General features: G+C 66.4%; 55 protein-coding genes (2 of these 55 cut by a window edge). 34 read left to right on the plus strand and 21 right to left on the minus strand.

Translation table 11 applies throughout. From position 1 onward, the window contains the following. Window positions 1-423 carry the 3' end of a beta-keto acid cleavage family enzyme gene (locus tag C8D03_RS14010; protein ID WP_108046953.1) on the plus strand. Its footprint begins 459 nt before the window's first position, so 423 of the gene's 882 nt are visible here — the last part of the coding sequence; the start codon falls outside the window, past its left edge; the stop codon is at window positions 421-423. Window positions 424-439: 16 nt separating this feature from the next. Here the strand turns inward: C8D03_RS14010 and C8D03_RS14015 are convergent, their stop codons facing one another. Then, entirely contained in the window at window positions 440-1,696 is a 1,257-nt protein-coding gene (locus C8D03_RS14015) for an NAD(P)/FAD-dependent oxidoreductase (protein ID WP_108046955.1), read from the minus strand. Window positions 1,697-1,835: 139 nt separating this feature from the next. Here C8D03_RS14015 and C8D03_RS14020 point away from each other — a divergent pair, with 139 nt between their 5' ends. The 5 genes from C8D03_RS14020 to C8D03_RS14040 are packed head-to-tail and all read left to right on the plus strand — an operon-like array spanning window position 1,836 to window position 7,674. Continuing rightward, a complete protein-coding gene (locus C8D03_RS14020) occupies window positions 1,836-2,714 on the plus strand; it encodes a MurR/RpiR family transcriptional regulator (RefSeq protein WP_108046957.1) in 879 nt (292 codons plus the stop codon). A gap of 56 nt (window positions 2,715-2,770) precedes the next feature. After that, window positions 2,771-4,327, plus strand: coding sequence for an ABC transporter substrate-binding protein (locus tag C8D03_RS14025; RefSeq protein WP_108046958.1), 1,557 nt, complete (start codon window positions 2,771-2,773; stop codon window positions 4,325-4,327). Between the two features lie 33 nt (window positions 4,328-4,360). Continuing rightward, window positions 4,361-5,293 carry an ABC transporter permease gene (locus C8D03_RS14030; RefSeq protein ID WP_108046960.1) on the plus strand — a complete coding sequence of 311 codons (933 nt, stop codon included), beginning with the start codon at window positions 4,361-4,363 and terminating at the stop codon, window positions 5,291-5,293. Beyond that, a complete protein-coding gene (locus C8D03_RS14035; RefSeq protein ID WP_108046962.1) occupies window positions 5,290-6,135 on the plus strand; it encodes an ABC transporter permease in 846 nt (281 codons plus the stop codon). Before C8D03_RS14030 ends, C8D03_RS14035 begins: the two co-directional genes overlap by 4 nt. A gap of 39 nt (window positions 6,136-6,174) precedes the next feature. Beyond that, window positions 6,175-7,674: a M81 family metallopeptidase gene (locus C8D03_RS14040; protein WP_108046964.1), complete on the plus strand. Its 1,500-nt coding sequence runs from the start codon at window positions 6,175-6,177 to the stop codon at window positions 7,672-7,674. Window positions 7,675-7,711: 37 nt separating this feature from the next. Here the strand turns inward: C8D03_RS14040 and C8D03_RS14045 are convergent, their stop codons facing one another. Next, window positions 7,712-8,911 carry a pyridoxal-phosphate-dependent aminotransferase family protein gene (locus tag C8D03_RS14045; protein WP_108046965.1) on the minus strand — a complete coding sequence of 400 codons (1,200 nt, stop codon included), beginning with the start codon at window positions 8,909-8,911 and terminating at the stop codon, window positions 7,712-7,714. Window positions 8,912-9,064: 153 nt separating this feature from the next. On the opposite strand from C8D03_RS14045, the gene C8D03_RS14050 reads away from it, so the two are divergent. From C8D03_RS14050 to C8D03_RS14120, 15 genes are all read left to right on the plus strand, one after another. Next, on the plus strand, window positions 9,065-9,787 hold the full coding sequence (locus tag C8D03_RS14050) for a GntR family transcriptional regulator (RefSeq protein ID WP_108046967.1): 723 nt from the start codon (window positions 9,065-9,067) through the stop codon (window positions 9,785-9,787). 170 nt (window positions 9,788-9,957) lie between these two features. Then, window positions 9,958-10,941: a Bug family tripartite tricarboxylate transporter substrate binding protein gene (locus C8D03_RS14055; protein WP_108046969.1), complete on the plus strand. Its 984-nt coding sequence runs from the start codon at window positions 9,958-9,960 to the stop codon at window positions 10,939-10,941. A 191-nt stretch (window positions 10,942-11,132) separates the two neighbouring features. Then, entirely contained in the window at window positions 11,133-11,633 is a 501-nt protein-coding gene (locus C8D03_RS14060; RefSeq protein ID WP_108046971.1) for a tripartite tricarboxylate transporter TctB family protein, read from the plus strand. Between the two features lie 10 nt (window positions 11,634-11,643). Further along, window positions 11,644-13,170: a tripartite tricarboxylate transporter permease gene (locus C8D03_RS14065; RefSeq protein WP_108046973.1), complete on the plus strand. Its 1,527-nt coding sequence runs from the start codon at window positions 11,644-11,646 to the stop codon at window positions 13,168-13,170. Window positions 13,171-13,269: 99 nt separating this feature from the next. Beyond that, the gene (locus C8D03_RS14070; RefSeq protein WP_108046975.1) at window positions 13,270-16,251 is read left to right on the plus strand and encodes an FAD-binding and (Fe-S)-binding domain-containing protein; all 2,982 of its coding nucleotides are present in this window, start codon (window positions 13,270-13,272) and stop codon (window positions 16,249-16,251) included. Window positions 16,252-16,331: 80 nt separating this feature from the next. Continuing rightward, window positions 16,332-17,516 (plus strand): CaiB/BaiF CoA transferase family protein, encoded by a 1,185-nt coding sequence (locus C8D03_RS14075; RefSeq protein WP_108046977.1) that lies wholly within the window; start codon window positions 16,332-16,334, stop codon window positions 17,514-17,516. Continuing rightward, complete coding sequence (locus C8D03_RS14080; protein WP_108046979.1) at window positions 17,513-18,295, plus strand: enoyl-CoA hydratase; 783 nt, start codon at window positions 17,513-17,515, stop codon at window positions 18,293-18,295. Before C8D03_RS14075 ends, C8D03_RS14080 begins: the two co-directional genes overlap by 4 nt. 266 nt (window positions 18,296-18,561) lie before the next feature. Next, the gene (locus tag C8D03_RS14085; protein ID WP_108046981.1) at window positions 18,562-19,479 is read left to right on the plus strand and encodes an NAD(P)-dependent oxidoreductase; all 918 of its coding nucleotides are present in this window, start codon (window positions 18,562-18,564) and stop codon (window positions 19,477-19,479) included. Continuing rightward, window positions 19,476-20,384, plus strand: a complete 909-nt coding sequence (locus C8D03_RS14090) for an amidohydrolase family protein (RefSeq protein WP_108046983.1) — start codon at window positions 19,476-19,478, stop codon at window positions 20,382-20,384. Before C8D03_RS14085 ends, C8D03_RS14090 begins: the two co-directional genes overlap by 4 nt. A 62-nt stretch (window positions 20,385-20,446) precedes the next feature. After that, window positions 20,447-21,445, plus strand: a complete 999-nt coding sequence (locus C8D03_RS14095; protein WP_108051643.1) for a TRAP transporter substrate-binding protein — start codon at window positions 20,447-20,449, stop codon at window positions 21,443-21,445. 137 nt (window positions 21,446-21,582) lie between these two features. Next, the gene (locus C8D03_RS14100) at window positions 21,583-22,188 is read left to right on the plus strand and encodes a TRAP transporter small permease (RefSeq protein ID WP_108046985.1); all 606 of its coding nucleotides are present in this window, start codon (window positions 21,583-21,585) and stop codon (window positions 22,186-22,188) included. Between the two features lie 11 nt (window positions 22,189-22,199). Then, window positions 22,200-23,474 (plus strand): TRAP transporter large permease, encoded by a 1,275-nt coding sequence (locus C8D03_RS14105; RefSeq protein WP_108046987.1) that lies wholly within the window; start codon window positions 22,200-22,202, stop codon window positions 23,472-23,474. A gap of 113 nt (window positions 23,475-23,587) precedes the next feature. Next, the gene (locus C8D03_RS14110) at window positions 23,588-24,955 is read left to right on the plus strand and encodes an ABC1 kinase family protein (RefSeq protein ID WP_108046996.1); all 1,368 of its coding nucleotides are present in this window, start codon (window positions 23,588-23,590) and stop codon (window positions 24,953-24,955) included. Between the two features lie 111 nt (window positions 24,956-25,066). Then, a complete protein-coding gene (gene purE / locus C8D03_RS14115) occupies window positions 25,067-25,567 on the plus strand; it encodes a 5-(carboxyamino)imidazole ribonucleotide mutase (RefSeq protein WP_108046998.1) in 501 nt (166 codons plus the stop codon). Beyond that, complete coding sequence (locus C8D03_RS14120) at window positions 25,564-26,679, plus strand: 5-(carboxyamino)imidazole ribonucleotide synthase (protein WP_108047000.1); 1,116 nt, start codon at window positions 25,564-25,566, stop codon at window positions 26,677-26,679. The genes purE and C8D03_RS14120 overlap by 4 nt, the downstream gene beginning before the upstream one ends. Before the next feature lie 6 nt (window positions 26,680-26,685). On the opposite strand, the gene C8D03_RS14125 is transcribed toward C8D03_RS14120, so the two are convergent. After that, the gene (locus C8D03_RS14125; protein ID WP_108047002.1) at window positions 26,686-27,117 is read right to left on the minus strand and encodes a hypothetical protein; all 432 of its coding nucleotides are present in this window, start codon (window positions 27,115-27,117) and stop codon (window positions 26,686-26,688) included. 128 nt (window positions 27,118-27,245) lie between these two features. Here C8D03_RS14125 and rpsU point away from each other — a divergent pair, with 128 nt between their 5' ends. Together rpsU and C8D03_RS14135 are read left to right on the plus strand one after the other, a co-directional pair. After that, entirely contained in the window at window positions 27,246-27,479 is a 234-nt protein-coding gene (gene rpsU, locus C8D03_RS14130; RefSeq protein WP_054208533.1) for a 30S ribosomal protein S21, read from the plus strand. Between the two features lie 334 nt (window positions 27,480-27,813). Further along, window positions 27,814-28,623, plus strand: a complete 810-nt coding sequence (locus tag C8D03_RS14135) for a tetratricopeptide repeat protein (protein WP_108047004.1) — start codon at window positions 27,814-27,816, stop codon at window positions 28,621-28,623. 137 nt (window positions 28,624-28,760) lie between these two features. On the opposite strand, the gene C8D03_RS14140 is transcribed toward C8D03_RS14135, so the two are convergent. The 6 genes from C8D03_RS14140 to C8D03_RS14165 form a co-directional block, all read right to left on the minus strand. Then, window positions 28,761-29,612, minus strand: a complete 852-nt coding sequence (locus C8D03_RS14140) for an alpha/beta hydrolase (protein WP_108047006.1) — start codon at window positions 29,610-29,612, stop codon at window positions 28,761-28,763. A gap of 81 nt (window positions 29,613-29,693) precedes the next feature. After that, window positions 29,694-31,100: an NAD(P)(+) transhydrogenase (Re/Si-specific) subunit beta gene (locus C8D03_RS14145; RefSeq protein ID WP_108047008.1), complete on the minus strand. Its 1,407-nt coding sequence runs from the start codon at window positions 31,098-31,100 to the stop codon at window positions 29,694-29,696. A gap of 6 nt (window positions 31,101-31,106) precedes the next feature. Continuing rightward, window positions 31,107-31,538 (minus strand): NAD(P) transhydrogenase subunit alpha part 2, encoded by a 432-nt coding sequence (locus C8D03_RS14150; protein WP_108047010.1) that lies wholly within the window; start codon window positions 31,536-31,538, stop codon window positions 31,107-31,109. Next, on the minus strand, window positions 31,531-32,727 hold the full coding sequence (locus tag C8D03_RS14155; protein ID WP_108047012.1) for a Re/Si-specific NAD(P)(+) transhydrogenase subunit alpha: 1,197 nt from the start codon (window positions 32,725-32,727) through the stop codon (window positions 31,531-31,533). Before C8D03_RS14155 ends, C8D03_RS14150 begins: the two co-directional genes overlap by 8 nt. 53 nt (window positions 32,728-32,780) lie before the next feature. Then, the gene (locus C8D03_RS14160; RefSeq protein ID WP_108047014.1) at window positions 32,781-33,068 is read right to left on the minus strand and encodes an aa3-type cytochrome c oxidase subunit IV; all 288 of its coding nucleotides are present in this window, start codon (window positions 33,066-33,068) and stop codon (window positions 32,781-32,783) included. Between the two features lie 195 nt (window positions 33,069-33,263). Beyond that, entirely contained in the window at window positions 33,264-33,482 is a 219-nt protein-coding gene (locus tag C8D03_RS14165; protein WP_108047016.1) for a YdcH family protein, read from the minus strand. A gap of 227 nt (window positions 33,483-33,709) precedes the next feature. Here C8D03_RS14165 and C8D03_RS14170 point away from each other — a divergent pair, with 227 nt between their 5' ends. From C8D03_RS14170 to C8D03_RS14200, 7 genes are all read left to right on the plus strand, one after another. Next, window positions 33,710-33,898, plus strand: coding sequence for a YdcH family protein (locus tag C8D03_RS14170; RefSeq protein ID WP_108047018.1), 189 nt, complete (start codon window positions 33,710-33,712; stop codon window positions 33,896-33,898). A 173-nt stretch (window positions 33,899-34,071) separates the two neighbouring features. After that, a complete protein-coding gene (locus C8D03_RS14175) occupies window positions 34,072-35,733 on the plus strand; it encodes an OpgD/OpgG family glucan biosynthesis protein (protein WP_108047020.1) in 1,662 nt (553 codons plus the stop codon). A 129-nt stretch (window positions 35,734-35,862) separates the two neighbouring features. Continuing rightward, entirely contained in the window at window positions 35,863-36,123 is a 261-nt protein-coding gene (locus tag C8D03_RS14180) for a GlsB/YeaQ/YmgE family stress response membrane protein (protein ID WP_108047023.1), read from the plus strand. Between the two features lie 34 nt (window positions 36,124-36,157). Then, on the plus strand, window positions 36,158-36,625 hold the full coding sequence (locus C8D03_RS14185; RefSeq protein WP_108051645.1) for a YidB family protein: 468 nt from the start codon (window positions 36,158-36,160) through the stop codon (window positions 36,623-36,625). A 701-nt stretch (window positions 36,626-37,326) separates the two neighbouring features. Continuing rightward, window positions 37,327-38,628 carry a TackOD1 domain-containing metal-binding protein gene (locus C8D03_RS14190; protein WP_146170175.1) on the plus strand — a complete coding sequence of 434 codons (1,302 nt, stop codon included), beginning with the start codon at window positions 37,327-37,329 and terminating at the stop codon, window positions 38,626-38,628. An 11-nt stretch (window positions 38,629-38,639) separates the two neighbouring features. Then, on the plus strand, window positions 38,640-39,923 hold the full coding sequence (locus C8D03_RS14195) for a glycosyltransferase family 2 protein (RefSeq protein WP_181300970.1): 1,284 nt from the start codon (window positions 38,640-38,642) through the stop codon (window positions 39,921-39,923). Between the two features lie 4 nt (window positions 39,924-39,927). Further along, the gene (locus tag C8D03_RS14200) at window positions 39,928-40,974 is read left to right on the plus strand and encodes an HlyD family secretion protein (protein WP_108047029.1); all 1,047 of its coding nucleotides are present in this window, start codon (window positions 39,928-39,930) and stop codon (window positions 40,972-40,974) included. A gap of 18 nt (window positions 40,975-40,992) precedes the next feature. Here the strand turns inward: C8D03_RS14200 and C8D03_RS14205 are convergent, their stop codons facing one another. Both C8D03_RS14205 and C8D03_RS14210 read right to left on the minus strand, forming a co-directional pair. Next, window positions 40,993-42,621 carry an acyl-CoA synthetase gene (locus C8D03_RS14205; protein WP_181300972.1) on the minus strand — a complete coding sequence of 543 codons (1,629 nt, stop codon included), beginning with the start codon at window positions 42,619-42,621 and terminating at the stop codon, window positions 40,993-40,995. 92 nt (window positions 42,622-42,713) lie between these two features. Further along, window positions 42,714-43,478 carry a sulfite exporter TauE/SafE family protein gene (locus tag C8D03_RS14210; protein ID WP_108047031.1) on the minus strand — a complete coding sequence of 255 codons (765 nt, stop codon included), beginning with the start codon at window positions 43,476-43,478 and terminating at the stop codon, window positions 42,714-42,716. A gap of 195 nt (window positions 43,479-43,673) precedes the next feature. Here C8D03_RS14210 and C8D03_RS14215 point away from each other — a divergent pair, with 195 nt between their 5' ends. Then, a complete protein-coding gene (locus tag C8D03_RS14215) occupies window positions 43,674-45,590 on the plus strand; it encodes a propionyl-CoA synthetase (protein ID WP_108047033.1) in 1,917 nt (638 codons plus the stop codon). Window positions 45,591-45,699: 109 nt separating this feature from the next. Here the strand turns inward: C8D03_RS14215 and C8D03_RS14220 are convergent, their stop codons facing one another. Next, complete coding sequence (locus C8D03_RS14220) at window positions 45,700-46,422, minus strand: DUF1013 domain-containing protein (RefSeq protein WP_108047035.1); 723 nt, start codon at window positions 46,420-46,422, stop codon at window positions 45,700-45,702. Window positions 46,423-46,662: 240 nt separating this feature from the next. On the opposite strand from C8D03_RS14220, the gene C8D03_RS14225 reads away from it, so the two are divergent. Then, window positions 46,663-46,863 (plus strand): DUF1192 domain-containing protein, encoded by a 201-nt coding sequence (locus tag C8D03_RS14225; RefSeq protein ID WP_108051649.1) that lies wholly within the window; start codon window positions 46,663-46,665, stop codon window positions 46,861-46,863. 291 nt (window positions 46,864-47,154) lie between these two features. Next, window positions 47,155-47,685, plus strand: coding sequence for a protease adaptor protein RcdA (gene rcdA, locus C8D03_RS14230; protein ID WP_248308469.1), 531 nt, complete (start codon window positions 47,155-47,157; stop codon window positions 47,683-47,685). A gap of 140 nt (window positions 47,686-47,825) precedes the next feature. On the opposite strand, the gene rpmE is transcribed toward rcdA, so the two are convergent. Next, window positions 47,826-48,062, minus strand: a complete 237-nt coding sequence (rpmE, locus tag C8D03_RS14235; RefSeq protein WP_108047037.1) for a 50S ribosomal protein L31 — start codon at window positions 48,060-48,062, stop codon at window positions 47,826-47,828. 179 nt (window positions 48,063-48,241) lie between these two features. Between rpmE and C8D03_RS14240 the strand changes: the two genes are divergently transcribed. Next, complete coding sequence (locus C8D03_RS14240; protein WP_248308693.1) at window positions 48,242-49,990, plus strand: ABC transporter transmembrane domain-containing protein; 1,749 nt, start codon at window positions 48,242-48,244, stop codon at window positions 49,988-49,990. Window positions 49,991-50,102: 112 nt separating this feature from the next. Here the strand turns inward: C8D03_RS14240 and C8D03_RS14245 are convergent, their stop codons facing one another. The 8 genes from C8D03_RS14245 to C8D03_RS14280 form a co-directional block, all read right to left on the minus strand. After that, window positions 50,103-50,957, minus strand: a complete 855-nt coding sequence (locus C8D03_RS14245; RefSeq protein ID WP_108047041.1) for an urea carboxylase-associated family protein — start codon at window positions 50,955-50,957, stop codon at window positions 50,103-50,105. Window positions 50,958-51,004: 47 nt separating this feature from the next. After that, window positions 51,005-51,271 carry a c-type cytochrome gene (locus C8D03_RS14250; protein WP_181300974.1) on the minus strand — a complete coding sequence of 89 codons (267 nt, stop codon included), beginning with the start codon at window positions 51,269-51,271 and terminating at the stop codon, window positions 51,005-51,007. 110 nt (window positions 51,272-51,381) lie between these two features. Next, window positions 51,382-52,398 (minus strand): peptidoglycan -binding protein, encoded by a 1,017-nt coding sequence (locus C8D03_RS14255; RefSeq protein WP_108047045.1) that lies wholly within the window; start codon window positions 52,396-52,398, stop codon window positions 51,382-51,384. Between the two features lie 52 nt (window positions 52,399-52,450). Beyond that, on the minus strand, window positions 52,451-53,470 hold the full coding sequence (locus C8D03_RS14260) for a flagellar motor protein MotA (protein WP_248308470.1): 1,020 nt from the start codon (window positions 53,468-53,470) through the stop codon (window positions 52,451-52,453). A 123-nt stretch (window positions 53,471-53,593) separates the two neighbouring features. Continuing rightward, entirely contained in the window at window positions 53,594-54,379 is a 786-nt protein-coding gene (locus C8D03_RS14265) for an inositol monophosphatase family protein (protein WP_108051656.1), read from the minus strand. Window positions 54,380-54,474: 95 nt separating this feature from the next. Beyond that, window positions 54,475-55,419, minus strand: a complete 945-nt coding sequence (locus C8D03_RS14270; RefSeq protein WP_248308471.1) for a tetratricopeptide repeat protein — start codon at window positions 55,417-55,419, stop codon at window positions 54,475-54,477. Then, window positions 55,416-56,063 carry a thiamine phosphate synthase gene (locus C8D03_RS14275; RefSeq protein WP_181300976.1) on the minus strand — a complete coding sequence of 216 codons (648 nt, stop codon included), beginning with the start codon at window positions 56,061-56,063 and terminating at the stop codon, window positions 55,416-55,418. Before C8D03_RS14275 ends, C8D03_RS14270 begins: the two co-directional genes overlap by 4 nt. Window positions 56,064-56,065: 2 nt before the next feature. Continuing rightward, on the minus strand, window positions 56,066-56,541 hold the 3' end of the coding sequence (locus tag C8D03_RS14280) for a benzoate/H(+) symporter BenE family transporter (RefSeq protein WP_108047050.1). 679 nt of this gene lie beyond the right edge of the window; only the last 476 of its 1,155 coding nucleotides appear in the window; the start codon falls outside the window, past its right edge; it ends in the stop codon at window positions 56,066-56,068.

Genomic DNA, 56,541 nt, shown 5'->3' on the forward strand with positions numbered 1-56,541 from the left:
CAGCGCCACAAGGTGCATCCGAGCTATGCGATCTACGAGCCCGGTTTCACGCGGCTCGGTGCCGCGCTGGCCAAGGCCTATCCCGGCATGCCGACGCCGATCTACCGGCTGATGTTCTCGGACGCCTTCGCCTGGGGCTTTCCGCCGCGCGACTGGGCGCTGGATGCGCATCTCGCGCTGCTGGCCGAGGACGCGCCGGATGCGCCGGTGATGATCGCGGGGCTGGGCGTCGACCTGACAGGGCTGATCCCGGCTGCCGTCGCGCGCGGCGTCCATGTTCGTGCCGGGCTCGAGGACGCGCGCTTCGGCTGTACGCAGACGAATGCGACGCTGGTGAGTGAGACGGCGCGGCTCGTCGAGGCCGCGGGTGGACGGGTCGCGAGCGTAGACGAGGTCAGGGCCAGGCTGAAGGCTGTCGGCTGAGAGCGGTCCGCCGGCGTCAGAAACGGCCGGGACGGAAGGGCTCGCCGGTGATGAAACTCGTCCCGGTCGTAAGCAGATCGGCGACGAGCCGCCCGGTGACAGGCCCGAGGGTAAAGCCATGATGGGCATGGCCAAAGGCAAACCAGAGCCCCTCATGGTGCTGGGCCCTGCCGATGACGGGCAGCATGTCCGGCAGGCAAGGCCGCGCACCACGCCAGGGCTCCGGTTCGAGCCGGCGCCCCAGCGGCATCAGTTGCCGGGCGACCCGCTCTGCGGCATCGAGCTGTCGCGTATCGGAGGGCGCATCCCGCTCGGCCAGCTCGATGCCCGTGGTCAGGCGGATGCCGCCCGTCATCGCCGTCAGCATGAAACCCGCATGGGCCTCGCAAAGCGGATGCCGGGGCAGCGCGCCCGACGCCGGCTCGTAATGCATGTGGTAGCCGCGCTTGTAGGCGAGCGGAAAGCGATAGCCGAGCCGCGTGTAGAGATCCCCCGACCAGGGCCCGAGCGCCATCACCACCTCGGGCGCCTGATGCGTCTGCCCCCCGGCCGGTAGCCGCCAGCTGACCCCGTCCTGTTGCAGCGCCAGCGCGTCACCCTTCGCCAGCCGGCCACCGCGCGCGACGAACAGCGCGGCATAGGCGCGCGTGACGGCTCCGGGGTCGCTGACCGTCACCGGATCACGCCAATGCACGCCGCCCGCGGCGGCGTCGCCGTGGAGATCCGGTTCGCGTTCCCTCAGGGCGTCGCGGTCGAGCACCTCATAGGCCAGGCCATGGCTCTCCAGCGCTGCGGCTGCGGCGGTTGCATCCCGCAGCGCCGCGGATGATCTGTAGAGGTCGATCCAGCCGTCCCCGCGCATGAACGGAGCGGTTCCGGCTGCCTCGGTGAAACGGGCATGCTCGGTCACGCAGGCTTCGATCAAGGGGAGCATGGCCTGCGCGGCGGCATCGAGCCGTCCGGCGCCCGAATGCCACCAGTAACGCGCGAGCCATGGCGCCATCCGCAGCAAGGTCGCCGGGCGGTAGCGCACGGCTGTCGCGCGGTTGCTGGCGTAGGCGAGCAGCGTCTTGAGATCGCGCGGAAAGGCATAGGGTATGACGGAGGATCGCTCGATCAGCCCGGCATTGCCATGGCTCGTCTCGGCTCCGGGCTCGCCCCGGTCGACCAGCAGCACGCTCTTGCCGCGCTCCTGGAGATGCAGCGCGATGCTCACGCCGATGATGCCTGCGCCGAGGACGATCACGTCGGCGGTCTGTGGTCTCGTCGTCATCACGTCCCGGCGGTCTGCACGCGCGGAAGCGGCGCGTTCCAAGCAGGAGCCTCAAATTTCGGCATTCTGCAAGAAAATAAAAATCATTTGACTCGGTGAAAGAAAACTTTCTTGATCAGAGCGTTCTCCGGGAGCGACGATGCCGCAGACCCTTCGCCAGAGATTGCAGGCCTGCCTCGCTATCGGCTCGAAAGCCGACAAGGCGCTGGCGAGCTACATGCTGGCGCAGATAGCGAGCCTGCCCTTCGAGACCGCCGCGAGCCTGGCCGAGAAGATCCCGGTCAGCGAGCCCACCGTCGGGCGCTTCTGCCGGACGATCGGCTACAAGAGCTTCAAGGACCTCAAGCAGAACCTCGGTCAGGACATCGGCGACAGGCCCTGGCTGATCAGCGACCGCCTGCGCGATTTCCAGCAGCGCAGTCTTGCCGGCGACGATCAGCTTGCGCGCAGCCTGCAGCTCGAGATCGCGGCGCTCGTCGCCGTCTATGAACTCGCCCAGAGCGAGGAATGGAAGCGCGTCGCCCGGCGGCTCGCGACGGCTTCGGGCGTTTATGTCGGCGGTTTCCAGACCGAACGCGGGCTCGCGCAATACCTCGCCAACCAGCTGCAATATCTGCGCGACGGCGTGCATCTGATCGATCTCGCGGCCGGGAACTTCTCGGAGCTCCTGCTCTCGGGCGGCTCTTCGCCGAGCCTCGTGATCTTTGAGGCGCGGCGCTATTCGCGCATGGCGCTGGTGCTGGCGCGGGAGGCGAAGGCGGCTGGAATCCATACGACGCTGGTGACGGATTCCTTCTGCGACTGGGGGCGCGGGCTCGTCGACGAGATGCTGGTCGTCTCGACCGAGTTCAATCTGTTCTGGGATTCGACCGCCCAGATGGCGAGCCTCAGCAGCCTGCTGGTCAATGCGGTCTTCGTCGAACTCGGACCCGAGGTCGAGCTGCGGATGAACCGCATGGCCGAGCTTTATGGCCGCTTCACCGGGCATGTCGGCGACAGCTCCGGGCCGCTCGACTGAATAAGCACGCAGATATCCAAACAAGAAAGAGGGGGTTCAAGCAGATGAAACCGACAATGAGAGGCGTTTTCCTGGCCTGCGCCTTCGGTGCCCTTGCCGCGAGCGGCGCGGTTGCCCAGGAGGCGACCTTCGTGATGACGGCGCGGCTCGTCGGAGCGCCAACCTACAACCCGATCAAGGCGACGAAGCTCAATACGGCGACGACACTGATCTATGACCGCCTCGTCGTCCAGGATGCCGACCAGAGCTTCCATGGCCAGCTCGCCACCTCGTGGGAATCGTCGCCCGATGGCATGACCTGGACCTTCAAGCTGAAGCCCGGCGTGAAATTCCACAATGGCGAGCCCTTCAACGCGAAGACGATCGAGTGGTGGGTGCCGCAGTTCAAAGGCACGGAGAACGCCTTCACCGTCGCGGCGATCGAGCGCGTCGAGGTCGTCGACGATCTGACCGTGCGCTTCCACATGAAGAATCCCGACCCGAACCTGCTCTTCAACCTCGCCAGCTCCTTCATGGCGATCCCGGAGCCGAAATCCTTCGAGGCGCTCGGCGACAAGTTCGGCGTCACGGAAGCGATCGGGACCGGGCCCTACAAGCTGCAGCAGTTCACGGTCGGCCAGCAGACCGTGCTCGTCCGCAATGACGACTATGCTGGGGCGTCTGGCCTGTCGAAGAACCAGGGGCCGGCCAAGTTCAAGAAGCTGACGTTCCGCGAGATCCCCGAGGAATCGACCGCCTATCTCGAACTGAAGACGGGCGGCGCCGATCTCATCGTCAACGTGCCGACGGATTTCCTGCCGCGGATGCAGGCCGACAAGGCGATCAAGGTCGTCACCATTCCGGGTACGGAAGTGGTCTACCTGCCGATCAATACCAGCGTCGAGCCCTTCACCGACGCGAAGGTGCGCGAGGCCACGGCTTTCGCGATCAACCAGAAGGAGATCATGGCGAGCCTCTATGGCGGGCTCGGCGCGGTGGCCGATACCTTCCTGATCTCGTCTTTGAAGGAGGCGCAGGTCGATCCGAAGTTCAAGATCGCCTTCGACGCCGAACGCTCGAAGGCGCTGTTCGAGGCGGATGGCTGGAAGCCCGGGCCGGACGGCATCCGCGTCAAGGACGGCAAGCGACTGGCGGTGAAGCTCTGGGCGCAGAACGGCACCGAATTCAAGCGGCTGGCCGAGGTCATCCAGGCCCAGCTTAAGGCGGTCGGGATGCAGGCCGACATCAGCATCATCGATGCGGGCTCGATCAATGCGCAGTATCGCAAGAAGACCGAGCATCAGCTCGCGGTGCGCTCCTATCTCTGGACCAATGCCGACATCATCGAATGGTTCTTCAGCGCCAAGCGCCTCGGCTACCCCAATGTCTCGATGCTCAACGATCCCGAGGCCGAGCGCCTGAACGACATCGCCATGAACAAGTCGAAGAGCTGGGACGAGCGCGTCGCGAACTTCAAGAAGTACCACGAATACGTGCTCTCGCAGTACGCCTTCGCGCCGATCTACCAGCCCGTCCAGAGCTTCGCGTATGGCCGGAAGATCGTGATGCCGGAGACGATCCGCGGCGTCGGGCTGTATGGGCCGTCGATGCTCGACATCGCCCCGGCCAACTGACGCGCCCGCGACCGACACGAAGGGAGGCGGCTCTTGCTGCGCTTTGCGACACAGCGCCTGCTTCTGCTCGTGCCGGTCTTCCTGGCCGTATCGCTGGTGATCTTCCTGATCATCCATCTCGTGCCCGGAGATCCGCTGGAGCATATCGTCCAGGTCGGCTCCTCGCCCGAGCAGCAGGCACAGATGATCGCCCGCTACGGGCTGGACCAACCGCTCATCGCCCAATACGGGCGCTGGCTCGGCAAGGTGCTGCAGGGCGATCTCGGCGATGCCATCGTGATGCGGCAGCCGGTGGCGCGGCTGATCGCGGAAAACCTGCCGCATAGCCTGGCGCTCGGCGGCTCGGCCCTGATCTTCTCGACCGTGATCGGCATCCTCGTCGGCGTGCTCGCCGCCTCCTTCCGCGACAGCCTGTTCGACCGGGCGGCGATGGGGCTGATCCTGCTCGGCTCGACGCTGCCGAGCTTCTGGCTCGCCCTGCTGATGATCCTGATCTTTGCCGTGCAGTTCGAGTGGTTCCCGGTGTCGGGCGCGCGGAGCTGGGATGCGCTTGTCCTGCCCGTGCTGACCATCGGCATCGGCGGCACTGCGCTGATCGCACGCGTGACACGGGCGGCGATGATCGAGATCGCGGGCCGGGACTTCGTGCGGGTCCTCCAGGCCAAGGGCCTGTCCTTCTGGCGGATCCAGTTGCCGCATGTGCTGCAGCAGGCGCTGATGCCTGTGATGACGATCCTCGGGCTGCGCATCGGCTGGATTCTGGGCGGCGCCGTCACGGTCGAGTATGTCTTCGCGCGGCCGGGACTGGGCTCGCTCCTGATCACCGCTCTGGCGCAGCGCGATTATCCGCTGGTCCAGGGCTGCCTGCTGATGCTCGCGATCGCGGTGATGCTGGGCACGCTGCTCGGCGATCTGGCCCAGGCTGCGCTCGATCCGCGCCTGCGCGAAGCGATGAACGTACGATGAGCCGGGTTTCGCTGCCGAGACGACTGGCGCGTTCGCCGCGCGGTGCGCTGTGCGCGGCCTTCCTGTTCGGGCTCGTGATCTGCGCGCTGTTTGCACCCTGGATCGCGCCTTACGACTATGCCGCGCAGCAGCTGTCGCTGGCGAATTCGCCGCCTTCGACCACGCATTGGCTTGGCACGGACGAGTTCGGGCGCGATCTGCTGTCGCGCATCATCCAGGGCGCGCGCACGTCGCTGAGCGTCAGCGTGCTCTCGATCACGCTCTCGGTTCTGTTCGGCGCGACGCTCGGGGCGGCTTCCGGCTATTTCGGTGGTATCTTCGACCGCGTCGTCACCGTGGTCGTCGACCTGACCTGGTCCTTTCCCGAGATCCTGCTGGCGCTGATCCTGATCGCGATCCTGGGCCCCGGCCTGCACTCGACTGCCATCGCCATCGGCATCGCCTATCTCGCCCAGTTCACGCGGCTGACGCGGGCGCAGGTGATGGCGCTGAAGGGGGAGATCTTCATCGACGCGGCCGTGACCGCGGGGGCGAGCCCCGCGCGCATCCTGTTCTGGCATCTCCTGCCCAATGCGATGACGCCGGTCATCGTCGCCGGGATGCTGGCGACGGGCGATGCGATCGTGTTGGAGGCGACGCTGGGCTTCTTCGGCCTCGGCGCCCAGCCGCCAGTGCCGAGCTGGGGCGCGATGATGAGTTCGGGCACCGCGCAGATCTTCATCGCGCCCTGGATCATCATCTTTCCGGGGCTCGTCATCGCCACGACCGTGGTCGCGATCAACCTGTTCGGCGATGCGCTGATCGACGCGCTCGATATCCGCCGCCCCCTGCGCGACGGCTGAACGCAGCCGCTCTCTCCCCCAAAACGCCCGAGGCCGACCATGAGCTTCACCGTCCTGACCGCCGAGTTCTCGCATGAGAGCAACACCTTCAGCCGTTGCCCGGCCGACTATGCCGCCTTTGAGGCGCGCGGCGTCACCTTGGGGGAGGAGGCGATCTCGCAGCGCGGCGAAGCGAATACGCCGCTGGCCGGTTTCCTCGACGTGGCGCGCGCGCATGGCTGGCACGTCGTCCACACGATCAGCGCCGCGGCCCAGCCTTCCGGCCCGGTGACGCGCGACGCCTATGAGCGCATCGTCGGCGTCATCCTCGACGCCGCCAAGGCGCATCGGGGCGGGATCGACGGCGTCCTGCTCGGCCTGCACGGGGCGATGGTCACGGAATTCTCGCAGGATGGCGAGGGCGAGCTGCTGGAGCGGCTGCGCGCGATCCTCGGCAAGGATGTCCCCATCGGCATCACGCTCGACCCCCATGCCAACGTCACCCGGCGGATGGCGGAATTGGCGAACATCGTCGTCGCCTACAAGACCTATCCCCATGTCGACGTGCGCGAATCCGGCGTACTTGCCGCGAGCGTCCTGCAGCGCGCGATGGGGGGCGAGATCAGGCCGGTGACGGTGCGCGCCGAGCGGCCGATGCTGGAAGAGGTCAATGGCGGGCGCACGGATATCGGCCCCATGGTCGAGCGTATCGCCAAGGCGAAGGCCTATGAGCAGGAGCCGGATGTCTTTGCCGTCAGCGTCAACGGGGCCTTCGGCAATGCCGATATCGAGGAGGTCGGGCCGACCGTGCTGGTGACCTGCCAGGGCGATCTCGCGCGGCATCGCGCCTTTGCGGACGCCCTCGTCGACGACATGTGGCAACGCCGTTTCGAGACCGTGACCGATTTCCTCTCGGTGGAGGCGGCGGTGGACGAGGCGAAAGGCTTCGTCGCGACGACCGGCCCGCTGATCATCGCCGACTATGCCGACAATCCCGGCGGAGGGGGCTATGGCGACGCCACCGGATTGCTGGGGGCGATGGTCGCAGCTGATCTGCGGGATGCCTGCTTCGGACCGATCGCAGACCCCGAGGCCGCAGCCGAACTCCACCGGGCGCAGCCGGGGCAGAGCGTGTCGGTCAGGCTCGGCGGCAAGGTCGATCCGCAGGTCGGCGGCGCGCCGCTCGCGCTGACCGGCACGCTTGTCAGCCTCAGCGACGGCGCTTATGTCGGCGACGGCCCGATGCTCGGCGGCCTGCAGGGAAGCTGGGGGCCCTGTGGCGTGCTGCGCGTCGGCGACATCGACATCCTCGTCACGACGGCGCGTGCGCAGATGATCGATCTTCAGCAGTTCCGCGCCTTCGGCATCGATCCGGCCGCGAAGCGCGTGGTCGGCCTGAAATCAATGCAGCACTTTCGCGCCGCCTTCGAGCCCATCGCCGGCAAGGTCATCGTCTGCGACAGCGGCGCGCTCTGCACGCCCGATCTGACGAAGCTGCCCTATCGGCGGGTGCGCCGGCCGATCTTTCCGCTCGATCGCGAGATGACGCTAACTTCCTGACGGGCCGTGCGATGGACCGGCTCGGCCATCGCCTCCTTCAAGCCACCGCCGCCTTCGGCGCATTCGCCTCGGCCCTGCCTTCGAGCATCGCCATGGCGGCCTGGACGCCGCCGCTGCGGTGGGGGACGCCGGCTGCCGCCAGCCCCATCTCGACGCCCGACAGCGCCCCCAGCAGTGCAAGCTCGTTGCATTCGCCGAGATGGCCGATGCGGAAGACCTTGCCGGCGACCTTGCCGAGGCCCGAGCCCAGCGAGATGTTGTATTTCTCCAGCGTGATCTTGCGGTAGCGGTCGGCATCGTGGCTCGGCGGCATCAGCACCGCGGTCAGCACCGGCGAATGCTCGGCCGGGTTCTGGCAGAGCACCTCCAGCCCCCAGGCCTCGACGGCGGTGCGGCAGGCGGCGGCCAGGCGCTGGTGCCGGGCGAAGACGGCATCAAGGCCCTCTTCCTGCAACATCGCAAGCGCTTCCTTCAGCCCGTAGAGCAGGTTCGTTGCGGGCGTGTAGGGGAAGAAGCCATTGGCGTTGATCTTCACCATCTCCTGCCAGTCCCAATAGGAGCGCGGCAGGCTGTTGGTTCTGGAGGCGGCCATCGCCTTTTCGGATATCGCGTTGAAGCTCAGGCCCGGCGGCAGCATCAGCCCCTTCTGCGAGCCGGAGACCGTGACGTCTACCTGCCATTCGTCATGGCGGTAATCGATCGAGGCGAGGGAGGAGATGGTGTCGACCATGAACAGGGCCGGATGGCCGGCGGCGTCCATCGCCTTGCGGATTGCGCCGATCCGGCTGGTCGAGCCGGTCGAGGTCTCGTTGTGGACGACCATCACAGCCTTGATCCTGCGGGCCTTGTCCTCGGACAGTCTGGCCTCGATCGCGGCCGGATCGGCACCACGGCGCCAGTCGCCCGGGATGAACTCGACTTCGATGCCGAAGCGGGTGGCGATCTGCTTCCACAAGGTCGCGAAATGGCCGGTCTCCGCCATCAGCACGGTATCGCCGGGCGAGAGCGTGTTGACGATGGCGGCTTCCCAGGCGCCGGTCCCGGAGGCCGGGTAGATCACCACTGGCTGCTTCGTCTTGAAGACGGTCTTGCAGCCTTCGAGCACATGCTTGCCGAGCGTCGCGAATTCGGCGCTGCGGTGGTCGATGATCGGCATCGCGATGGCGCGCAGGATCCGATCGGGAATCGGGCTCGGGCCCGGGATATGCAGGAAATGCCGGCCCTGCTGCGCAGTCATGGTGGTCCTCCCTCGGCCGTCCGGCGCCGTTCGTGTCGCGCCGTTGTTCGGTGCAAAATTGCATTCATTTTTGGCTTTGGCAATCTTATGATCGCGCGCATAATTGCGGCGATGGCGCTCGACAGGGCTATCTTGCTGAACTAGCGATGATTCATGACGACCACGGTTATGGACAGGCGGAGCGACGACGACGCGGGAGCGACTGCTTCTGCGCCGGGCGAATTTTCGCGCGCTTCGGTCTCCTTGCATGGCGAGCTGCTGGCGGCGCTGCGCGACTACATCGTCGAGGGCAATCTCGATGATGGCGCGCGCATCCCGGAACGGCTGCTCTGCGACCGCTTCGGTATTTCGCGCACGCCGTTGCGGGAGGCGCTCAAGGTGCTGGCCGCCGAGGGGTTGATCGAGCTCCTGCCCAATCGCGGCGCGCGAGTGCGCGTCCTCAGTGCCGACGATTTGCGCGAATTGTTCGACGTGATGGGCGGGCTTGAGGCGCTGGCGGGGCGTCTCGCCTGCGAGCGCATCAGCGACGAGGATGTCGCCGAGATCGAGCGGGTTCATCACGAGATGTACCGCTTCTATCTGCGCCGCGATATGCACGGCTATTTCCAGTGCAATCAGGACATCCATCGCATGATCGTCGAGGCCGCCGGCAATGCCGCGCTGCAGGCGACCTATGCGAGCTTCGCGGGGCGGATCCGGCGGGTGCGCTATTCGGCCAATCTCGCCACCGACCGTGACCGCTGGGGCGAGGCGATGCGCGAGCATGAGGCGATCCTCGACGCGTTGCGCCGTCGCGCCGGCAGCGAACTCAGCGATATCCTGTTCATTCACCTGCGCAACAAGCGCAAAGCTGCCCAGGCGGGCGGGGCGCGCTAGCGGCGGGTCGATCTCTCGATTGGATTCTTCGAGCTGTTGCCGATCGCGATGTTGTCGTCGATCGGTCGTCATTTCGGCTCGATGCTATTTTCAGATTGAATGCAGAATTATTTGCTTCTAGGCTCACCCCCACGACGCCGTAAGAGCGCGATCCAAGGGAGGTGACCAGCATGACGAAGCATTGGCTTGCCGTATCCGCATTCCTGTTGGCCGGTGCGACGCCGGTCTTCGCCTGGGAGCCGACCAAGGCGATCGAGATCATTGTGCCGTTCTCGGCCGGCGGCGCATCCGACCAGATGGCGCGGACGATCCAGGGCGCCATCCAGAAGCACAAACTGACCTCGCAGCCGATCATCGTCGTCAACAAGCCCGCCGCCGGCGGCGCCGAAGGCATGCTCGAAATCCAGAAATCGGCCGGCGACGCCCACAAGCTGATCACCACCTCCAGCGGCCTCTACATGACGCCGATGGCGACGAAGCTGCCGCTGAACTGGACTGATTACACGCCGATCGCGATGATGGCGCAGGATAGCTTCGTCCTGTGGGTCAACGCCAAGGCGCCCTACCAGAATGCCGGCGACCTGATGGCGGCCGCGAAGACGGCCTCGCCGCCGATGAAGATCGGTGGCACCTCGTCCAAGCGCGAGGACAATCTGATCGTCTTCGCCATGGAGAAGGCGGGCGACACCAAGTTCTCCTATATCCCGCACACCAGCGGCGGCCAGGCCTCGACCCAGCTTTCGGGCGGCCATATCGAGGCCTCGACCAACAACCCGGCCGAAGACGTCGCGAATTGGCGTGGCGGCGCGACCCGGCCGCTCTGCGTCTTTTCCGAGAAGCCGATGACCTATTCCGAGAAGGTCGCCGACGGGAAATCCTGGGCCGATATCCCGACCTGCCCGTCGCAGGGACTCAACGTGACCTATCAGATGCTGCGCGGCATGTTCATGCCCGGCAAGGTCACCAAGGAGCAGCAGGCCTTCTATGTCGACCTGTTCAAGAAGGTCTCCGAGACGCCGGAATGGAAGGACTACCTCGCGCGCGGCGCGCTGGTGCCCGACTATCGCGACGGCGAAGCCTTCCTCTCCTTCCTCAAGGACGACGAAGCCAAGCATGCCAAGCTGATGAGCGACGCCGGCTTCATGGCCAAGTGAGAAGTCTGGCCAAGTGAGGTTCTTGGTCAGGTGAAATTCCCGGCCAAGCGAGGCTTTGGCCTTGCAAGGCGCGGGGTCATCCCGGCCGGAGCGAAGCGGAGAGCCGGGATCCATTCCGGAACGGCTCAGGAATGGATCCCGGATCAGCGCCGCTGCGCGGCTTGTCCGGGATGACGATGCGGGGACGATGAATGACGTTACCCTCCGAATCCGAAACGCAGCCTGGCCTCTCCCGCCGCCCGGTCGAGCGCATCGTCGCGACGATCCTGATCGGGCTCGCGCTCGTCGTGCTCTACGATTCCTACGGGCGTGGCGCCGGCTGGGACAATGGCCCGCAGAACGGCTTCTTCCCCGCCCGCGTCGGCTGGATCTTCCTGGCCGCCTCGCTGTTCATCCTGGTGCAGTCCTTCCGCTCTCCCGTGGACGGCATCTTCGTCAGTTATGCTCAACTCGGGCAGGTCGTGCGCGTGCTCGGGCCGCTCTTCCTGTTTGTGGCGCTGATCCAGCCGCTGGGGCTCTATGTCGCCGCGGCCGTTTTCATCGTGGTGTTCATGGCCATCGTCGCGACCTCGCGCTGGTATGCGATCGGGCTGACCGCCGTGCTCGTGCCGGTGGTCTGCTTCTGGGTCTTCGAAATCCAGTTCCGCGTGCCGCTTCCCAAAGGTCCGCTCGAGGCCGCGCTCGGCTACTAAGGTCCCGCTGATGGATGATTTTTCCTCGCTGATGGCCGGTTTCCAGGTCGCGCTGTCCTGGCAGAACATCGGTTTCATGGCGATCGGCGTCGTGCTCGGCATCATCGTCGGCGTGCTGCCGGGCCTGGGCGGGCCCAACGGCGTCGCGATCCTGCTGCCGCTCACCTTCGGCATGGACCCGACCTCGGCGATCATCCTGTTGTCCTCGATCTATTGGGGGGCGCTGTTTGGCGGCGCGATCACCTCGATCCTGTTCAACATCCCCGGCGAGGCCTGGTCGGTGGCGACGACCTTCGACGGTTACCCGATGGCGGTGCAGGGTCGCGCGGCCGAGGCGCTGACGGCGGCCTTCACCGCCTCCTTCATCGGCGCGATCTCCGGCGTCATCCTGATCACCTTCGTGGCGCCGCTCGTCGCCTCCTTCGCGCTGCGTTTCGGGCCGGCGGAATTCTTCGCCGTCTTCCTTTTGACCTTCTGCTCCTTCATCGGCATGGGCCGGGATAACCGCTCGAAGATCCTGGCCTCGCTGTGCATCGGCTTCCTACTCGCGGCGGTGGGGCTCGACTCGATCTCGGGCGATCTGCGGATGACCTTCGGTTCGCTCGAGTTGATGCGCGGCTTCGACTTCCTGATCGTCGTGATTGGGCTGTTCGGCGTCAGCGAGATTCTGCTGACGGTCGAGGAGGGGCTGGTCTTCAAGGGCAAACAGGCGAAGATCGACCTCAAGGTGGTGCTGCGGACCTGGGTCGGGCTGCCACGCTACTGGGCGACGCTGCTGCGCTCGGCTGCCGTCGGGATGTGGATGGGCGTGACGCCGGGCGGCGCGATCGCGGCCTCCTTCATGGGCTATGGCCTCGCCAAGCGCTTCTCGAAGCGGGGCAAGAATTTCGGCAAGGGCGAGATCGAGGGCGTGCTGGCGCCCGAGACGGCGGCGCATGCGGCGGGCACCGCCGCCCTGCTGCCGATGCTGGCGCTCGGCATTCCGGGTTCGGCGACGGCCGCCGTGCTGCTCGGCGGTCTTCTGGTCTGGGGGCTGCAGCCGGGCCCGCTGCTCTTCATCGAGCAGAAGGAGTTCGTTTGGGGGCTGATCGCCTCGATGTATCTCGGCAATATCGCGGGGCTCGTCATCGTGCTCGCGACCGTGCCGCTGTTCGCGGCGATCATGCGGGTGCCCTTCTCCTATGTCGCGCCGGTGATCCTGATTGTCTGCGCCATCGGCGCTTACACGATCTCGAACTCGATCTTCGACATCTGGCTGATGCTGCTGTTCGGCATCGTCGGCTATGTCTTCAAGAAGCTCGACTACCCGCTCGCGCCGCTGGTGCTGGCGCTGGTGCTCGGCGATCGGGCCGAGGATGCGTTCCGGCAGGCGTTGCTCGGCTCGGCCGGCTCGCTCAACGTGTTCTGGGCGAACGGGCTTGTCGGTACGCTCGTCGTGCTGGCGATGCTGCTGCTGCTCTGGGGGCCGGTCTCCGACGTGATCGGCGCGGCGCGCGGCCGGGGGCGGGCGGATGAGAAGCCTGCGGCGGCGGAATGACGAGACGATGAACCAGCGATCATCCGCGCCGTCATCCCGGATCGGCGCCGCTTCGCTGCTTGTCCGGGATGACGACGCGGATGTGGATAGGCCTGTAAAATGAACCAAGCCGCGACGTCGCGAATTCATGCCCGCCATCTCGGTCTCGAACGCCGCCTGACACAGGCACTGGAAGGCGAGGTCCGCTTCGACGCCTTCACGCGTGGGCGCTATGCCACCGATGCCTCGATCTACCAGATCATCCCGCAGGGCGTGGTCTTCCCGAAATCCGAGGCCGACATCGCCGCAGCCCTGACGATTGCTGCCGAGCATGGCGTGCCGGTGATCGCCCGCGGCGGCGGCACCTCGCAGAACGGCCAGCCGATCGGCGATGCGCTGATCCTCGACATGAGCCGGCATTTCAATGGCATCCGGGCCTATGACCCGGTCGCGCGGACGGTGTCGGTCGCGCCCGGCCTCGTGCTGGAGGCGCTGAACGCGCAGGTTAAGAAGGACGGGCTGTTCTTTCCCGTCGAACCCTCGACGGCAAGCCGCTGTACCATCGGCGGCATGGCTGGCAACAATTCGTCGGGCGCGCGCTCGCTGCGCTACGGCAAGATGGTCGACAACGTCGTCGCGATGAAGGCGATGTTCCATGACGGCGAGGCCTTTGCGCTGGGCGAGGGAGCTGTCGGCGACAACCAGTCTGCGCGTGCGCGCGATCTGATGACGCGGATGATCGCGCTCGCCGACCGTCACCGCGATGGGATTGAGGCGATCTTCCCGAAGGTGCAGCGCCGCGTCGGCGGCTATAATCTCGACGAGCTTCTGCCGGCGCGGCCCAATCTCTCGCATCTGCTCGTCGGTTCCGAAGGCACGCTGGCTATCACCACCGAGACGACGCTGAAGCTCTCGGCCCTGCCCACCCATCGCGTGATGGGGGTCTGCCATTTCCCGAGCTTCCGAGCGGCGATGGAGACGACGAAAGCCATCGTGGCGCTCGGGCCGGTCGCTGTCGAACTGGTCGACAACAATGTGCTGGTGCTCGGCGCCGACATCCCTCTCTTCGTGCGCACGCTTGCCGACATCACGCGCGGTCAGCCGAACTGCCTGTTGCTGGTCGAGTTCGCCGGCGACGATCTCAGTGCGCTGAAGCATGACCTCCGGCGCCTCGACCAGTGCATGGCCGATCACGGCTTTCCGGATGCGGTCGTCGAGGTGGTCGAGCCGGCCCGGCAGAAGCCGGTCTGGGAGGTGCGCGAGGCCTGCCTCAACATCATGATGTCGATGAAGGGGGACGGGAAGCCGGTCTCCTTCATCGAGGATTGCGCCGTCCCGCTCGACCATCTCGCCGACTATACCGACGCGGTCACCGCGCTGTTCGCACGCCATGGCACGCGCGGGACCTGGTATGCGCATGCCTCGGTCGGCTGCCTGCATGTGCGCCCGATCCTGAACATGAAGGACGAGGCCGGAGTCAGGGCGATGCGCGGCATCGCGGAGGAAGCCTGCGAGCTGGTGCGCCGCTTCAAGGGCTCGTTCTCCGGCGAGCATGGCGACGGTATCTCGCGTTCGGAATTCGTCGAGCCGATGTTCGGTGGCGCGCTGACCCGCGCCTTCGAGGCGGTCAAGGATGGCTTCGACCCCGGCAACCGGCTGAACCCCGGCAAGGTCGTGCGGCCCTATCGCATGGACGATCGCGGCCTGATGCGCTTCGCGCCGGGCTACGCAACGCCTGTACCGGCCGAGACCGCGCTGGACTGGTCCGACTGGGGCGGCCTCGGCGGCGCGGTCGAGATGTGCAACAACAACGGCGCCTGCCGGAAGATGTCCGGCGGGACGATGTGCCCGTCCTATCGCGCCACGCAGGACGAGACGCATGTCACGCGCGGGCGGGCGAACAGCCTGAGGCTCGCGATCTCCGGCCAGCTCGGTCCGGACGCCTTCACCTCCCCGGAGATGAAGCAGACGCTCGATCTCTGCGTCTCCTGCAAGGGCTGCAAGCGCGATTGCCCGACCGGCGTCGACATGGCCCGGATGAAGATCGAATTCCTGAGCCACTACCATGCGAAGCACGGCCTGCCGCTGAAGGAGCGGCTGATCGCCTGGCTGCCGCGCTATGCGCCCTGGGCGGCGAAGCTCTCAGCCCTGATGAACCTGCGCGACCGCGTTCCGCTGCTGGCTAAGCTCAGCGAGCGCTGGCTCGGCTTCAGCACAAGGCGCTCGCTGCCGGTCTGGCGCAAGCCGTGGGCGCAGGGCGGACAGGCCGCGACGCCCGGCAACGTGGTCGGCGACGGGCGCGACATCGTGCTCTTCGGCGACACCTTCAACCGCTATTACGAGCGCGAGAATCTTGAAGCCGCCGAGCGCGTGCTGGCGGCGGGCGGCTATCGGCTGCACCGGGTCGAGCCCCGCGATGGCGGCCGGCCGCTCTGCTGCGGGCGCACCTTCCTGTCTGCCGGGCTGGTCGACGAGGCGCGCAAGGAGGCAAGGCGCACGCTCGACACGCTCGCTCCTTATGTCGCGAGAGGCGCGCGCATCGTCGGGCTGGAGCCGTCCTGCCTGCTGACCTTCCGCGACGAATTCTCCGCGATCCTGCCCAGGGCCGAGGTCGCGCCGGTCGCCGCCGCTGCCTTCCTATTGGAGGAGGTGCTGGCGGCCGATCTCAAGGCGGGTTCGACCCATCTGCTGTTCAGGGACCAGGGTGCGCGCGTCGCCCATCTGCATGGGCATTGCCACCAGAAGGCTTTCGCCGCGATGGGAGCCGTCGAAGCGACGCTGCGCGCGATTCCCGGCCTTGATGTCCGCCCGATCGAGACGAGCTGCTGCGGCATGTCGGGTGCCTTCGGTTATGGCGCCGAAACGATGGACGTGTCGCTCGCCATGGCGGAGCTATCGCTGCTGCCAGCGGTGCGCAAGGCAGGCCGCGCCGAGCTGATCGTCGCCGATGGCACGAGCTGTCGCCACCAGATCCATGACGGCACCGGGCGCGAGGCGCTGCATGTCGTGCGCGTGCTCGACATGGCGCTCGCGCATGATGCTCCCGCGCCGGAGGACATGGCGCCGGACGATCCGGCGCGGGATGATCGCGCCGGATCGTGAAGACGGCCGCGACGGACATCAAAGAGGCGGGGCAGGGCGATCAACTCCTGCAACCGACCCGATCAAGGAGGATACGAACCATGGCATTGCCACTTGCCGGCATCAGGGTGCTCGACATTTCACAGGTCATGGCCGGGCCGTTCTGCTGCATGCTGCTGGCCGATATGGGCGCGGACGTGATCAAGATCGAGCCGCCGGGAACGGGTGACTCGACTCGGCAGTCGATGGGCTTTCGGCTCAAGGGTGTCGACAGCCCGGGCTTCCTGGCGCTGAACCGCAACAAGCGCAGCATCGCGCTCGATCTGAAGACACCGGCTGACCGTGAGGTGCTCTATGCGCTGGTCAAGACGGCCGATGTCCTGATCGAGAATGCGCGTCCGGGCGTCGCCGGTCGTCTGGGGATGGACTACGAGACGCTGAAAGCGATCAATCCGCGGCTGATCTATGCCAGCATTTCCGGGTTCGGCCAGACCGGTCCGTGGTCGCAGCGTCCGGGTTTCGACCTGATCGCGCAGGCGGTTTCGGGCGTGCTCAGCTCGAACGGCCTGCCCGGCATGGAGCCGGCGAAGAACTCGATTCCGGTCGCCGATCTCGGCGCGGGACTGTTTACGGCCTATGCGGTGCTGAGCGCCGTGATCGGCCGCCAGAGTTCCGGCGAGGGCCAGTATGTCGATGCCTCGCTGTTCGAGGCGGCGCTGGCGCTTTCGGTATGGGAGACGACGGAACTCTGGGGCACGGGCAAGGCGCCGGCGCCCATCGGCTCGGCCAACCGGATGTCGGCGCCTTATCAGGCGGTCGAAGCCTCGGATGGCTGGTTCGTCATCGGTGCCGCCAATCAGGGCCTCTGGCTGAAGCTGCTCACGGTGCTCGGCCGCGAGGATCTGCAGCAGGACGAACGCTTCGCGACCAATGCCGCCCGCATCGCCAACCGCATTGCCCTGATCGAGGCGATGGCGCCGACCTTCGCCGGCGGTACCAGGCAGGAGTGGATCGACGGCCTGCTGGGCGCCGGCGTCCCGGCGGCCCCGATCCTCGACTATGCCGAGGCTGTCGTCAGCGAGCAGGCGGTGGCGCGCGAGATGGTGCAGATGGTGCCGCATCCGGTCGAGGGCGAATTCAAGGCGCTGGGCTTCCCGGTCAAGCTCAGCGGCACGCCGCAGCAGATGCGCCTGCCGCCGCCCCTGCTCGACGAGCATGGCGCCGACATCCGCAGGGAACTGGTGGAGATGGGGCTGCTGGCGCCCGAGACGGAGTCGGTCGCGTGAGCGGGCCGGGCATCATCCTCGAGAAGCGGGATCGGGTCGCGCATGTCGTGATCGACAACCCCGCCGCCCATAACGCGCTGACGAGCCAGATGTGGCTCGACCTGCGCGATGCGGCGCGTGCCATCGCCGACGATCCGTCCATCCGTGTCGCGGTGTTCCGGGGGGCGGGCGGCAAGGCCTTCGTCTCGGGGACCGACATCTCCGGCTTCGCGAAATTCACCTCGGGTGCCGACGGCGTCGCCTATGAGCGCAATGGTGATGCCTGCATGCGGGCGATCGACGAGATCCCGGTCACCACCATCGCGGTGATCGACGGCTGGGCAATCGGCGGCGGGCTCAACATTGCCTCGGCCTGCGATTTTCGTATCGCCACGCCCGATGCGCGCTTCGGCTCGCCGATCGGCCGGACCCTCGGCAACTGCCTGTCGGCGCAGAGTCTGGCGCGGATCGGCGGGGCGGTCGGTGTCCAGATCGCCAGACGCATGGTGCTGCTCGGCGAGATCGTCACGGCACCCGAACTCCTGGCCTGCGGCTTCCTGCTGCGTGTCGTGGAGCGGGAGGCGATGGATGCCGAGATCGAGGCCTTGTGCCGCCGCGCTGCGGAGAATGCCCCGCTGACGACGCGCGCCACCAAGACGATCCTGCGCGAGTTGCGGCTCGCCAGCCTGCCGGATGACGAGGCGACCATCGCGCAGGTCTATGGCAGCGAGGATTTCCGGCGTGGCGTCAGGGACTTCCTCGCCAAGACCAAGGCCGTGCCCGACTGGACGGGCTCCTGAGGCTGCTCAGGCCGGCGGCTGCAAGCCGCGTCCGGCAGGCGGCGTTGCAATCAGCCTTCGATAAAACTGACGCAATGCATGGCGAGGGGGTTTGACTGACATTTGCCGTCAGGCATACTGCATACAGAATAAAGATGGGCGGCCACCCCCAACGAGCCGCTTGCGATCAGGGAGAGAACCGAGATGGCTTGTCTGCAAGGACGAGAGCGGCTGGCTGACGCCTGCCTGACGCGCTGCTCGTCGATGGTGACCGATGGAGCTGCGGCATGAGCGGCGCCGCCCATCGCCCCCGCATCGGCTTCATCGGCATCGGCATCATGGGCGAGGCGATGGTGCGCCGGCTGCTCGATCTCGGCTTCCCGGTCACGGTCTGGAATCTGGAGCCGGAGCGGCTGGGGACCGTGGTTCCCCATGGCGCGGTTGCGGCGGCATCGCCGGCCGCCGTCGCTGCAGCGAGCGACATCGTCATGCTCTGCGTGCTGCATATGGCGGCCGTGGAGCGCTGCATCCTCGCCGATGACGGCGTGGCCGCGGCCGGTGCCGGCCCGGCCCTCGTGATCGATTTCTCGACGGCCGATCCCGAAGGCACGCGCGAGGTCGCCGCGAAGCTGAAGGCGCTCACGGGCGCAGGCTGGGTCGACGCGCCGGTCTCGGGCGGGCCGCAGCTTGCCCGCACCGGCGGCATGACCGTGATGGCCGGGGGCTTGCAGGCCGATTTCGACGCAGCGCAGCCGATCCTCGCGCAGATGTCGGGCAACCTCACCCTGATGGGTCCGGTCGGTGCCGGGCAGACCACGAAGATCATCAACCAGGCGATCGTCGGCACGGGCTATGTCGTGATGGCGGAGGCGCTGATGCTGGCCGAGGCCGCCGGCATCGACGCCGCCCGCCTGCCGCAATGCCTAGCCGGCGGGCATGCCGACAGCAGCCTGCTGCAGCGGCTCTATCCGCAGATGCAGCAGCGGGCCTTTGATCCGCCTTCGAGCTATGCGCGGCAATTGCTGAAGGATTTGAAGGCGGTGTCGGCTTTCGCCCAAGGCCTCGGGCTCGATCTCAGGGTGATCGAGCAGGGCGTGCAGCGTTACAAGGATTACGTCGCGCTCGGCCATGAGATGTCGGATTCCGCGGCCGTCGTCAGGCTTTACGAGCACGATGCCACAACGCGCGGCAAGGCGCGGTCATGAGCACCCTGCCGCCGCGCCCGAGGGCGGTGATCGATGCGCATCACCATGTCTGGGACCTTGCCAACGACCTGCCCTGGCTGAAGAAGAAGCGCGTATTCTTCCGCTATGGCGACTACTTGGCGATCTGCCGCGACTACATGCCCGCAGACTATCGCGCGGACATGGCGGGCTGGCCGGTCGTGGCGTCCGTCTATGTCGAAGCCGAATGGGCTCGGGAGAAGGCTGCCGAGGAGAGCCGCTGGGTCGCGGCGGTGTCGAAGGCCGAGGGGTTGCCCTCGGTCGTCGTCGCCTGGTGCGATTTCGCGGCGCCGGAAGCGGCTGCGCTGCTCGCCTCGCACGCCTCCGTGCCGATCGTCCGCGGCGTCCGCCACAAGCCCACCGCGGCAGGAACGCCGGACGAGGCGAAGCGTGGTGCTGCCGGCTCGATGGACGATCCCGTCTGGCGCGACGGCTATGCGCTGCTGGAGCGGCACGGCCTGTCCTACGATTTGCAGACGCCGTGGTGGCATCTCGATGCCGCGGCCGATCTGGCGAAGGATTTTCCGGCAACGCAGCTCATCATCAATCACACCGGCTTGCCGGCGGATCGCAGTCCCGAGGCGCTCGCCGCCTGGCGAAGAGCCCTGGAGAGGGCGGCGAGCGAGCCAAATGTCGCGATCAAGATTTCCGGCATCGGCCTGCCCGGCGAGCCCTGGACCGTTGCCGCCAACGGCCCTGTCATCCGCGATGCCATCGCCATCTTCGGCAAGGACCGGGCGATGTTTGCGAGCAACTTTCCGGTCGACAGCCTCGTCGGCGATTTCGACACGATCTTCTCGGGCTTCCTCGCGGCGACGGCGGCTTTCTCGGAGAGCGAGAGGGACCAGCTTTTCCACGGAAATGCGGAGCGAATCTACCGGATGTGAGCCGCCGGACAGACAAGGCTCACCATAAAAAAACAGGGAGAGAACCAATGATGGAGGAGACCATGGACAAGAGGCGGGCATTGAAGGGTGTCGCGGCGCTGTTTGCGCTGTCGATCGGTTTTGTCGCTCCGGCCGCGGCGCAGATGACGATCCGCTACGCCCATGTCGGATCGGAAGGCGATATCCAGTACTGGTATGCCGACGAGTTCGCCAAGCGCGTCGAGAAGCGTACCGATGGCCGGGTCAAGGTGCAGGTCTTCCCGAATTCGCAGCTCGGCGGCGCACAGGAAACGGTCGATGGCGTGCGCAGCGGCGCGATCCCGCTGGCGCATCACGAATTCGCCTCGCTGTCGCGGCTGATGCCGGATATCGCGTCCTTTGCGGCGCCCTTCATCTATCGCGACGGCACCCATGCGATGGCCGCGACCGACCCGGACAAATCCGAAGTCATGAAGGAGATGTCGGACAAGCTGGTCAAACAGACGAATGTCCGCATCATCGGCCGGCTCTATCGCGGCGCGCGCCAGATGACCGCGAAAATGGCGGTCTATTCCCCGGCGGATCTCAAGGACAAGCGCTTCCGTGGCGTGCCGCTGCAGCTCTGGACGTCGATGATCAAGGGCATGGGGGCGGTGCCGACGCCGGTGGAGGTAGCCGAACTGCCGACGGCGCTGATGACCGGCATGGTGATCGGCCAGGAAAACCCCCTGACCATGATCAACGCCAACAAGCTCTACGAGGTGCAGACCCACGCCATGCTGACCGGGCACATGCAGAACGTGCTGCCGGTGTTCATCAACGAGCGGACCTGGCAGTCGATCCCCGAGAAGGATCGCGCGATCGTGGCCGAGGTCGCAGCCGAGGTTGGCGAGGAGACGTTGAAGCTCGGCATGGCAGCCGAGGTGCAACTGATCGATGAGCTCAAGAAGAAGGGCATGATCTTCATCACCGAAAAGGACGGACTCAAGGTTGACGAGTTCCGCAAGTCGGTGGGCGCCCAAATCAATGCCGACTTCCCGAGCTGGGGCCCGATCACCCAGCGCATCGCCGCAGTGAAGTGAGACGACGGCCGGGGCACCTCTCTTAAAATTCAGAGACGGATTCACTGATCAGGTCGATTCAACCTGACCAGATCCGGTTCTGGGCCCCGGCCTTTCTTTTCCAGCCCGACCCTTCGCCCTGCCGACGAGGCCCGCTCTTGCAAACCTCTGATATCGTCTTCGACGCTCCCGTCGCCGTGGCTGCGGTGGACAGCCGCACCTATGCGATCGATCGCGCGGTCGAGCCGGTTCGCTGGGTCTTTCGCTGGGGCAGCCTGGCGATGCTGATCGCCATGGTGTCGCTGCCTTTCATCCAGGTGGTTTCGCGCGAGATCTTCGCCATGCCGATCATCGGCGTGGAGGAACTGGCGCGCTTCATGCTGATCTGCTCGGTCTTCCTGGCGCTGCCCTATGTCGTTTCCGCCGGTGCCAATATCCGGATGGAGGAGATCGTCGCGATGTTCCCGGCCGGCGTCGTGCGCGTCGCCAAGGTCATGGGCGCCGTCACGGCAACGGCCACCTTCGCCGCGATCGCTGTCGCGAGCTTCGTCGCGATCGGCGGCAATCTCGACAATTCGACGCCGACGCTCGGCATTCCCTACTGGGTCTTCCTCGGCGCGGCCTTCGTCAGCTTCACGATGACCACGCTCGAATGCGGGATCCAGACCGTCAAGGTCATCCAGGGCAAGCCGCTCTACATCACCTTTCCGCAGGAGCACGAGCCCGAGGAAGAGCTCGATCTGCCTGACGAAATGAAGGGTTGAGGCGCGAAACGATGTCCGTGACCATCATCCTCGCCTTCGTGGCGCTCTTCATCTTCGGTTTTCCGGTCGTGGTCGCGATCGCGGTGCCGGCTCTGCTCTACATCCTCCTGGCGGGCTTCCCGATCGAGCTGGTGGCGCAGCGCATGACCTATGCGCTGGATTCCTTCCCGCTCGTGGCGGTGCCGGTGTTCATCTTCGTCGGCAGCCTGATGAACCAGAGCGGCATCACCAGCAATATCTACCACTTCGCCCATACGCTCGGCGGCCGGGTCCCAGGCGGGCTGGCGCAGGTCAATGTCATCGGTTCGCTGGTGTTCTCCGGCACGTCGGGGGCGGCGCTGGCCGATATCGGCGGTCTCGGCCGCATCGAGATCCGGGCGATGGTGCGGGCAGGGTTCACCCGGGCCTATTCGGCAGCGATTACGGGCGCTTCTGCTGTCGTCGGGCCGATCTTTCCGCCTTCCATTCCGCTCATCATCTACGGTTCGGTGACCAGTGTCTCGATCGTGCAATTGCTGGTCGCGGGCATCATGCCGGCCCTGCTCTATGTCGCCTTCCTGATGCTGACGGTGGGCTGGCTGGCGAAGCGGCACAATCATCCGCGCTCCAAGCGCTGGCCGACCTTCCACGAACTCTGGAGCACGTTCTGGCCGGCGGCGCCCGCGCTGATGACGCCGGTCCTGCTCGTCGGCGGCATGCTGGGCGGCTATTTCACGCCGACCGAGGCCGCCTCGCTCACCGTCGCCTATATCCTGCTGATCGCCGTCGTCTTCTATGGCGGCATCAGCTGGGCCAGGCTGCGCTTTGCCCTGTTCGATACGGTGAAGACGACGTCGGCAGTTCTGGTCATCGTCTCGGCTGCGGCGCTGTTCGGCTGGATCCTGACCGTCGAACAATTGCCGCAGACCTTCACGCGCAGCCTGCTGTCGATCTCGACCGACCCGCTGATGCTGCTGCTGATCGTCAACGTGCTGCTGCTGATCGTCGGCATGTTCCTCGACAGCACCACCGCGACGCTGCTGGTCGCGCCGCTGGTCTCGGCGCCGCTGGTCCTGGCGGGCGTCGATCCAGTGCATCTCGGCATCATTTTCGTCTTCAACCTGATGATCGGCCTGCTGACGCCGCCGATGGGGCTGGCGCTGTTCCTGCTCTCAGACATTGCCAAGACCTCGATGCCGGCCGTGCTGAAGGCGGTGATGCCGTTCTACATCCCGTTGTTCGGGTCGCTGGCGATCATCACGCTGTGGCCGGAGCTGACGCTCTGGCTGCCGAAGATGCTGCGCTGAGCGGGGAAGGCGGTCCGTCGCGGAGATGACGCTTCGATAGGACGGCGCGCCGCATTGGTCTGCGGCGCGTCGCATCCTACATAGGGGAGCCTGCCCCGAGAGCGCCGAGCCCCATGTCCGAACGCGACTCCGAAGCCAATCGCTTTTCCGCCCGCGCGGCGCGCTATGCCCGCGTCGGGGCCAATGTCGGCGGGGTCGCGGCGCGGATCGCCGGCACGCGGCTGTTCGGGCTCGACGGGCGCAACGCCTCCAATGCCGAGGCGCTGGCCAAGGCGCTGGGCGGCCTGAAGGGGCCGATCATGAAGGTGGCGCAGCTCGTCGCCACCATTCCCGATGTGGTGCCACCGGAATACGCCGCCGAACTTCAGAAGCTGCAATCGCAGGCGCCGCCGATGGGGGCCGCCTTCGTCAAGCGCCGGATGATGGCGGAGCTTGGCCCGCACTGGCGCGAGCGCTTCGGCGAATTCGACCTGAAGCCGGCGGCGGCGGCCTCGCTTGGCCAGGTGCATCGCGCGACCACGCTCGAGGGCGCGGCGCTGGCCTGCAAGCTGCAATATCCCGACATGGAATCGGCGGTCGAGGCGGACATTGCGCAGCTCGACATCCTGTTCGCGCTGCACCGGCGCATGGACCCGATCATCGACACCACCGAGATCGCCAAGGAGATCGGTGCGCGGGTGCGCGAGGAGCTCGACTACCAGCGCGAGGGCAAGCATATCGCGCTCTACCGGGAGATGCTGGCGCAGACGCCAGAGGTGCGCGTGCCGGCGCTGGAGGCCTCGCTCTCGACACGGCGGCTCCTGACCATGCGCTGGCTCGAGGGCGACGGCATCCTGAGCCACAAGCAGGACGACCAACAGGTGCGCGACCGCATCTCGACGGCGATGTTCAAGGCGTGGTGGCGGCCCTTCAGCCATCACGGCGTCATCCATGGCGACCCGCATCTGGGCAACTACACCGTCTTTTCGGAGGGCGGCGCTGCGCAAGGCATCAACCTGCTCGACTATGGCTGCATCCGCATCTTTCCGCCCTCCTTCGTCGGGGGTGTGGTCGATCTCTATCGCGGCCTGCTGGGGGGCGATGAGCGCCGCGTCGTCCATGCCTATGAGACCTGGGGCTTCAAGGGCCTGACCAAGGATCTGGTCGATACGCTGAACATCTGGGCGCGCTTCATCTACGGGCCGCTGCTGGAGGACCGGACGCGCCGCATCGCCGAGGGCGTGAGCCCGGCCGAATATGGCCGCCGCCAGGCCTTCGAGGTGCATCAGGCGCTGAAGAAGCGGGGCCCTGTGAGGGTGCCGCGCGAATTCGTCTTCATGGACCGTGCTGCGATCGGGCTCGGCGGCGTTTTCCTGCATCTCGATGCGGAGCTGAACTTCCACCGCCTGTTCGAGGCCGAGATCGAAGGCTTCTCGGTCGAGACCGTGGCGGCGGACCAGGCCTCGGCGCTGGCGCGTGCCGGGCTCGTCGCGACAAGCTGAGGCCTTTCCCGTGGTTTGGAAGCCTCCGGCCTGATTCGGCGCTTGCTTCGGCGGCATCGAGCAGTCTAGATCGCGCGCTTCCTCTCCAGCGTTCCGGAAGCGCTCCCCGCCATGGCCTCCACATCTTCGCCCGTCGCCATCATCATGGGCAGCCAGTCCGATTGGGCGACGATGCGCCATGCCGCCGAGACGCTCGATGCGCTCGGGATCAGTCATGACGACCGCATCGTCTCCGCTCACCGCACGCCGCAGCGCATGGTCGAATTCGCGACCGGCGCCAAGGCCGCGGGCTTCAAGGTGGTGATCGCGGGCGCCGGCGGCGCGGCGCATCTGCCCGGCATGACCGCCTCGCTGACGCCGCTGCCGGTCTTCGGCGTGCCGGTCGAGTCCAAGGCTCTGTCGGGCCAGGACAGCCTGCTCTCGATCGTTCAGATGCCGGCCGGCATTCCCGTCGGCACGCTCGCCATCGGCCGGGCCGGGGCGGTTAACGCAGCCCTGCTCGCGGCGGCCGTGCTGGCGCTCTCCGACGAGGCGCTGGCGGAGCGTCTCGATGCCTATCGCGCCCGCCAGAGCGGCGCCATCACTGAGCGCCCCGTGAAGGACGACGCGTGAGCACGCCGGCTTTCGAGAGCGGGCGTTTCGAGGGCTTGGCGCCCGGCGCCGTGCTCGGCATCCTCGGTGGCGGCCAGCTCGCCCGGATGATCGCGCTCGCGGCGGCCGATCTCGGCATCGCCAGCCACATCTTTGCGCCGGAGACCGAGAACCCTGCCTTCGACGTCGCCACCGCCCGGACGGTCGCGGCCTATGAGGACGAGGCGGCGCTCGCGCGCTTCGCAGAGGCCGTCGACGTCGTCACCTATGAGTTCGAGAACGTGCCGGCCGCGACGGCCGCATTCCTCGCCGCCCGCAAGCCGCTGCATCCCGGCGCGCGCGCGCTCGCGGTGACGCAGGACCGGCTCAGCGAGAAGCGCTTCGTCGCCGATCTAGGGCTTGCGGTGGCGCCGTTCCGCGCGGTCGATTCGCTGGCCGATCTGGAAGCTGCGGTTGTCGCGCTCGGACGACCCAGTGTGCTGAAGACGCGCCGTTTCGGCTATGATGGCAAGGGCCAGATCAAGATTCTGCCCGGCATGGATCTGGCCGAGGCCCATGCGGCGATCGGCCGTTCGCCGGCGGTGCTGGAGGGTTTCGTGACCTTTGCCCGCGAGGTCTCCGTCGTCGCGGCGCGCGCGGCCGATGGCAGCTTCGCTGCTTTCGATCTCTGCGAGAACGAGCATCGCGATCATATTCTCGCCTTCACCCGGATTCCCGCGCAGGTCTCGGCCGCGACCGAGGCGACGGCGATCGCGGCGGCGCGCAAGATCGGAGCGGCGCTCGGCTATGTCGGCGTCTTCGCGGTCGAGATGTTCGTGGTCGGGGAGGGGGCGACCGAGAGCGTCGTCGTCAACGAGATCGCACCGCGGGTGCATAACTCCGGGCACTGGACGAGCGAGGGCGCGCAGACCTCGCAGTTCCACCAGCATGTGCGGGCCGTCTGCGGCTTTCCGTTGGGTTCGGCGCAGCGCCGCGGCCGGGTCGAGATGGAGAACCTGATCGGCGATGCGGCCCTGCGCTGGCGCGAGCTCCTGGCCGAACCTGGCGCGCATCTGCATCTCTACGGCAAGCGCGAGGCGCGCCCCGGCCGCAAGATGGGCCATGTCACGCGAGTCGTTTCCGAACAGCCCTGAGCGGGCTCAGAGCACGCGCCGCAACCGCTCGCCCCGCGCCAGCCAGAACGCCTTGAGCGGCCCGGGCACGATCCCGAGCCTCCGGTACAGCACCATGGCGAGTGCCCCGGGCTGAGCGCCGCCGCTCGCACGATAGGGCTCCATCAGCCGCTCCAGCACGACCCGCCGATGGCGCTGGCGCGCCAGCGGCCGGAGCCCGGAGGAGGGCGTCTGCATGACGAGTTGCACCACACGGTCGAGCACGGCGCCTTCGGTCGTGGGGACCAGGCGGGCGACCTCTTCGTCGAGCACGGCCTGTTTCGCCTCGGCCAGGGGCGCGCCCCTGGCATAGGCCTGTTCGACCCGCTCCCAGGCGGGATGGGCAAGGTCGCTGGCGAGCAGCATGATGCGGCGCTCGCGCTCGGATTCGCCTTGCTGCTCGGACGCGGCATTCTGCATGGATTTTCCCGGTTCCCGGCGTGGACAGCCGAAAGCTTTTCTGTTATCCGCACGATCCTTCGCGCGATCTGCATCGCAGTGTCGCCGGCCCACCTTTTTAGACCAACCCGCTAAAGACGGACAATCACGTGCAGGTTCTCGTTCGCGACAACAACGTCGACCAGGCTCTCCGCGCTCTCAAGAAGAAGCTGCAGCGCGAGGGCGTTTTCCGCGAGATGAAGCTTCGCGGCCATTACGAGAAGCCCTCCGAGAAAAAGGCCCGCGAAAAGGCCGAGGCCGTTCGCCGCGCCCGCAAGCTGCACCGCAAGAAGCTCCAGCGCGAAGGCCTGCTGCCGGCGCCGGTGAAGCCGAAGCGTCCCTGATTTTGCTCGGCTGTGGTAGCGCTCGCGCTGCCTGTCGACGATGGAAGGCCTGACCGCGCCTGGAGCCCGCTCCGGGCGCTGTTGCTTTTCCGGCAGCGTTAACCGACTCTTGGCGCGTTAACCAACTATTGGCACAAAGCGGGCGTTCTCTTCACCGGGGCGCTGTCGGTTGGGGGAGCGCGGTGATGCGGCGGCGATCCGGCAGGGAGCGGCGCGGCAGATGAGGCACGGAACCGGACCGATGGGACAAAGCATGATGGGTGTTAGGAACTGGCGGAGCAAGCGCTGGACCGGCAAAGGCTGGACTCCGAAAAGCTGGGCGGTGGCGGCGGGCATGGCCCTCGTGCTGGCAGGCTGTGACACCGTTTCCAATATGACAGGGCAGCCCGTCGCGGAACTCGACACGGCCTCGGCTGCCGATGCGAGCGTCAATATCGGCTCGCTTTCGGAGGTGGTGAGCCGCAATCCCAACGATCCCGGCGCCTACAACACCCGCGGCGCCGCCTATGCGCGCGTCGGCCGTTTCTCCGATGCGATCGCCGATTTCACCAAGGCGGTCCAGCTCGACCCCAACCTCGCCTCGGCCTATACGAATCGCGGCCTCGCGCTGCGCCAGAGCGGCCGGACCGATGCGGCGCTTTCCGATTTCAACCGCGCCACCACCGCTTCGCCGAACTATGCGCCGGCCTATATCGCCCGCGCCAACCTGCTGCGCGCCCAGGGCAACAGCCAGCAGGCACTGGGGGATTTGAACACCGCGATCCGCCTCAATCCGGAATCGGCCGAGGCCTTCCATGCGCGCGGGCTGGTCTACCAGAAGGAAGGCCAGCACCAGTATGCGGTGACCGATTTCGACTCGGTGATCGACCGCAACCCCTACAATGCCCCGCCCTACACGGCGCGCGGCCAGAGCCTGAACGCGCTCGGCAAGTACGATGCGGCGCTCGAGGACTTCACGGCCTCGCTCAATGTCGACAACCGCAATGCCGATGCCTGGGCCGGCCGCGGCTTCGCCTATGAGAAGCTCGGCAAGAAATCGGAAGCCGCCGAGAGCTACCAGCGCGCGCTGAGCCTCGACGGCAACAATGCGACAGCCCGTGCCGGACAGGCGCGCATGGGCGGCGGCGGGCTGTTCCGGAGCTGAGGACGGCGCAGGCATGATGCGCGGGTTCGACCCCGGCATCTCCGGCAAGCGATTCGCGCATCGGGCCGGCCGCCGGCCGGCCTCGGGGGCTCCCCGCGAAAAATTAACGCGGAAGAATGACGGCGCGAGCCGGCGCGCTACTCCACCGTCCGGCTCTCCGCTCCCCTGACATTGCCGGCCGCAACGTCGGCGAGGAAGCGCCGGACCTCCTGCAGGGCACCATGGGCCGGCAGATCGTCATGACGGCCCTGCGGGAAGCGCAGGAAGCGCTTGGGCGGGTTTGCGAGGCCGTAGAGCGCCTCGCCCTGCGCGAAGGGGATGACGCTGTCGCGCGCGCCATGCAGCACCAGCAGCGGCACGCGGACGCGGTCGATCACGGCTTGGGACCGGAACTGGTCCAGCATGAGCAGGAGGACCGGCACATAGGGGTAGATTGCCTGTGCCACCGATGTGGTCGAGAGGTAGGGGGCCTCCAGCACGATGGCCGCCAGCGGCGCCTCGGCCGCCAGCTTCAGCACGACGCCGGTGCCGAGCGATTCGCCATAGCCGATGAGCTGGGAGGCGCCGAAGCGCTCGGCCGCGGCGCCATACAGCGCCCGGGCGTCGAGATGCAGGCCGTCCTCGGAGGGGCTGCCGGTCGAGCCGCCATAGCCGCGATAGCTGACCGCGAAGAGGCCGGTGCCGTCCTCGGTCAGGGCCCGGAAGCGTCCAAGGCGGCCGGGCCGGCCGAGATTGCCGGCATTGCCGTGAAAATACAGCAGCACGGGTTTGCCCGCGCGGGGCGGAACCACCCAGGCCACCAGCCGCTCGCCATCGGCCGCGGTCAGAGTGACCTCCTCCGCGCCCGCGAGCCCGGCCGAGGCGATCGGTGCGCGCGCGGGATCGCGCGGAAAGACCAGGTCCCGCTGCCTGACATAGAGCACGGCGAGCAGGCCGATATAGACGCTCACGGCAATGAGGAGGCCGTGCTTCAGGAAACGCAGGATCATCGCAGCGTCATCGTGGGAAAAAGCAAAAGGGCCGGCATGAAGCCGGCCCTTTGCAGCGTTCTCATGACGCGATGCGTCGCCTCAGTGCGCCATCGCCTTGACGATGTCGTCGGTGACCTTCTTGGCGTCGCCAAACAGCATCATCGTGTTGGGCCGGAAGAACAGCTCGTTCTCGACGCCGGCATAGCCCGCCGCCATGCCGCGCTTGATGAAGAGCACGGTCTTGGCCTTCTCGACGTCGAGAATCGGCATGCCATAGATCGGCGAGGATTTGTCGGTCTTGGCGGCCGGGTTGGTGACATCGTTGGCGCCGATGACGAAGGCGACGTCGGCCTGGCCGAACTCCGAGTTGATGTCCTCGAGCTCGAAGACCTCGTCATAGGGCACGTTGGCTTCCGCCAGCAGCACGTTCATGTGGCCGGGCATGCGGCCTGCGACCGGATGGATGGCGTATTTGACCTCGACGCCTTCCTTCTTGAGCAGGTCGGCCATCTCGCGCAGCGTGTGCTGCGCCTGCGCCACCGCCATGCCGTAGCCCGGCACGATGATGACCTTGGCGGCGTTCTTCATGATGTAGGCGGCATCGTCGGCCGAGCCCTGCTTGACCGGGCGCGCCTCGACCGCGCCGCCGGGGCCAGCCGCGGCGTCGTCGCCGCCGAAGCCGCCGAGGATGACGGAGATGAAGCTCCGGTTCATCGCCTTGCACATGATGTAGGACAGGATCGCGCCGGACGAACCGACGAGCGCGCCGGTGATGATCAGCGCCATGTTGCCGAGGGTGAAGCCGATGCCGGCCGCGGCCCAACCCGAATAGGAGTTGAGCATCGAGACGACGACGGGCATGTCGGCGCCGCCGATCGGGATGATCAGCAGCACGCCCAGCGTGAACGAGACCAGCACGATCAGCCAGAAGACGACATGGCTCTCGGTCTTCAGGAAGATCAGCAGCAGCACGACCAGCGCGATGCCGAGGCCGATATTGATGCCGTGGCGCTGCGGCAGCATGATCGGCTTGCCGCTCATGCGCCCGTCGAGCTTCAGGAAGGCGATGATCGAGCCGGTGAAGGTGATCGCACCGATGGCGACGCCGAGGCCCATCTCGAACAGGCTCGCGCCCTTGATCTGGCCGACATTGCCGATGCCGAAGGCGCTCGGCGCATAGAGCGCGGCTGCCGCCACCAGAACCGCCGCCAGGCCTACCAGCGAGTGGAAGAAGGCGACGAGCTGCGGCATCTGCGTCATCTGCACGCGCTTGGCCATGAAGGCGCCGATGCCACCGCCGATGGCGATGCCGGCCACGACCAGGAGCCAGCCCGAGAAGCTGGCCGGCGGGAAGAAGACGATGGTGGTGGCAATGGCGATGCCCATGCCGACCATGCCGTAGAGATTGCCCTGTCGCGACGTCGTCGGATGCGACAGGCCGCGCAGGGCCATGATGAAGAGGACGCCGGAGACGACGTAGAGCAGGGCGGAGAGGTTCGCGGCCATCGGCGCTCAGCCCTTCTTCTTGTACATCGACAGCATCCGCTCGGTGACGAGGAAGCCGCCGAAGATGTTGACCGAGGCAAGGATCAGAGCCAGGAAACCGAAGATCTTGGCCCAGACCGGGCCGTCGCCGAGCGCGGGAGCCGCATCGACCCCGACCGCCAGCAGCGCGCCGACGACGATGACCGAGGAAATCGCGTTGGTGACCGACATCAGCGGCGTGTGCAGGGCCGGCGTCACCGACCAGACGACATAGTAGCCGACGAAGACGGCGAGTACGAAGATGGCGAGGCGGAACACCGTCGGGTCGACGCCGACCGCGGCGCCGGCGGCATGGGCCGCCTGCTCGGCATAGCGCTCGGCGAGTTCGGCTGCCTGCTTTGCCAGCGCGGCGGCGGAGCGCGCCTGTTCGAGGGCCTGTTCAGGTGTCGGATTAGCCATTGGTGACGCTCCCCTCGACGACAGGCGCAGGCGCGGGTTCCGGCTTTGCTTCCGGCTTGGCCGCGAAATTCGGATGGATCACGGCGCCGTCCCTGGTCAGGGCGGTCGCCTTGACGAGCTCGTCGTCCCAGTTCACCGCGACGGCCTTCGCGGTCTTGTCGATCAGCGTCTCGACGAAGGCGAAGAGGTTCTTAGCGTAGAGCTGCGACGAGGTCGCGGCCAGCCGGCCCGGCACGTTCAGATGCCCGACGATCTTGACGCCGTTAGGCGTGGTGACAACCTCGCCCGGCTTGGCGAGTTCGCAGTTGCCACCGCGCTCGACCGCGAGGTCGACGATGACCGAACCCGCCTTCATGCTCTCGACCATGGCGGCCGAGATCAGCTTCGGGGCGGGGCGACCGGGAATCAGCGCCGTCGTGATGACGATGTCCTGCTTGGCGATGTGGCTCGCCGTCAGCTCGGCCTGCTTGGCCTGGTATTCCTTGGACATTTCCTTGGCGTAGCCGCCGGCCGTCTGCGCCTGCTTGAACTCCTCGTCCTCGACGGCCAGGAACTTCGCGCCGAGCGATTCGACCTGTTCCTTGGTGGCGGGGCGGACGTCGGTCGCGGTCACGATCGCGCCGTTGCGGCGCGCGGTCGCGATGGCCTGCAGGCCGGCTACGCCGACACCCATGATGAAGATGCGCGCGGCCGGCACCGTGCCCGCCGCCGTCATCATCATCGGCAGGGCGCGGCCATATTCGCCGGCGCCGTCGATCACGGCGCGGTAGCCTGCGAGATTCGCCTGCGACGAGAGCACGTCCATCACCTGCGCGCGGGTGATGCGCGGCATGAATTCCATCGCGAAGGCCGCGACCTTGGCCTTTGCCAGCGCCGCGAGCTCGGGCTCGTTGCCATAGGGGTCCATGATGCCGACGACCAGCGCGCCCGCGGGCAGGCCGGCGATCTCGGCTTTCGCCGGGCGGCGCACCTTCAGGACGATGGCCGCACCGGCGAGCGCGTCCGCTGCCGACGCGGCGACGGTCGCGCCGGCGGCCTGATAATCGGCATCGCTGATGCCGGAGGCGAGGCCCGCGCCTGTCTCGACGGCGATTTCGGCCCCGAGACCGATGAACTTGCGGACGGTCTCCGGCGTCACGGCGACGCGGGTTTCCGCTCCCTGCGTTTCGGCTGGCACGGCGATGCGCATGGCAGGAAAAGGCCTTTCCGGCGTGGTGGCGGGGAACCCCGGGACAGGACGTCCTAGAGCAGGATCAGCGCGAGCATCAGCAGCGCGAAAGGAACGGCCGGGGCGCGCCAGCCGATGGACTTCGAGGCGATGCCAACGCCCGTGCCGACCAGCGTCAGCAGCGTACCGATGATCGCGATGCCCCAGGCATGCTTGGTGCCGCCGACGGCGAGCGCCGCGACGATGGCGAGACAGGCGACGGTGCCGACCTCGGCGAAATGCACGAAGCCCTGATAGGTGCGCTCATGCTCGCGATAGTCCATCTGCGGGATGTCTTCGGCGTGGTGTCCGTGGCTGGCCATGGTCTGATCCCAAGAAAAAACACTTCGCATGCCCTGTAGCGCACCTGCGGGAGGTCGGCAACGGAGCGGCGGGACAGCCCTTCCGCAAGGAGATGCGAGAGATGCGACGGTCGCGGCTCTACAGCGCCGATGGGGCCATGTAAATCGATTTAGATGGAGAAAATTCTTCTCCATTCGCGAAACGCGTGGTGCTTTTCAGGCGATGATGTCCGGCGTCAGCGCGTCCTCGATCTGGGAGATGCGGTCCTTGAGATAAAGCTTGCGCTTCTTCAGCCGCTGCACCTGGATCTGGTTGATCGCGCCGACGCGCTCGAGCGCGTCGATCGCGCTGTCGAGGTCGCGGTGCTCCTCGCGCAGGCGAGCCAGCTCCGTGGTGAAGGCCTCGACCTCGTCAGGGCTCAGCTCGAATCCCATGAAGCCATCTCATCATCGCCGCGATTGGGCGCGACTATGCTGAGACGCCGGGCGCGCCGCAAGTGCGGCGACGCACGGTGGGTGCGTGACGCGTCACATTCGTGCCGCCACGGAAAGCAGCCGGTGACGATCACAGAATCTCATGATGCGGTGCGAGATTGCCCCGCAGACGTGAAGCCGGCTCTATGTCAGACTGCCTCTGTCAACCGCTCATCAGGAGGATCCAGATGTCGCTGCAGACCCATCTCGTCGAACTCGAACGCAAGCATCGCCAGCTCGAGGAAGCCATCGCCCAGGCCGTGGCCCGCCCCTCGTCCGACGGTCTCACCGTGGTCGAGATGAAGCGGAAGAAGCTGCTGCTGAAGGAGGAGATCGAGCGCGTACGGCAGACCATGCCGGACCGAACGCTGCATTGAGCGGCAGCCGGGCGGATGCGGCCCGGTTTGAAACCATCGTCTGATGCGAGATTGGCCGGCCCCTTGCGGGGCCGGTTTTTTTCATACCTGCGACGTGGCGACGCCTCCTGCCCGACTGCAGCGGAACTTCTGCCGTGCGCCCTTGTTGGGCGTGCACAGGCAGAGGAGAGACGATGCGATCCCTTATCGACGGGCATGCGGGACGAGTTGCCGAGGCGAGCGCGGTATCGGGACAGGCGAGGCATTCGCGCCGCGACACGCTGGCGCTGCTGCTGTCCTCCTGCGCCATCGGCCTGCGCCCGGCGGCGGCCCAGTCCGCTCCGGCGGCCGGAGCGCGGCAGAATGGCTTCGGCTATGAGGATGTCGTGCGCCAGGCGCGCCAGCTCGGCGAACGCCCGTTCGATGCCGACGGTGCCGCGATTCCGGCCGAGCTGACGAAGCTGAGCTATGACAGCTATCGCGAGATCCGCTTTCGCCGCGACAAGGCGTTCTGGCGCGAGGGCGAATCGGATTTCCGGCTGCTGCCCTTCCATCTCGGCTTCCTCCACAACAAGCCGGTCCAGATCCATATCGTCAGCGACGGCACCGCGATCCCGATTCCCTTCACCACGGGGCTGTTCGAATACGGCAAGGTGCCCGTGACCAAGGGGCTGTCGCCCTCGCTCGGCTTCGCGGGCTTTGCCGTCACGACCAACCTCAACGACCCGACAGTGCAAGACGAGGTCATCTCCTTCCTTGGCGCGAGCTATTTTCGGTTGATCGGGCGCGGCCATCGCTACGGGCTGTCGGCACGCTCGCTTGCGCTGGATGTCGGCGGCGAGCAGCCCGAGGAGTTCCCCTTCATGCGGGCGCTGTGGGTTGAGGAGCCGTCGCGGGACACGGCCGAGTTGGTGATCTACGCGCTGCTCGACTCGCCTTCGGTCGCGGGCGCCTACCGTTATGTCGTCAGGCCGGGCCAGGAGACCCATGTCGATGTCACCGCGACGATCGTCCCGCGCAAAAGCATTGCGCGGCTCGGCATCGCGCCGCTGACCTCGATGTTCCAGGCCGGCGAGGGCGATCTTGCCCAGCGCACCGATTTTCGGCCCGAGATCCACGATTCCGACGGGTTGATGATGCAGACCGGCGCCGGCGAATGGATCTGGCGTCCGCTGCGCAACCCCAAGGCATTGCGGATTTCCAGCTTCGGCGACCGGAACCCGCGCGGCTTCGGCCTGATGCAGCGCGACCGCGACTTCGGTAACTACCAGGACCTCGAAGCCCATTATCACGCGCGGCCGGGCTACTGGGTCGAGCCGCAAGGGGAATGGGGCGAGGGGCGCGTCGATCTGATCGAGATTCCGACCGTCAACGAGGCTTTCGACAACATCGTTGCCTGCTGGACACCGCGGGAGCCGCTTCCCATCGGGAAGCCCGCCGCGTTCAGCTACCGCATCTCGGCCCTGTCGACGACGGGCGATCTCCACCCCTATGCCCAGACCCGGCACAGCTTCAACGGCTCGGATATCGAGGACGTCCATGCCGACGGCTTCGGCAAGAAGCGCTTCATCGTCGATTTCGGCGGTGGCGATCTCGCCTATTACCTGTCCGACCCGAGCCGTGTGGAGATCGCCGCCTCGACGACGGCCGGTACGGTGGCCGCGACGATCCTCGATGCCAATCCTGCCGCCAAGGGCTTCCGCGCCATCGTCGACGTGACGCTCCCTGACGGGCAGGCGGCAGAGCTGCGGATCTATCTTCGATCGCGAGGTCGGCCGCTGTCGGAAACCTGGACGAGCACCTGGTCGGTGCCGGCCGCTCCTGCGGTGGCACCTGCCAAGGCTGTCGACAACTGAGTCCGCTCCCAGCAGGGTGCTGACGTATGGCAGGTGCCGGGACCGGGCGCGGCCGTTGTTGCCATGAGCGGAACTTTGAGGCCGCGATCGCGGTTGAACGGCACGGACGCAACGACAAGGGAGGGATCCGTGGGTATCATCTGGACGATCATCATCGGTTTCGTGGCAGGCATCATCGCCAAATTCATCACCCCCGGCTCGAATGAGCCGGCCGGTTTCATCCTGACCACGATCCTGGGAATCGTGGGGGCGTTCGTCGCGACATATCTCGGCCAGTCGCTCGGCTGGTATGGCCCCGGGGAGGGCGCCGGGCTGATCGGTGCGGTGGTCGGCGCGGTCATCGTTCTGCTGGTCTGGGCGATGCTGAGCAACCGCAGAACCGCTGTCTGATCCGTTTCCCTTTAACCCTTTGGGAGTGATGTCGATGGCCGACAATTCAAGTTCCGGATTTCCATCGCTGACGGCCCTGCTCGGCGTGCTCGCCGTCGCGGGCTATCAGAACCGTGACAAGATCGGCGAATGGCTGCGCGGCGCGACACCGCAGGAGGGCAGCGCCAACACGGTGCCGAATCCTTCTGGCTCGGCTCCGCCCGGGCAGGGCGAAGGCGGCATCCTCGGTGGTCTGGGCGGCCTGCTGGGTGGCGGGCTGGGCGAACTCGTCGATCGGTTCAAGCAATCCGGTCAGGGCGAGAAGGCTGATTCATGGGTCCGCCAGGGTCCCAACGAGGAGGTCGCTCCGCCTGATCTCGAACGGGCGCTCGGGCCCGAGATCATCGCGGCGATCACGCGGGAGACCGGCCTCTCGCGCGAGGAGTTGCTGGCTCGCCTCTCGAACGTGCTGCCGCAAGCGGTCGACAGCTCGACGCCCGACGGCACGTTCCGGCGCGCCTGAGCCCGGGAGGCGGAACCAACCGGATGGCGCGCGGTCAGAGGCCGTGCGCCATTTTCCGCAAGCGGAACATGTGCGGCAACCGTGTCTGACCCAACGCGATCTCGAAGCCGGGCCAATCTGGTCCGGCTTTTCATTTACGTAAGGGAAACTGCCTAACGCCAAAAGGCATTGGCCTTGTCGCGTTCTGCGGTGCAAAGGCGTTCGGGGTTGTCAAGAGTTCGGTAAGATTACTATTGTGTTCAACGAAGGCCGACGCTACGTTTGCATCGTGTTAATTGTTTTTGAGAGGCGATAGGCAGTTGCCATTTCGGTCTCCGTGGATTCTCTGTTTTTGTGCATCGCAATATAATTGCGATGTGCGAGGATCTGTTGATCCGCACTCTTTCCAGTGCGTCATTCAATGTGTTCAATCTTGAGTTGGTTCCGTTTATTTCGCGCGGATATTTTAGATTTTATAATAATTCTAAACTATTTTGTTCCAGGCGGATTGAATTCCCGCGTTTTGATACAGCTTCGGCAATTAAACGGAGATGTTTGTGGTGAATTATTGGGTTTGATTTATTTGTCTGCTTCCAGATTTATGTATAAATCTATTAGTGGATATATTTTATATATAACGTACTTTAATTGTGTGCGTTCGTTTTAAATAGTGTCAGCGATTTCCGTGTGGTGGTGCTTCGTGCTGTCTATGGAGTACTGTAATGTTGGGATTGACCGGAATCGCGCTGGCACCGATGCCGGAGCAGCGACATTTTCTCGCCTATCCAAGACTTCCCGATGGCTATGACGTCCCGCCGGGGTGGAGCCCATACGGGTCCGGCGATGCCCTCGACGCGGTCGTCCTGACAGCCATCGTACCTGACCACGCGCTCAGGATTCTTCTCGACAAGATCAAGGATCCCCTCGTTCCGATCGTCAGCTTCCTGCCGGACGAGCGCCAATGCATCGACCTGGCCGGGCTGGGCGAAGGGCCCGCCTGGGCGCGGGCCCTGGAGATACAGGCACGGCTGCTGGAATTGCCGCCGTCGATACGCTATTCGACACAGCCCGAGGACATCCTGCTGGCGCGGATCTATTCGCGCAACGAAGGACTGAATCCGGTCTACGATTCCGCAAGCCGCGATCTCGTGCGCTACCCTGTCGCCGGCGCGCTTGCGAACGTATCGGAAGTGGCGACCGCCCTTTTCGAAAGAGGGCATCTGATCCGGAGCTTCTTCGACCGCATCCATTGCTGTCCACAGTGCCGCTCGGGACATCTGTCGGTGCGCGAGGAATGTCATTCCTGCGCCTCGGCAAACATTCGCGAGGAACTGGTCGTCCATCACTTCCAATGCGCGCATGAAGCTCCGGAATCGCATTTCCGGAGCGGTGGAGGCTTCGAGTGTCCGAAATGCGCGCGGACGTTGCGGCATATTGGGCTCGACTACGACAAGCCGGGCTCGATCACGCGCTGCGGCGATTGCGGGGCGATCAACGACAAGCCCAATGTCGGCTTCAAATGCATCGACTGCGGCGCGCATTCGGCGCCCGATCAGGTGCCTGCCCGGACGTGGTTCGTCTACAACATCACGGCGGCGGGAACACACAGGGTCTTGAGCGAGACGGATACCGCCTCGGCCTCGCAGGAACCCGCGGCGGACAGGTTTCAGATTCTGTTGGAGTATGCCCGGCGGGAGGCGCGCGAATTCGGCTCGCCCTGCCAGCTTTTCCGCATCGTCTTCGCCAAGCGGACAGAGATCGAGGCGCAGAACATTCGGCTCTGGGAGCAGAGCATGCTGCTGATGAGCGATGTCCTGCGCGGCGTGCTGCGCGAGGTCGATGATTTCCGTGAGGAACGCGACGGTTTCCTCGTCCTGCTACCGAGAAGCGATGAAGCGGACGCAAGGCGCGTCATGGACCAGATCACGCGCCGCGCCGCGTCGGTTTTGAAGATCGACCCCGGCCTCGACTACAGCTTCGTCGCCGAATACCCGGTACGGGGCCTTCGAGAGCTGGCCGCCTGACGATGGCCGAAATGGACACCCCGTTCGTCATCCTCGGCCAATTCGACGGGGCCGGCTGGCTCGCGATGTTCTGGTTCATGATCCTGCTGGAGATTCCGCGTTACACATTGTCGGGGATCGCGATCTTCATCTCCAGTTTCGGCAGGAAGCGGGCGCCGACCGGCCACGAGAAGCGGGCTCTGGACAGGCTGACGATCAGCATCGTGATCGCAGGCCATAACGAGGCCGACGCGATCGAGAAATGCATCCGGTCGCTCGGCGAGCAGACCCGCAGGATCGACGAGATCATCTTCATCGATGACGGCTCGACCGATGGCATGCGGGAGATCATCAACCGATATCGCCAGCTTGGGCGGATCGACATCGCGCTGTCGAACCAGGTCCGCAGCGGCAAGGCGGCATCCTGCAATCTCGGTTTCACGCTCGCGAAGGGGGACATCATCGTCAATCTCGACGCGGACTGTTCCTATGACTGCAATGCCATCGAGAAGCTGATCGAGCCTTTCACCGATCCACGGGTCGGCGCCACGACGGGAGCGCTTGGCGTGCGAAACTTCGATCAGTCGGTGGTGACGGCGTACCAGGCGATCGAGTACGTGGTCTCGATCGGGATGGGAAAGCGCGCGCTCGACATGCTGGACCTCGTCGTCTGCGCGTCGGGTGCCTTCGGCGCTTTCCGGCGCGAGGCGCTGGCGCAGGTCGGCATGCTCGACCCCGGCCCGGGCGAAGATTTCGACCTGACGCTGAGGCTGCGGCGCAGCGGCTGGAAGATCAGTTTTGCCGCTGATTCATGGTGCTTCACCGATACGCCGGCGACCTTCGCCGCGATCATCCGGCAGCGCCGCCGCTGGGACCGGGACACGATCCGCACCCGCATGCGCAAGTTCCGCAACGCGCTGAGTCCGGGCCGTCGCACGTTCCGGCTGCTGGAAACGTTCGAGCAGATCGAGTGGCTGGTGTTGAACGTGCTCGTGACGATCGTGTTTCCGATCTATGTCGCGTGGCTGTTCCTGGTCTTCGGCAGTGGGGCGATCGACATCCTCGCAGCCGTTGCGCTGGTCTACCTGCTGCTCGATGCGATCTCCTTCCTGATGGCGCTGTCGATTTGCGGTCGCTACGATTCGCGGATGGTGTTCAGTATTGCGCCGTACCTCCTGACATTCGGGCTCTACAACGGCGTCTTCATGCGGTGCGTGCGCCTTTACGCCTATTACGAAGAATGGATTCACCGCGCCTCGACGCGGGACTCGTATTCGCCGCTGCGGGTCTCGCATCAGGCCCATCGGATCAGATGATCGCATGATTACCCAACTGCGAGACCGCACCCGCGCCGACAGGTTCCTGAACGATGTCCGCGCGAACCAGAAATCACGCCGGAACTACGGGCGCTATATCTACATCGCCGCCCTGCTCGCAGTCTTCGGCTATCTCGGCAATCTCTTCTTCGGCCATCTGTTGTGGCTCAAGGCGGAAGGGCTCGTCCTGTCGGAGCATGTGATCATCGCTTCGCCCTATTCCGTCCAGGTCACGAAGATGGCGGTGCAGCCCGGGCAGATCGTGCGGCAGGGCGATGTCCTGGCCCATGTCAGCTCACCGCAGATGGTCGAGGCGATGGCGACGCTGACCTCCAAGGCGGCCGAGACGACGGCCAGGCAAGCGGAACTGGCGATCAAGCTCGAGGTCGCCAACGCCGTCCTCAAGACTGCCGACGAACGGCTGAAGGAAACCGAAGTCCAGCTTCGCAAGGTCAATACGTCGCGGGCCTCGGCGGGTTTCGTGTCCGATGCCTTCGCTGCCAATGTCCAGAAGGATCGCTATTTCGCGATGCAGGAGAAGGTGTCGCGCGAGGCGGAGCGTCGCGGCGCCATCGAGCAGCTCGCGCAACTCGATCTGTCGCTGGCGGAGGCGCGCACGGCACTCCAGCAATTGCGGCAGAGTTACAATAACGGGGTGATCGAGGCGCCCGCCGACGGCACGGTCGGACCGAAGACCACCGTGCAGGGCGACGTGCTTCGGCCCGGCGACAATCTGATGCAGCTCTATGTCGGCCGGAAATTCGCGCTGGTCTATCTGGAGACGGGTTCGCTCTACGAGGCGAAGACCGGCGATCGCGTCACGATCGCAGACGGCTTCAAGCAGACATCGGGCAGGATCGCCGAAATCCAGCCGCTCACCGTGCCTTTGCCGGCCGAGTTCCAGCGTGCCTTTCGGCCGCCCTCGCGCGGTCAGGTCGCCAAGATCGCACTCGACAGCGAGGCGATCTTCCCGATGTCGTCGAAAATCTCGGTCAGCAGCCAGTCGTGGTGGCCGCGCGGGTTGAAAATGGACCGCTCGGGAGAAAACTGATCGTCGCGGTTCGCGCTCTCACAGCGCCCTTGCCATCTCGCGCAGGCGGAACTTCTGGATCTTGCCCGTCGAGGTCTTGGGAACCTCGGTGAAGACGATCGTGCGCGGGCATTTGAAGGCGGCGAGGTGTTCCCTGCACCAGGCGATGATCTCGGCCTCGGTCGCCTCCTTGCCGGGCTTGAGCTCGATGAAGGCGCAGGGCGTTTCACCCCATTTTTCGTCCGGCTTCGCCACCACGGCCGCAGCCTGGATGGCGGGATGCTTGTAGAGCGCGTCCTCGACCTCGATCGAGGAGATGTTCTCGCCGCCCGAGATGATGATGTCCTTGGAGCGATCCTTGAGCTGGATATAGCCGTCGGGATAGCGCACGCCGAGATCGCCGGTGTGGAACCAGCCCCCGGCGAAGGCGGCTTCGGTCGATTTTGCGTTCTTGAGATAGCCCTTCATCACGACATTGCCGCGCATCATCACCTCGCCGAGCGTGGCGCCGTCGCGCGGGACGGGCCGCATCGTGTCGGGGTCGAGCACGTCCAGCCCTTCGAGGGCCGGATAGCGCACGCCCTGGCGGGCCTTCAGCGCCGCCTGCTCGGGAGCGGGAAGGGCGTTCCAGTCGCTGTTCCAGTCATTGACCACCGCGGGGCCATAGACCTCGGTCAGCCCGTAGAGATGCGTCACCTCGAAGCCGGCCTGCTTCATGCCGGCGAGAACGGCCTCGGGCGGCGGGGCGGCGGCGGTGAAGAAGGCGACCGTCTGCGGGAAGGCGCGACGCTCCTCCTCGGGAGCGTTGAGCAGGGCGGACATCACGATCGGCGCACCGCAGAGATGCGTCACGCCATGGTCGGCGAGCGCGTCGTACATTGCCTTCGCCCGGACCTGGCGCAGGCAGACATGGGTGCCGGCGACGAGCGAGATCGACCAGGGAAAGCACCAGCCATTGCAGTGGAACATCGGCAGCGTCCAGAGATAGACCGGATGCTTGGCCATGTTGCCGGTGATGATGTTCGAGGTCGCGAGCAGGTTGGCGCCGCGATGGTGGTAGACAACGCCCTTGGGGTCTCCGGTCGTGCCCGACGTGTAGTTCAGCGCGATCGCATCCCACTCGTTTGCGGGCATGTGCCAGTCGAAGTCCGGATCGCCGCCGGCGATGAAATCCTCGTATTCGACGGTGCCGAGCCGCTCGCCCTCTCCGTCATAGATCGGGTCGTCATAGTCGATGACGAGCGGCTTCGCCTTGCAGAGCGTCAGCGCTTCTTTGATCGTCTTCGAGAATTCGCGGTCGGTGATCACGACCTTCGCCTCGCCATGGTCGAGCGAGAAGGCGATGATCGCCGCATCCAGACGGGTGTTCAGCGTATTGATGACGGCGCCGGCCATCGGCACCCCGTAATGGCATTCGAGCATGGCCGGCGTGTTGGGCAGCATGGCGGCGACCGTATCGTTCTTGCCGATGCCGTGGCGGGCGAGCGCGGAGGCAAGCCGGCGCGACCGCGCATAGAACTCGGCATAGCTGCGGCGCAGCGGCCCATGGATGATCGCGGTCCGGCCGGGGAAGACGGCGGCGGCGCGTTCGAGGAAGGGCAGGGGCGTCAGCGGCTGGTGGTTCGCAGGGTTGCGGTCGAGATCGGTATCGTAGGCTGAAATCGTCATGCGGCTCTCCCCCTTGCGCGGCAGGCTTAGCCTCTGCGGGCCTTGACCGTAATCCATCCCTTTGTCCGATGGCGCGCAAGGGCAAGGCTGTATCACACCGGCAGGTGCAGCCCTCTCACGCCGTCGACGATGAGCTTGAGGCCGACGGCGAGCAGGAGCCAGTAGATGATTGTGTAAAACCGTTCGGCCGGGACGCGGCGAACCAGCCAGACCCCGGCGATGGTGGACGCGATGGCGACGGGGAACAGGGCCAGCGACGCCGTGAGATTCTGGGCCGAGAACTGGCCGAGCGCGATATAGGGGCCGAGCTTGATCAGGTTGATCAGCGCGAAGAAGATCGCACCCGTGCCGACGAAGACGCCCGGGGCCAAGCGCTGCGGCATGACGTAGATCTGGAAGGGTGGCCCGCCGGCATGGGCGATCATGCTGGTGAAGCCTGACAACGCGCCCCAGAAGGTGCCGGCGCCGTAGCGCGGCTGTGCGACGGGGCCAGACGTCTTGCCCCTGGCCAGCATGCGGCGCAGGGCGAAGCCCATCGAGATCAGCCCGACCGCGAAACCGACGGCGGCATCCGAGACCCGCGCGGCGAGCAGATAGCCGGCGAGGACGCCGAGCGTGGCGCCGGGCAGCAGCGTCGCGAGGTTTCGCCGGCTGAACTCGCGGCGATAGGACCACACCGTGACGACATCCTGCGAGATCAGCAGCGGCAGCATGATCGCCGCCGCCTGGATCGGCGGGACGAGGAGCGCCATCAGCGGCAATGAAAGCAGGCCGAGGCCGGAGAAGCCGCCCTTGGCGAGCCCCATCAGGATGACGGCCGGCACCATCACGGCGAAGAAGGTCAGGTCGAAAGTCATCTCCGGAGACGCTTCGCGCCCGCGTCATGACGACGCGGGGGCCCGCTGGAAGGCCTCCTGCTGGGCGAAAGTCTGACGGCCGGGCGCTTGCGCCTGCGGGGTCGAATGAGCACGATCCCGCGCAAAATGAGCCTCCGCCGCTGCCGGTTCCGGAGCGGGGTGTAGGCCAGAAACAGCCGAAGAGGAACGCCGCCGATGAATGCCTCGCATGCAAATGGCTACGCCTCGACCTATGCGCGCTGGCAGGCCGACCCGGAGCGCTTCTGGGGCGAGGCGGCGAAGGCGATCGACTGGATCAGGCCGCCGCAGCAGGTCTTCGACGCCGGGCAGGGCGCCTATGGGCGCTGGTTTCCGGACGCGACCTGCAACACCTGCTTCAATGCGCTCGACCGGCATGTGCAGGGCGGCCGCGGCGAGCAACCGGCCCTGATCCATGACAGTCCGGTCACGGGCACCAGGGCGGTCTACAGCTACGCGCAGATGCTGGACGAGGTCGCCGCGCTCGCCGCCGTGCTGCAGGATCTCGGCGTCGCCAAGGGCGACCGCGTCGTCATCTACATGCCGATGATCCCGGAGGCCGCCTTCGCGATGCTCGCCTGTGCGCGCATCGGGGCCGTGCATTCGGTGGTGTTCGGCGGTTTCGCGGCTAAGGAACTGGCGACGCGCATCGAGGATGCGACGCCCAAGGTGATCCTGAGCGCGACCTGCGGCATCGAGCCGAGCCGGATCGTGGAATACAAGCCGCTGCTGGACGAGGCGATCTCGCTCTCCGCGCACAAGCCGGATGCCTGCCTGATCCTGCAGCGCCCGCAGGTCGAGGCTTCGATGCATGCGGTGCGCGACAAGAACTGGCGCATGCTCGTGGCCGCCGCGAAGGCGAATGGACGCCGGGCGGACTGCGTCGAGGTCGCTGCCACCGATCCGCTCTACATCCTCTACACCTCCGGCACGACCGGCCGACCCAAGGGCGTGGTGCGCGACAATGGCGGCCATATGGTCGCGCTGAAATGGACGATGGACAATCTCTACGGCGTGAAGCCGGGCGAAGTGATGATCACGGCTTCCGATGTCGGCTGGGTCGTCGGCCACAGCTACATCGTCTATGCGCCGCTGCTGCAGGGCGCGACCTCGGTGCTCTATGAGGGCAAGCCGGTGGGCACGCCCGATGCCGGCGCATTTTGGCGGCTGATCGCCGAGCACAAGGCGGTCGTGCTCTTCACCGCGCCAACAGCGTTCCGCGCCATCCGCAAGGAAGACCCGCAGGCGAAGCTGCTCGCGGACTACAACCTGTCGCATTTCCGCGCGCTGTTCCTGGCCGGCGAGCGGGCCGACCCCGACACGCTGGTCTGGGCGCAGGACATCCTCAAGGTTCCGGTCATCGACCATTGGTGGCAGACCGAGACCGGCTCCTGCATCGTCGGCAATCCGATGGGGCTGGAACTGCTGCCGGTGAAGCCGGGCTCGCCGACCGTGCCGATGCCGGGCTACGAGGTGCACTGCGTCGACGAGGGCGGCCGAATGGTGCCGGCCGGGACGATGGGCGCGATCGTGCTCAAGCTGCCCTTGCCGCCCTGCGCGCTGCCGACGCTCTGGCAGGCCGAGGACCGCTTCGTCGAATCCTATCTCGCGGCCTTTCCGGGCTACTATAATACCTCGGATGCCGGCTTCATCGACGCGGACGGCTATGTCTTCATCATGGGCCGCACCGACGACATCATCAACGTCGCCGGGCACCGGCTCTCGACGGGCGGCATGGAGGAGGTGCTGGCCTCGCATCCGGCTGTCGCGGAATGCGCCGTGGTCGGGATCAGGGACGCGGTCAAGGGCGAGCAGCCCTGCGGCTTCGTGGTGCTGAAATCCGGCATCAGCCAGAGCCCGGATGCGATCGAGCGCGAACTGGTGGCGCTGGTGCGCGAGAAAATCGGTCCCGTCGCGGCCTTCAGGCTGGCGCTGACGGTCGGGCGGCTGCCGAAGACGCGCTCCGGCAAGATCCTGCGGGCGACGATGAAGAAGATCGCCGATGGCGAGGACTACGCCATGCCGGCGACGATCGAGGACCCGGCCGTGCTGGAGGAGATCGGCGTGGCCGTGAAGGCGAAGGGGCTGGGCTAGGCAATCTTCATTCTCGGGTGGAGCGAAGCGCAGACCCGAGAATCTCTTGCAGGAGATGCGCGGGCCGAGCCCGCGCATGATGTGTGGGAGCGTGGCCCGAAGGCTCAGCTCACTCCTCGTCCTCGTCGGCCGGGCGCTTCATCTGCTTGAGCTTGGCGAAGACGGAATCGACGTCGATCGCCGCCTCCTCCTCGCGCTTGGGCTTGCTCATGTCGGCGAAGGTCTGGCTCAAGGGAGCCGGCCCCGGTGCCGTGGTCTCCTCCGCCGGCAGCAGGGTCGAGCCCACCTCGGCGACCGCGGCCGGGCGGTCCTTGGCGGCGCGGCCGACTTCGAAGTCGAGATCGATCTGCGAGCACAGGCCGAGGCTGACCGGGTCGATCGGGGTCAGCGTCTGGGCGTTCCAGTGGGTCCGGTCGCGGATCTGGGCGATCGTCGACTTGGTCGTGCCGATCAGGCGGATGACCTGCGCGTCCTTGAGCTCGGGATGGTTGCGCAGCAGCCAGAGGATCGCGTTCGGACGATCCTGGCGCTTCGAGACCGGGGTGTAGCGCGGCCCCTTGGCGCGCTTGATCTCGGGCACCTTCACCTTGCGCTCGGCGAGCTTGAGCTGGTGCGCCGGGTTCTTGGCGGCGCGTTCGAGCTCCTCGCGGGTGAGCTGGCCCGAGGTGATCGGGTCGAGGCCCTTGATGCCGGCGGCGACTTCGCCATCGGCGATGCCGCGCACTTCCAGCGGATGCAGTTTGCAGAACTCGGCGATCTGCTCGAAGGTCAGGGACGTGTTCTCGACCAGCCAGACCGCGGTGGCCTTCGGCATCAGCGGGGGATTCGACACGGGATGTCTCCTGGATCTCGAAAGCCGGCATTCGAGGCCGGGTCAATGTCGCGGACAATAGTTCTCAGGCGCCGACCGGCCTTCCCGGCCGGCCATCCAAATCATCGACGATGAGTGGGATGGCGCGCGTTATAGGCGAGGCCGGAACTGCTGTCCAAGAAAAAGCACGCCGATGCGTGCCTGTGGCGTCTCCCGGCCATCGGCCCTAATCTGCGTGCCCTTGCGCAGATGGAGGCCAGGATGTCGCTCTTCCCCGACGATGATCGTCCGAAACCGAAATCCGTCCACGAGATCGGACAGGATCTGTCGATGCTCTCGCTGGCGGAGATCGACTTGCGCATGGAGGCGCTGAAGGCCGAGATCGAGCGTCTGGCCGAGGTCAGGGTGAAGAAGGCGGCCTCGCGCAATGCGGCCGACGCCTTCTTCCGCAAAGCCGACTGAAAAGGCGGCAGCCTCCGGGCGCGTTAAGCCATCCTTAACGATTCCAAAGTATGAATCGAGGGGTCCAGATTGTCTGGATGTGAGTGGCTCCTGCCCGCTCTGTTTGACGCCTCCCTGTTGACCTTCGAGCCGCCCCCGGGCGGCTCTTTTTTGTGGTCAGTACACGCGTTAAGGTTAACAACACCTTACCGGCGCGGCTTCGATCCATCGGCGCTATCTTTGCGACATCGGCGGCACGAGCCGTGACGCGTGCCATGCGAGCACGGTGTTGTGCCGATGGGAGACACCGCAATGAACGATCTGATGATGCGCGAGCCGGATGTCGACGATGGCGCAATCTCCTTCGCCCGCGGCTTCGTCAAATCGGATGCCTTCATGGCGCTGTTTCGCGAGGGCATGGGCCTGGTCGAGCAGACAGCGGCCTATCTCGACAGCGACGGCCGGGCGGATTCGGCGGCGCTGCCGCGCGAGGTTGCCCTGAGCTATGCGACCGAGAGCATGCGCCTGACGACACGGCTGATGCAGATCGCCTCCTGGCTTTTGGTGCAGCGGGCTGTCGCCGAAGGCGAGATGACGGTGGATCAGGCCCGCGCCGAGAACGACAAGGTCAGGATTCCCGAGCAGATCGCCTCCGCGGCCACGCTCGAGGCCGAGCGGCTGCCGGCCGGCCTGCGCGACCTGATGGACCATTCCTTCCGGCTGCAGAGCCGCATCCGCCATCTCGAAGGGCAGATGTCGGGCAAGGCGCCGGCTCGCGAAAAGGCCAATCCGGTTCAAGACCAGCTTGCCAGCCTGCAGGCCCGGCTCGGCCTGGCCCGCTGAGGGGCTCCGAGCCCCTACTGTCGAATTCGTCTCGAATTCGCTGCGGAATATTCGAAAGCCCCTGAATCAAAAAAGGCCCGGTCGGTTCGACCGGGCCTTTTTGATTCAGATCAGCGCGGACGAGGCCGTCCGCGGTCAGATCACTTCTTGCCGAGCGAGCCGATCGCGGAGAAGCGCGAGTTGAAGCGCGAGACGCGGCCGCCACGGTCCAGCATGTGCTGGGTGCCGCCGGTCCAGGCCGGGTGCGTCGTCGGGTCGATGTCGAGGTTGAGCGTGTCGCCCTCCTTGCCCATCGTCGAACGGGTGAAGTATTCCGTGCCATTGGTCATGACGACCTTGATGGTGTGGTAGTCGGGGTGGATGCCGGTCTTGGCCATGGCTAAATCCTCAAACGTCGATAAACGGGCGTGGTCGACAAGCAGGCAAGCCTGCCCGGCCCGTCGAATAATTCGTATGAGCCTGTCGTGAAGTCGCGTGCACATATCGCAGCCGGGCCGACAGCGCAAGCAGGACAGGACAAAGACGCGTGACCGAGGCCGAAAAAGACGAGACGAAACTGCGGCCCGACTTCCGCTCGCTGGCATCCTTCTGGCCCTATGCGCTGAGGCACAAGGGGCGGATCGGATTGGCGCTGCTGGCGCTGGTCGTCGCCTCTGTGGCGACGCTGGCGTTGCCGGTGGCGGTCCGCCGGGTCATCGATGTCGGCTTTTCGGGCGGCGAGCAGCATCTGGCGAACAGCTATTTCATCCTGCTGATCGGTGTCGTCGCCGTGCTGGCGCTGGCGAGTTCGGCCCGCTTCTATCTCGTGATGACGGTCGGCGAGCGCATCGTCGCCGATCTGCGCTCGGACGTCTTCGCCCATCTGACGCGGCTGGAGCCGGCCTTCTTCGATTCCAGCCGGGCCGGGGACCTGGTCTCGCGGCTGACCGCCGACACCACCCAGATCAAGGCGACCTTCGGCTCGACGGCCTCGATCGCGTTACGCAACGCGATCATGACCATCGGCGCGCTCGGTCTGATGATCGCGACCAGCCCGCAGCTCTCGGCCATCGTGATCGGGGCGATCCCGCTGATCGTGCTGCCGCTGGTCTTTTCGGGCCGCTCGGTGCGTCGGCGGGCGCGGGCGGCGCAGGATCGGCTGGCGGACGCCTCGGCCTTCGCCTCGGAGGCCGTCGGCGCGATCCGCACGATGCAATCCTTCGGTGCCTCGCGGCAGACGGCAACGCGTTTCGCCAGCGCCTCTGACGAGGCCTATGACGCCTCGCGGGCTGCCACCGCCTCGCGGGCGCTGCTGTCCGGCGTCGCAATCTTCCTCGTCAGTGCCAGTGTCGTCTGGGTGCTCTGGACCGGCGCGACCGAGGTGTTCGAGGGGCGGATGACCGGCGGGCGCCTGTCGCAGTTCGTGCTCTATGCGGTGCTGGCGGCGAGTTCGCTCGGGCAGCTCTCCGAAGTCTATGGCGAAATCTCCGCCGCCGCCGGCGCGGCCGGCCGGCTCGGCGAGATTCTCGCTCTGAAGCCTGCCATCGCGGCGCCGCCGCATCCGGCGGCGATGCCGGAGCCGTCGCGGGGAGAGCTCTCCTTCGAGAACGTCTCGTTCAGCTATCCCGGCCGCAGCGTGAGGGCGCTGTCGGAACTCAGCTTCACGGTGCGGCCGGGCGAGCGCGTTGCGCTGGTCGGGCCGTCGGGCGCCGGCAAGAGCACGGTGCTGCAACTGGCGCTGCGCTTCTACGATCCCGGTTTTGGCCGCGTCGTGGTCGATGGCGTCGCCGGGCCGCAGGCCGATCCCGAGGCATGGCGGCATCGCTTCGCGCTGGTGCCGCAGGAGCCGACCGTCTTCGGCGTCTCGGTGCGCGACAACATCGCCTATGGCCGGCCCGAGGCAACGATGGCCGAGGTCGAGGAGGCGGCGCGGCTCGCGGCTGCCGATGGTTTCATCCAGGCCCTGCCGCAGGGCTATGACACGATTGTCGGCGAGCGCGGCGTGACGCTTTCGGGGGGACAGCGCCAGCGCCTTGCGATCGCACGCGCGGTGCTGAAGGACGCGCCGATCCTGCTCCTCGACGAGGCGACGAGCGCGCTCGACTCCGAAAGCGAGCGCGCCGTGCAGGACGCGCTCGACCGTCTGATGCGGGGGCGCACCACGCTGGTGGTGGCGCACCGGCTGGCGACGATCCTTTCGGCCGACCGTATCCTCGTCATGGAGGACGGCCGCGTGGTCGAGGAGGGGACCCATGCGGAGCTCAAGGCGCGCGGTGGGCTCTATGCGCGACTGGCGGCGCTGCAGTTCGGGCTGGAGGCGGCTTGATCTTCGCGCCGACGTCATGCTCGCCCTCATGGCGAGCATCCACGTCTTGGACACCGCACTCTCCGGGGAAAGACGTGGATGGTCGGCTCAAGGCCGACCATGACGGACAGGTTCAGCCTGCTGTCCCATGCGTGCGCGGATAGGAGCTGGGTTCTGGCGGGACCCAGCCGGCGAGGAACTCCGGCTCGGTGCGGAATATTTCCACCCTGAGCGGAAAGCAGGCGGCGGCGTCGCTCGAATGGGTCGCGCTGCAATCGCCGCCGGGGCAGGCCGAGAGCGCGCCGAGCAAGTTGATCTCGGCGAAGAACTCGATGTAGTCCCCGGGCCGCACCGGGCTCGCCTTCATGAAGTACTGATGCGTATCGCTGGTGAAGCCGGTGCACATGAAGACGTTGAGCACGTCATGGACATGCATCTCCGCCTCCTTTACCGGCAGCCCCGTGGCCTTGGCCAGCGCCCGCGTCAGGTTCGAATGGCAGCAATGGTGATAGTCGCCGCCGCTGAGCAGGCGATTGGTATACGGGTCGCAGCGCGTGCCGATGACGTCGTGGATGCCGCCGCCATCCGCATCCCAGCCATACCAGCCGAGCGTGTCGTGGCTGATCGTCGCCATCGGGCGCAGGAAGGGCAGGCTGCTCCAGAGCCGGTTTCCTGTCGAGACATGGGTGGCATGGAGCTGGCGTGTCTTGCCGCTGAAGAAGCGCTCCGAGAGGTCGGCAGCGTTCCAGAGATTGAGGTCGCCGACCTGCGGGCCGTCGACGCCGACGATGCGGAAGAAATGCCCCTTGGGCACGTGGAACGCCCCGGCATCACGCGGCGCGACGAGAACCTCGTCGATCTTCGTCAGGTGCCGGCGGGCGTGCCCGAGCATGGCCATATCCGGCACCGGCAGGGCCTCGACCGGATAGCAGACGGTCAGGGGCCTGCTCCGGCGCAGGGCGGCGTCGGCGGGGTCGGCTGTCGGCATCGCTCTTATTCCCCCGTCTCTCGTCGGCTGCCGCATCACGGCCCGGCTCAGCGCGGCGGCAGGGCCGCGTAATAGGCGGCCAGCGCCGCGATCTCGTCCAGCGTCATGGTGCGGGCCATGAAGCGCATTTCCTTGTGGACGCGCTTGCCGGAGCGGAAAGCCAGCATCTGGTTGTAGAGATAGCGCTCGTTCTGGCCGGCGAGATGCGGCACCTCACTGTCGCGAGCGATGCCGTCCGGGCCATGGCAGGCGGCACAATCCTCGACCGTGGCGTGGCGGGGCTCTGCGAGGGCAGGGCCTATCGACAGGCCCATGGCCGCGACCAGACAGGCCATCCAATGCCGGAGGCTGCTGCGAGCCCTCATCCGCGGGTTGGCTGCCGCGGCCGGAGCCCTTCGTCCCGGGCGCAGGTCCCGCATCGGTCTCACCGCTCGGTGATCTTGAACTCGATGCGGCGGTTGCGGCGCCAGGCATCGTCGTTGTTGGCGACGTCGAGCGGCTGGTATTCACCGAAGCCGGTCGCGGCGATGCGGTCGCTGGGCAGGCCCTTGGTGATCAGGTACTCGACCACCGCGATGGCTCGCGCCGAGGAGAGGTGCCAGTTCGAGGGGAATTGTGGCGAGCGGATCGGGCGATTGTCGGTGTGGCCGTCGACGCGCAGGATCCACGGGATGTCAGGCGGCATCTCACGGCCGAGATCGACGAGGATCGCAGCCAGCTTGTCGAGTTCGCCGCGCCCTTCCGGCTTCAGCACGGCCTGGCCGACATCGAAGAAGACCTCCGACTGGAAGACGAAGCGGTCGCCGACGACGCGGATGTCGGGGCGCGTGCCGAGCACCTGGCGCAGACGGCCGAAGAAATCCGAGCGGTAGCGCGCCAGTTCCTGGACCCGCTGCGCCAGAGCCACGTTGAGGCGCGAGCCGAGTTCGGAGATGCGGGCCTGCGAATCCTTGTCCCTGGCTTCGGAGGCGCCGAGCGCCTCCTCGAGCGCCGCGAGCTGGCGGCGCATCGCGATGATCTGCTGGTTGACGAGATCGACGGTCGATTGGGCGCGGGCGGAGAGCTGCTTTTCGGCATCGAGCGCCTTCTGGGCCTCGCCGAGCTGGGCAGCCGTGTTGCCGGGCTGCGCATTCAGCATGTCCTGGATACGGCCGCGCTCGCCCTGCTCCCGCGTCAGCGAGGATTGCAGCAGGGTCAGGCTCTCCTGGGCCTGGCGGTTGGACGAGCGCTCCAGCGCGAGCAGGTCGGTCAATTCGGAGATCTGGCGGTTGAGCCGGTCGAGAACGGTGTCCTTGCCGGTCAGCTCCTGCGAGAGGAAGAACTGGCCGAGCACGAAGACTGACAGCAGGAAGACGATGCCGATCAGCATCGTCGACAGGGCATCGACGAAGCCCGGCCAGAAATTCACCTCGTCGCGGCGGTGGGAGCGGGAGAGGGCCATCGCGGTCAGGCTCCTGCGGAGTTCGGGACGGCGGCAGGCATCGGGAGCACGCTCATGGCTCCATCACATTGTCGGCGGTGAGACGCTCCAGCAGGCGCTTCATGTCCTTTTCGCGCGAGGCCTGCGCCTCGACCCAGTCGCGGATGAGCTGCTGCTCGGAGCGCATATGCTGGACGAGACCCTGGATACCCTCGGCCAGATTGGCGAGAGCCTGGGTCGCGGCGCGGTTGTTGGCGCCGCTTTCGGTCATCGCTGCGCCGAGCCTGTCGAGCCTGTCGGAGAGCGGGTCGCCGGTGAGGGGCTGGAGCCCCGCGAGGGGGAGGGCTCCCGCAATGGCGGTGCGTGTGCCGAGCCAGCTCTCGAGCTCGTTGCGGAAGCGGCGCTGCGCCTGGGAAACCTGCAATTCGAGAAAGCCGAGGATCAGCGAGCCGGCGATACCGAAGAGCGAGGAGGAGAACGACAGGCCCATGCCGGCGAGCGGGGCGGCAAGGCCGGCCTTGAGCTCGTCGAACAGCACGCCGGCCTCGGCGCCGGTGCGCAGGCTCTTGATGACGTTGCCGACCGAAGAGACCGTGTCGAGCAGGCCCCAGAAGGTGCCGAGCAGGCCGAGGAAGACGAGCAGCCCGCCGAGATAGCGCAGAACCTCCCGCCCGTCGTCGAGCCGGACCGCGATCGATTCGAGCACGGTCGCCGCCTGGGAAGAGGCAAGGCTGCGGCTGTCGAGTGCCGGCAGGACCGGGCCGAGCGGTGCGATCACCTGCCCGCGCCGGATTTGCGCCAGCGCAGGGGCAGCGGCGAGCCGCGTCGCGGCGCGGGCCTCGCTGTGAATGCGCCAAAGTTCGCGCAGCGCGATCAGGACGCCGACGAAAAGCGAGCCGAGGATCAGGCCGTTCAGCCCCGGATTGGTCATGAAGGCCGTGACCAGGCCACCCTGCAGGATGAAGCCGAGGAAGCCGATCAGGGCGAGAAAAAGAACTGAGCGGATGACGTAACGCAGCGGCCGCGAGAAGCGGGTCTCCTCACGGGCGGGCGCGACCGTCTCGCTTTCGGTCGCCAAATCCTCATTCGCCATGCTTCGTCTTCCGTTCGCCACCTTGCCGAGGCCGGACTGTCGCTTCCCGTGCCGCGATGATCAAGCGAGAAAGATCAGAGAGATATGACGAGTCGTCGACCCGTTGCCCGTGCGAGGCCGGGTTCACGCCGTCTTCAGCGCGGCCCGCAGGGCCTGCTCGCCGATCTCGTTGCCGCAGATGATGTCGCGCGCCATGGTCGGCTGCTTGCCGTCGAGCGTGCCGAAGGTGCCGCCGGCCTCGCGGATCATCACGGCGCCGGCCGCGAAATCCCAGGTGTTGAGATCGCGCTCCCAATAGGCATCCAGGCGCCCGGCCGCGACATAGGCGATGTCGAGCGCGGCACAGCCCATGCGCCGGACATTGGAGAAGCGCGACATCACGGTGCCGAGTTCGCGCAGGAACAGCGGATGCCCGCCCTTGCCGATATGGGGCACGCCCATGCCGATCAGCATCTCGGCCGGCTCGCGGCGGCCGGAGACGCGCATACGGCGGTTGTTGACATAGGCGCCCTTGCCCTTCTCGGCCATGAACAACTCGTCCTTGGCGGCGTCGTAGATCACGCCGGCGATGAACTGGTTGTCGCGCTCCAGCGCCACCGAGATGTTCCAGTGCGGGATGCCGCGCAGGAAGTTGTGGGTGCCGTCGAGCGGGTCGATATGCCAGCGGTTGCTTTCGTCGGTCCCGGAGACGGTGCCGGCCTCCTCCATGACGAAACCATAGCCCGGCCGCGCCTTTTCCAGCGCGGCGCGGATGATTTCCTCCGCCTTGGTATCGGCCTTGGAGACGAAGTCGCCCGGACCCTTGGCGAGGACCTGAAGGTTCTCGACCTCGCCGAAATCGCGTTTTAGCGAACGGGACGCCTTCATCACGGCGTCGGTCATCACAGTCATCAGGGGGGAGCGGATCATCGAAACCTCGTTTGCGCCGTCAGGCGCCATCCTGCGGCGCCCGATGCGGAGCGCTCGTCAGTCCATAACCATTCAACCGGTCACTTGCTCGCCTGTCAGGGCGACGTCAAGGCCGCGCCCTCGATGCGGTCGGCGGCGAGGCGGGCGGCGCGGCCCTGCTGCTCGGGCGTCAGGCGGTCGAAAAGCTGCTCCAGCGCCGGGTCGTCGAGGCCCCGCGCCCGAGCCGCCAGATGCCAGGCGGCAGCCTCGATCGAGTCCGGCGGGATGCCGCGCCCGATCTGGTAGAGCCTTGCGATCCGGTTCTGCGCGATCGGGTTGCCCCTGCCGGCGGCGCGTAGGAAAAGCTTCGCGGCGGCGGTCTCATCGCGGGCGACGCCGATGCCGTTGAACAGCATGATCGCGTATTCGATCTCGGCGGGGAGGTGGCCGGCCCTGGCGGCCTGGGCCATCCATTCCGCCGCCTGGACATCGCTCCTGGGCATGCCGCGTCCCTGCTTCGCCAGCGTGCCGAGCGCATGCAGCGCATCAGGGATTCCACCGCTGGCCGCGATTTCGAGGTGCGTCACAGCGCGGCTGTCGTCCTCGGCCTGGCCGGTGGCGAGGAGGGCGAGTGCGAGATTGTAGTTGGCGGCGGCGTTGCCGGCCTCCGCCGCCCGCCGCAGCAGGATGCCGGCGCGGACAGGATCGCGGCGGCCGCTGGCCTCGTCGAGAAGCGCGATCGCCAGTGCATAGGTCGCGTTGATGTCGCCGCGCTCGGCGGCACGCTCATACCATTCCGTCGCGACCTTCTGGTCGGGCGGCACGCCGAGACCCTGCCGGTAGATCTCGCCGACCAGCGTCATCGCGGCAGCGTCGTTGCTATCCGCCTCGATGCGCTTCAGCGCCTCGCTGAGGGCACGGCGGTAGTGGCCGGTCTGGTAGGCGCCATAGGCGGCGTCGCGCTCGGCTGCCGCGGCGGGCAGCACAGGCACGAGGCCGGCGAGCAGCAGCAGGCAGGCAAACAGCGGACGGCTTGCGAGGCCGCGGCGCAAGCGCCTCACTTCGCGGCTTTCCGTGCCGCGCGGGCAGCGATGGCCGCATTCGCTTCGGCGACGAGCGTGCGGATATCGCGGCCCTCCTCGAAGGCCCATTCGCCCAGCGCGACGAACTCCGCGCCCGTCTCGACCAGAGCCGGCACGGCGTCCGCGTCCGGTGCATAGGCGACGCAAGGGGTCTCGAAGATATCGGCCCACCAGGTGGCGCGCTCGATCACGGCCGGCAGCGGCGGTATGGAGCCGTCCGGCCGCGGCTCGCCGAACATGACGTAGTCGACGCCGGCCTCGCCGATATCCATGGCGTCGTGCCGGGCGCGCAGCCCGCCTGCCCCGATGATGCGCTCGCCTTTCAGACTCGACCGCGCCTCGGCGATCGCCTCGACGCCGCCCGTCAGATGCACGCCGTCGGCGCCACCGCGCGCAGCGACCAGAGCCGAGGCCTCGACGACGAGCGCGACATTGGCGGCCTGAACCGGGCCGGCGAGGCGCTTGACGCGTTCGATCAGGCTGCGCTCGTCGCCGGCAGCCAGACGCAACACCACGGCCGCGACATCGCCGCCGGCCTGGGCCTGCATCAGCCTGAAAGCCATCGCGTCGGCATCCGCCACAGGCGGGGTGACGAGCATCAGGCGGGTGGGTGGGTTCTGCATGGTCATGATCTTGCGCGCAAACGGCCCGCGACAGCGTCCAATGTCAAGACGCTGAGGCCGGCGACGAGGCTCCAGAAGGCCGACCCTACCCCAAACAGCGTCAGGCTGGAGGCGGCGACGGCGAAGGCGATGACGGCGGCGAAACGTTCCCGGTCGGACGACATCGCTTGGCCGAGCGCGCCGGCGAACGAGCCGGCAAGGCCGAGACCCGCCACGGTGACGATCAGCGCCTTCGGCAGGGCGAGCAACAGGGCGATCAGCAGGCCGGTGCAGCCGGCGACGGCGAGATAGGCGAAGCCGTAGATCACGCCCGCTTTCCAGCGCTGCTCCGGGTCGGGATGGGTGTCGGCTCCAGTGCAGATCGAAGCGCTGATCGCCGCCATGTTGGACATATGGGCACCGAAGGGGGCCGTGAGCAGCGAAGCAAGCCCGGTGGCGAACAGGGCCGGCGCTGTCCGCGGATGGTAGCCGGCCGCGC

Source organism: Bosea sp. 124 (genome assembly GCF_003046175.1).
In the GTDB taxonomy this organism is placed as follows: domain Bacteria; phylum Pseudomonadota; class Alphaproteobacteria; order Rhizobiales; family Beijerinckiaceae; genus Allobosea.

Coding starts and splice junctions, on each gene's coding strand:
- C8D03_RS14170 (WP_108047018.1), top strand. CDS start 33,710: ATGTCGCTGCAGACCCATCTCGTCGAACTCGAACGCAAGCATCGCCAG.
- C8D03_RS14225 (WP_108051649.1), top strand. CDS start 46,663: ATGTCGCTCTTCCCCGACGATGATCGTCCGAAACCGAAATCCGTCCAC.
- C8D03_RS14045 (WP_108046965.1), bottom strand. CDS start 8,911: ATGACTGCGCAGCAGGGCCGGCATTTCCTGCATATCCCGGGCCCGAGC.
- rcdA (WP_248308469.1), top strand. CDS start 47,155: ATGAACGATCTGATGATGCGCGAGCCGGATGTCGACGATGGCGCAATC.
- C8D03_RS14150 (WP_108047010.1), bottom strand. CDS start 31,538: ATGGCTAATCCGACACCTGAACAGGCCCTCGAACAGGCGCGCTCCGCC.
- C8D03_RS14210 (WP_108047031.1), bottom strand. CDS start 43,478: ATGACTTTCGACCTGACCTTCTTCGCCGTGATGGTGCCGGCCGTCATC.
- C8D03_RS14200 (WP_108047029.1), top strand. CDS start 39,928: ATGATTACCCAACTGCGAGACCGCACCCGCGCCGACAGGTTCCTGAAC.
- C8D03_RS14165 (WP_108047016.1), bottom strand. CDS start 33,482: ATGGGATTCGAGCTGAGCCCTGACGAGGTCGAGGCCTTCACCACGGAG.
- C8D03_RS14050 (WP_108046967.1), top strand. CDS start 9,065: ATGACGACCACGGTTATGGACAGGCGGAGCGACGACGACGCGGGAGCG.
- C8D03_RS14215 (WP_108047033.1), top strand. CDS start 43,674: ATGAATGCCTCGCATGCAAATGGCTACGCCTCGACCTATGCGCGCTGG.
- C8D03_RS14260 (WP_248308470.1), bottom strand. CDS start 53,470: ATGGCGAATGAGGATTTGGCGACCGAAAGCGAGACGGTCGCGCCCGCC.
- C8D03_RS14160 (WP_108047014.1), bottom strand. CDS start 33,068: ATGGCCAGCCACGGACACCACGCCGAAGACATCCCGCAGATGGACTAT.
- C8D03_RS14195 (WP_181300970.1), top strand. CDS start 38,640: ATGGACACCCCGTTCGTCATCCTCGGCCAATTCGACGGGGCCGGCTGG.
- C8D03_RS14185 (WP_108051645.1), top strand. CDS start 36,158: ATGGCCGACAATTCAAGTTCCGGATTTCCATCGCTGACGGCCCTGCTC.
- rpmE (WP_108047037.1), bottom strand. CDS start 48,062: ATGGCCAAGACCGGCATCCACCCCGACTACCACACCATCAAGGTCGTC.
- C8D03_RS14085 (WP_108046981.1), top strand. CDS start 18,562: ATGAGCGGCGCCGCCCATCGCCCCCGCATCGGCTTCATCGGCATCGGC.
- C8D03_RS14275 (WP_181300976.1), bottom strand. CDS start 56,063: ATGCAGAACCCACCCACCCGCCTGATGCTCGTCACCCCGCCTGTGGCG.
- C8D03_RS14265 (WP_108051656.1), bottom strand. CDS start 54,379: ATGATCCGCTCCCCCCTGATGACTGTGATGACCGACGCCGTGATGAAG.
- C8D03_RS14250 (WP_181300974.1), bottom strand. CDS start 51,271: ATGGGCCTGTCGATAGGCCCTGCCCTCGCAGAGCCCCGCCACGCCACG.
- C8D03_RS14055 (WP_108046969.1), top strand. CDS start 9,958: ATGACGAAGCATTGGCTTGCCGTATCCGCATTCCTGTTGGCCGGTGCG.
- C8D03_RS14065 (WP_108046973.1), top strand. CDS start 11,644: ATGGATGATTTTTCCTCGCTGATGGCCGGTTTCCAGGTCGCGCTGTCC.
- purE (WP_108046998.1), top strand. CDS start 25,067: ATGGCCTCCACATCTTCGCCCGTCGCCATCATCATGGGCAGCCAGTCC.
- C8D03_RS14090 (WP_108046983.1), top strand. CDS start 19,476: ATGAGCACCCTGCCGCCGCGCCCGAGGGCGGTGATCGATGCGCATCAC.
- C8D03_RS14105 (WP_108046987.1), top strand. CDS start 22,200: ATGTCCGTGACCATCATCCTCGCCTTCGTGGCGCTCTTCATCTTCGGT.
- C8D03_RS14255 (WP_108047045.1), bottom strand. CDS start 52,398: ATGGCCCTCTCCCGCTCCCACCGCCGCGACGAGGTGAATTTCTGGCCG.
- C8D03_RS14015 (WP_108046955.1), bottom strand. CDS start 1,696: ATGACGACGAGACCACAGACCGCCGACGTGATCGTCCTCGGCGCAGGC.
- C8D03_RS14155 (WP_108047012.1), bottom strand. CDS start 32,727: ATGCGCATCGCCGTGCCAGCCGAAACGCAGGGAGCGGAAACCCGCGTC.
- C8D03_RS14035 (WP_108046962.1), top strand. CDS start 5,290: ATGAGCCGGGTTTCGCTGCCGAGACGACTGGCGCGTTCGCCGCGCGGT.
- C8D03_RS14135 (WP_108047004.1), top strand. CDS start 27,814: ATGGCCCTCGTGCTGGCAGGCTGTGACACCGTTTCCAATATGACAGGG.
- C8D03_RS14175 (WP_108047020.1), top strand. CDS start 34,072: ATGCGATCCCTTATCGACGGGCATGCGGGACGAGTTGCCGAGGCGAGC.
- C8D03_RS14020 (WP_108046957.1), top strand. CDS start 1,836: ATGCCGCAGACCCTTCGCCAGAGATTGCAGGCCTGCCTCGCTATCGGC.
- C8D03_RS14205 (WP_181300972.1), bottom strand. CDS start 42,621: ATGACGATTTCAGCCTACGATACCGATCTCGACCGCAACCCTGCGAAC.
- C8D03_RS14060 (WP_108046971.1), top strand. CDS start 11,133: ATGACGTTACCCTCCGAATCCGAAACGCAGCCTGGCCTCTCCCGCCGC.
- C8D03_RS14140 (WP_108047006.1), bottom strand. CDS start 29,612: ATGATCCTGCGTTTCCTGAAGCACGGCCTCCTCATTGCCGTGAGCGTC.
- C8D03_RS14125 (WP_108047002.1), bottom strand. CDS start 27,117: ATGCAGAATGCCGCGTCCGAGCAGCAAGGCGAATCCGAGCGCGAGCGC.
- C8D03_RS14110 (WP_108046996.1), top strand. CDS start 23,588: ATGTCCGAACGCGACTCCGAAGCCAATCGCTTTTCCGCCCGCGCGGCG.
- C8D03_RS14190 (WP_146170175.1), top strand. CDS start 37,327: ATGTTGGGATTGACCGGAATCGCGCTGGCACCGATGCCGGAGCAGCGA.
- C8D03_RS14145 (WP_108047008.1), bottom strand. CDS start 31,100: ATGGCCGCGAACCTCTCCGCCCTGCTCTACGTCGTCTCCGGCGTCCTC.
- C8D03_RS14075 (WP_108046977.1), top strand. CDS start 16,332: ATGGCATTGCCACTTGCCGGCATCAGGGTGCTCGACATTTCACAGGTC.
- C8D03_RS14025 (WP_108046958.1), top strand. CDS start 2,771: ATGAGAGGCGTTTTCCTGGCCTGCGCCTTCGGTGCCCTTGCCGCGAGC.
- C8D03_RS14070 (WP_108046975.1), top strand. CDS start 13,270: ATGAACCAAGCCGCGACGTCGCGAATTCATGCCCGCCATCTCGGTCTC.
- C8D03_RS14245 (WP_108047041.1), bottom strand. CDS start 50,957: ATGCCGACAGCCGACCCCGCCGACGCCGCCCTGCGCCGGAGCAGGCCC.
- C8D03_RS14095 (WP_108051643.1), top strand. CDS start 20,447: ATGGACAAGAGGCGGGCATTGAAGGGTGTCGCGGCGCTGTTTGCGCTG.
- C8D03_RS14040 (WP_108046964.1), top strand. CDS start 6,175: ATGAGCTTCACCGTCCTGACCGCCGAGTTCTCGCATGAGAGCAACACC.